Source organism: Rhizobium sp. 18055, assembly GCF_902706285.1.
Taxonomy (GTDB): Bacteria; Pseudomonadota; Alphaproteobacteria; order Rhizobiales; family Rhizobiaceae; genus Rhizobium.
Map to the genome: position 1 here is coordinate 1 of NZ_CACSKD010000001.1, position 56,319 is coordinate 56,319.

General features: G+C 61.1%; 55 protein-coding genes (1 of these 55 only partly in view). 37 read left to right on the forward strand and 18 right to left on the reverse strand.

All coding sequences use genetic code 11. The features are described 5' to 3' along the window. The first annotated feature begins 58 nt into the window (after positions 1–58). Genes GVL52_RS00005 through arsK form a run of 6 tightly spaced genes read left to right on the forward strand, consistent with a single transcriptional unit; the run spans position 59 to position 4,224 of the window. Complete coding sequence (locus GVL52_RS00005; protein WP_160003213.1) at positions 59–418, forward strand: helix-turn-helix transcriptional regulator; 360 nt, start codon at positions 59–61, stop codon at positions 416–418. Further along, positions 415–834, forward strand: a complete 420-nt coding sequence (gene arsN2, locus GVL52_RS00010) for an arsenic resistance N-acetyltransferase ArsN2 (RefSeq protein WP_160003214.1) — start codon at positions 415–417, stop codon at positions 832–834. Before GVL52_RS00005 ends, arsN2 begins: the two co-directional genes overlap by 4 nt. Positions 835–838: 4 nt before the next feature. Continuing rightward, complete coding sequence (gene arsB / locus GVL52_RS00015) at positions 839–1,882, forward strand: ACR3 family arsenite efflux transporter (RefSeq protein WP_160003215.1); 1,044 nt, start codon at positions 839–841, stop codon at positions 1,880–1,882. A gap of 2 nt (positions 1,883–1,884) precedes the next feature. Further along, complete coding sequence (arsC, locus tag GVL52_RS00020; RefSeq protein WP_160003949.1) at positions 1,885–2,307, forward strand: arsenate reductase (glutaredoxin); 423 nt, start codon at positions 1,885–1,887, stop codon at positions 2,305–2,307. After that, complete coding sequence (gene arsH / locus GVL52_RS00025; protein WP_160003216.1) at positions 2,300–3,007, forward strand: arsenical resistance protein ArsH; 708 nt, start codon at positions 2,300–2,302, stop codon at positions 3,005–3,007. The genes arsC and arsH overlap by 8 nt, the downstream gene beginning before the upstream one ends. Further along, a complete protein-coding gene (gene arsK / locus GVL52_RS00030; RefSeq protein ID WP_160003217.1) occupies positions 3,004–4,224 on the forward strand; it encodes an arsenite efflux MFS transporter ArsK in 1,221 nt (406 codons plus the stop codon). Before arsH ends, arsK begins: the two co-directional genes overlap by 4 nt. A gap of 142 nt (positions 4,225–4,366) precedes the next feature. On the opposite strand, the gene GVL52_RS00035 is transcribed toward arsK, so the two are convergent. Together GVL52_RS00035 and GVL52_RS00040 are read right to left on the reverse strand one after the other, a co-directional pair. Beyond that, on the reverse strand, positions 4,367–5,614 hold the full coding sequence (locus GVL52_RS00035; RefSeq protein WP_160003218.1) for an MgtC/SapB family protein: 1,248 nt from the start codon (positions 5,612–5,614) through the stop codon (positions 4,367–4,369). Positions 5,615–5,750: 136 nt separating this feature from the next. Further along, on the reverse strand, positions 5,751–6,584 hold the full coding sequence (locus tag GVL52_RS00040; protein ID WP_160003219.1) for a universal stress protein: 834 nt from the start codon (positions 6,582–6,584) through the stop codon (positions 5,751–5,753). Between GVL52_RS00040 and GVL52_RS00045 the strand changes: the two genes are divergently transcribed. From GVL52_RS00045 to GVL52_RS00055, 3 genes are read left to right on the forward strand one after another with little or no spacing between them, the layout of a single operon-like run. Beyond that, positions 6,583–6,822 carry a hypothetical protein gene (locus tag GVL52_RS00045; protein WP_160003220.1) on the forward strand — a complete coding sequence of 80 codons (240 nt, stop codon included), beginning with the start codon at positions 6,583–6,585 and terminating at the stop codon, positions 6,820–6,822. The two genes, GVL52_RS00040 and GVL52_RS00045, sit on opposite strands and share 2 nt — an antisense overlap. After that, positions 6,783–7,106 carry a TraR/DksA family transcriptional regulator gene (locus GVL52_RS00050; protein ID WP_160003221.1) on the forward strand — a complete coding sequence of 108 codons (324 nt, stop codon included), beginning with the start codon at positions 6,783–6,785 and terminating at the stop codon, positions 7,104–7,106. The genes GVL52_RS00045 and GVL52_RS00050 overlap by 40 nt, the downstream gene beginning before the upstream one ends. Before the next feature lie 30 nt (positions 7,107–7,136). Further along, a complete protein-coding gene (locus GVL52_RS00055; RefSeq protein WP_160003222.1) occupies positions 7,137–8,999 on the forward strand; it encodes a heavy metal translocating P-type ATPase in 1,863 nt (620 codons plus the stop codon). Here the strand turns inward: GVL52_RS00055 and GVL52_RS00060 are convergent. Beyond that, on the reverse strand, positions 8,996–9,817 hold the full coding sequence (locus GVL52_RS00060) for a universal stress protein (RefSeq protein ID WP_160003223.1): 822 nt from the start codon (positions 9,815–9,817) through the stop codon (positions 8,996–8,998). The genes GVL52_RS00055 and GVL52_RS00060 overlap by 4 nt on opposite strands. Positions 9,818–9,950: 133 nt before the next feature. On the opposite strand from GVL52_RS00060, the gene GVL52_RS00065 reads away from it, so the two are divergent. Then, a complete protein-coding gene (locus tag GVL52_RS00065) occupies positions 9,951–10,409 on the forward strand; it encodes a pyridoxamine 5'-phosphate oxidase family protein (RefSeq protein ID WP_160003224.1) in 459 nt (152 codons plus the stop codon). Positions 10,410–10,612: 203 nt separating this feature from the next. Here the strand turns inward: GVL52_RS00065 and GVL52_RS00070 are convergent, their stop codons facing one another. Both GVL52_RS00070 and GVL52_RS00075 read right to left on the reverse strand, forming a co-directional pair. Further along, on the reverse strand, positions 10,613–12,532 hold the full coding sequence (locus GVL52_RS00070) for a PAS domain-containing sensor histidine kinase (protein WP_160003225.1): 1,920 nt from the start codon (positions 12,530–12,532) through the stop codon (positions 10,613–10,615). Further along, positions 12,510–13,460, reverse strand: coding sequence for a helix-turn-helix domain-containing protein (locus GVL52_RS00075; protein ID WP_244619045.1), 951 nt, complete (start codon positions 13,458–13,460; stop codon positions 12,510–12,512). Before GVL52_RS00075 ends, GVL52_RS00070 begins: the two co-directional genes overlap by 23 nt. On the opposite strand from GVL52_RS00075, the gene GVL52_RS00080 reads away from it, so the two are divergent. Beyond that, entirely contained in the window at positions 13,368–14,111 is a 744-nt protein-coding gene (locus GVL52_RS00080) for a response regulator (RefSeq protein WP_160003226.1), read from the forward strand. The genes GVL52_RS00075 and GVL52_RS00080 overlap by 93 nt on opposite strands. On the opposite strand, the gene GVL52_RS00085 is transcribed toward GVL52_RS00080, so the two are convergent. Continuing rightward, entirely contained in the window at positions 14,074–14,517 is a 444-nt protein-coding gene (locus tag GVL52_RS00085) for a hypothetical protein (RefSeq protein ID WP_160003227.1), read from the reverse strand. The genes GVL52_RS00080 and GVL52_RS00085 overlap by 38 nt on opposite strands. Positions 14,518–15,022: 505 nt before the next feature. On the opposite strand from GVL52_RS00085, the gene GVL52_RS00090 reads away from it, so the two are divergent. From GVL52_RS00090 to GVL52_RS00140, 11 genes are all read left to right on the forward strand, one after another. Continuing rightward, positions 15,023–15,346: a hypothetical protein gene (locus GVL52_RS00090; protein ID WP_160003228.1), complete on the forward strand. Its 324-nt coding sequence runs from the start codon at positions 15,023–15,025 to the stop codon at positions 15,344–15,346. Next, a complete protein-coding gene (locus GVL52_RS00095; RefSeq protein WP_160003229.1) occupies positions 15,339–16,511 on the forward strand; it encodes an acetate/propionate family kinase in 1,173 nt (390 codons plus the stop codon). Before GVL52_RS00090 ends, GVL52_RS00095 begins: the two co-directional genes overlap by 8 nt. Before the next feature lie 9 nt (positions 16,512–16,520). Further along, entirely contained in the window at positions 16,521–18,905 is a 2,385-nt protein-coding gene (locus GVL52_RS00100) for a phosphoketolase (RefSeq protein ID WP_160003230.1), read from the forward strand. Positions 18,906–19,059: 154 nt separating this feature from the next. After that, a complete protein-coding gene (locus GVL52_RS00105) occupies positions 19,060–19,371 on the forward strand; it encodes a metalloregulator ArsR/SmtB family transcription factor (RefSeq protein ID WP_160003231.1) in 312 nt (103 codons plus the stop codon). A 370-nt stretch (positions 19,372–19,741) separates the two neighbouring features. Further along, on the forward strand, positions 19,742–20,443 hold the full coding sequence (locus GVL52_RS00110; protein WP_160003951.1) for an LssY C-terminal domain-containing protein: 702 nt from the start codon (positions 19,742–19,744) through the stop codon (positions 20,441–20,443). Positions 20,444–20,679: 236 nt separating this feature from the next. Further along, positions 20,680–21,402: a FadR/GntR family transcriptional regulator gene (locus GVL52_RS00115; protein ID WP_160003232.1), complete on the forward strand. Its 723-nt coding sequence runs from the start codon at positions 20,680–20,682 to the stop codon at positions 21,400–21,402. Then, a complete protein-coding gene (locus GVL52_RS00120) occupies positions 21,399–22,565 on the forward strand; it encodes a PLP-dependent transferase (protein ID WP_160003233.1) in 1,167 nt (388 codons plus the stop codon). The genes GVL52_RS00115 and GVL52_RS00120 overlap by 4 nt, the downstream gene beginning before the upstream one ends. A gap of 41 nt (positions 22,566–22,606) precedes the next feature. After that, positions 22,607–23,866 (forward strand): sugar ABC transporter substrate-binding protein, encoded by a 1,260-nt coding sequence (locus tag GVL52_RS00125; protein ID WP_160003234.1) that lies wholly within the window; start codon positions 22,607–22,609, stop codon positions 23,864–23,866. 90 nt (positions 23,867–23,956) lie between these two features. After that, positions 23,957–24,892 carry a carbohydrate ABC transporter permease gene (locus GVL52_RS00130; protein ID WP_160003235.1) on the forward strand — a complete coding sequence of 312 codons (936 nt, stop codon included), beginning with the start codon at positions 23,957–23,959 and terminating at the stop codon, positions 24,890–24,892. A gap of 4 nt (positions 24,893–24,896) precedes the next feature. Beyond that, the gene (locus GVL52_RS00135; protein ID WP_160003236.1) at positions 24,897–25,727 is read left to right on the forward strand and encodes a carbohydrate ABC transporter permease; all 831 of its coding nucleotides are present in this window, start codon (positions 24,897–24,899) and stop codon (positions 25,725–25,727) included. 4 nt (positions 25,728–25,731) lie between these two features. Then, the gene (locus GVL52_RS00140; protein ID WP_160003237.1) at positions 25,732–26,790 is read left to right on the forward strand and encodes an ABC transporter ATP-binding protein; all 1,059 of its coding nucleotides are present in this window, start codon (positions 25,732–25,734) and stop codon (positions 26,788–26,790) included. Positions 26,791–26,818: 28 nt separating this feature from the next. Here GVL52_RS00140 and GVL52_RS00145 read toward each other — a convergent pair whose 3' ends face one another. From GVL52_RS00145 to GVL52_RS00155, 3 genes are all read right to left on the reverse strand, one after another. Then, on the reverse strand, positions 26,819–27,577 hold the full coding sequence (locus GVL52_RS00145; RefSeq protein WP_160003238.1) for a DUF4239 domain-containing protein: 759 nt from the start codon (positions 27,575–27,577) through the stop codon (positions 26,819–26,821). A 39-nt stretch (positions 27,578–27,616) separates the two neighbouring features. Next, the gene (locus GVL52_RS00150; RefSeq protein ID WP_160003952.1) at positions 27,617–28,735 is read right to left on the reverse strand and encodes a calcium:proton antiporter; all 1,119 of its coding nucleotides are present in this window, start codon (positions 28,733–28,735) and stop codon (positions 27,617–27,619) included. A 214-nt stretch (positions 28,736–28,949) separates the two neighbouring features. After that, entirely contained in the window at positions 28,950–29,879 is a 930-nt protein-coding gene (locus GVL52_RS00155) for a LysR substrate-binding domain-containing protein (protein ID WP_160003239.1), read from the reverse strand. Positions 29,880–30,059: 180 nt separating this feature from the next. Here GVL52_RS00155 and GVL52_RS00160 point away from each other — a divergent pair, with 180 nt between their 5' ends. The 3 genes from GVL52_RS00160 to fhuB are packed head-to-tail and all read left to right on the forward strand — an operon-like array spanning position 30,060 to position 35,077. Continuing rightward, a complete protein-coding gene (locus GVL52_RS00160) occupies positions 30,060–32,189 on the forward strand; it encodes a TonB-dependent siderophore receptor (RefSeq protein ID WP_160003240.1) in 2,130 nt (709 codons plus the stop codon). A gap of 21 nt (positions 32,190–32,210) precedes the next feature. Beyond that, complete coding sequence (locus GVL52_RS00165; RefSeq protein WP_160003241.1) at positions 32,211–33,113, forward strand: iron-siderophore ABC transporter substrate-binding protein; 903 nt, start codon at positions 32,211–32,213, stop codon at positions 33,111–33,113. 2 nt (positions 33,114–33,115) lie between these two features. After that, entirely contained in the window at positions 33,116–35,077 is a 1,962-nt protein-coding gene (fhuB, locus tag GVL52_RS00170) for a Fe(3+)-hydroxamate ABC transporter permease FhuB (protein WP_160003953.1), read from the forward strand. 6 nt (positions 35,078–35,083) lie between these two features. Here the strand turns inward: fhuB and GVL52_RS00175 are convergent, their stop codons facing one another. From GVL52_RS00175 to GVL52_RS00200, 6 genes are all read right to left on the reverse strand, one after another. Continuing rightward, on the reverse strand, positions 35,084–35,380 hold the full coding sequence (locus GVL52_RS00175; RefSeq protein WP_244619046.1) for a hypothetical protein: 297 nt from the start codon (positions 35,378–35,380) through the stop codon (positions 35,084–35,086). A gap of 90 nt (positions 35,381–35,470) precedes the next feature. Next, positions 35,471–36,379: a hydroxyacid dehydrogenase gene (locus GVL52_RS00180; protein WP_160003242.1), complete on the reverse strand. Its 909-nt coding sequence runs from the start codon at positions 36,377–36,379 to the stop codon at positions 35,471–35,473. Positions 36,380–36,458: 79 nt separating this feature from the next. Next, the gene (pdxA, locus tag GVL52_RS00185) at positions 36,459–37,448 is read right to left on the reverse strand and encodes a 4-hydroxythreonine-4-phosphate dehydrogenase PdxA (RefSeq protein WP_160003243.1); all 990 of its coding nucleotides are present in this window, start codon (positions 37,446–37,448) and stop codon (positions 36,459–36,461) included. Positions 37,449–37,479: 31 nt separating this feature from the next. Next, positions 37,480–38,613, reverse strand: coding sequence for an iron-containing alcohol dehydrogenase (locus GVL52_RS00190; protein ID WP_160003244.1), 1,134 nt, complete (start codon positions 38,611–38,613; stop codon positions 37,480–37,482). 347 nt (positions 38,614–38,960) lie between these two features. Further along, positions 38,961–40,148, reverse strand: a complete 1,188-nt coding sequence (locus tag GVL52_RS00195; RefSeq protein ID WP_160003245.1) for an exo-alpha-sialidase — start codon at positions 40,146–40,148, stop codon at positions 38,961–38,963. An 11-nt stretch (positions 40,149–40,159) separates the two neighbouring features. Further along, a complete protein-coding gene (locus GVL52_RS00200; protein WP_160003246.1) occupies positions 40,160–41,065 on the reverse strand; it encodes a dihydrodipicolinate synthase family protein in 906 nt (301 codons plus the stop codon). A gap of 306 nt (positions 41,066–41,371) precedes the next feature. Between GVL52_RS00200 and GVL52_RS00205 the strand changes: the two genes are divergently transcribed. The 7 genes from GVL52_RS00205 to GVL52_RS00235 all read left to right on the forward strand — a co-directional run bounded on the left by GVL52_RS00205 (position 41,372) and on the right by GVL52_RS00235 (position 48,981). Continuing rightward, a complete protein-coding gene (locus GVL52_RS00205) occupies positions 41,372–43,021 on the forward strand; it encodes an ABC transporter substrate-binding protein (protein ID WP_160003247.1) in 1,650 nt (549 codons plus the stop codon). 149 nt (positions 43,022–43,170) lie between these two features. After that, positions 43,171–44,127: an ABC transporter permease gene (locus GVL52_RS00210; protein WP_160003954.1), complete on the forward strand. Its 957-nt coding sequence runs from the start codon at positions 43,171–43,173 to the stop codon at positions 44,125–44,127. A gap of 2 nt (positions 44,128–44,129) precedes the next feature. Then, positions 44,130–45,089, forward strand: a complete 960-nt coding sequence (locus GVL52_RS00215) for an ABC transporter permease (RefSeq protein ID WP_160003248.1) — start codon at positions 44,130–44,132, stop codon at positions 45,087–45,089. Continuing rightward, positions 45,089–46,096 carry an ABC transporter ATP-binding protein gene (locus tag GVL52_RS00220; RefSeq protein ID WP_160003249.1) on the forward strand — a complete coding sequence of 336 codons (1,008 nt, stop codon included), beginning with the start codon at positions 45,089–45,091 and terminating at the stop codon, positions 46,094–46,096. Before GVL52_RS00215 ends, GVL52_RS00220 begins: the two co-directional genes overlap by 1 nt. Next, positions 46,096–47,133, forward strand: coding sequence for an ABC transporter ATP-binding protein (locus GVL52_RS00225; protein WP_160003250.1), 1,038 nt, complete (start codon positions 46,096–46,098; stop codon positions 47,131–47,133). The genes GVL52_RS00220 and GVL52_RS00225 overlap by 1 nt, the downstream gene beginning before the upstream one ends. Next, positions 47,130–48,191 carry a four-carbon acid sugar kinase family protein gene (locus tag GVL52_RS00230; RefSeq protein ID WP_160003251.1) on the forward strand — a complete coding sequence of 354 codons (1,062 nt, stop codon included), beginning with the start codon at positions 47,130–47,132 and terminating at the stop codon, positions 48,189–48,191. The genes GVL52_RS00225 and GVL52_RS00230 overlap by 4 nt, the downstream gene beginning before the upstream one ends. A gap of 19 nt (positions 48,192–48,210) precedes the next feature. Further along, complete coding sequence (locus GVL52_RS00235; RefSeq protein ID WP_160003252.1) at positions 48,211–48,981, forward strand: FadR/GntR family transcriptional regulator; 771 nt, start codon at positions 48,211–48,213, stop codon at positions 48,979–48,981. A gap of 34 nt (positions 48,982–49,015) precedes the next feature. Here GVL52_RS00235 and uxuA read toward each other — a convergent pair whose 3' ends face one another. Together uxuA and GVL52_RS00245 are read right to left on the reverse strand one after the other, a co-directional pair. After that, positions 49,016–50,203, reverse strand: a complete 1,188-nt coding sequence (uxuA, locus tag GVL52_RS00240) for a mannonate dehydratase (protein WP_160003253.1) — start codon at positions 50,201–50,203, stop codon at positions 49,016–49,018. A 43-nt stretch (positions 50,204–50,246) separates the two neighbouring features. After that, positions 50,247–50,969: a GntR family transcriptional regulator gene (locus GVL52_RS00245; protein ID WP_160003254.1), complete on the reverse strand. Its 723-nt coding sequence runs from the start codon at positions 50,967–50,969 to the stop codon at positions 50,247–50,249. 218 nt (positions 50,970–51,187) lie between these two features. On the opposite strand from GVL52_RS00245, the gene GVL52_RS00250 reads away from it, so the two are divergent. The 5 genes from GVL52_RS00250 to recX all read left to right on the forward strand — a co-directional run bounded on the left by GVL52_RS00250 (position 51,188) and on the right by recX (position 56,020). Then, the gene (locus GVL52_RS00250; protein ID WP_160003255.1) at positions 51,188–52,363 is read left to right on the forward strand and encodes an extracellular solute-binding protein; all 1,176 of its coding nucleotides are present in this window, start codon (positions 51,188–51,190) and stop codon (positions 52,361–52,363) included. Between the two features lie 57 nt (positions 52,364–52,420). Continuing rightward, on the forward strand, positions 52,421–53,518 hold the full coding sequence (locus tag GVL52_RS00255) for an ABC transporter ATP-binding protein (protein WP_160003256.1): 1,098 nt from the start codon (positions 52,421–52,423) through the stop codon (positions 53,516–53,518). After that, positions 53,515–54,393 (forward strand): ABC transporter permease, encoded by an 879-nt coding sequence (locus GVL52_RS00260; RefSeq protein ID WP_160003257.1) that lies wholly within the window; start codon positions 53,515–53,517, stop codon positions 54,391–54,393. The genes GVL52_RS00255 and GVL52_RS00260 overlap by 4 nt, the downstream gene beginning before the upstream one ends. A 2-nt stretch (positions 54,394–54,395) precedes the next feature. Beyond that, entirely contained in the window at positions 54,396–55,238 is an 843-nt protein-coding gene (locus tag GVL52_RS00265) for an ABC transporter permease (RefSeq protein WP_160003258.1), read from the forward strand. 230 nt (positions 55,239–55,468) lie between these two features. Then, complete coding sequence (gene recX / locus GVL52_RS00270) at positions 55,469–56,020, forward strand: recombination regulator RecX (protein ID WP_160003259.1); 552 nt, start codon at positions 55,469–55,471, stop codon at positions 56,018–56,020. A 60-nt stretch (positions 56,021–56,080) separates the two neighbouring features. Here the strand turns inward: recX and lpdA are convergent, their stop codons facing one another. Next, on the reverse strand, positions 56,081–56,319 hold the end of the coding sequence (gene lpdA, locus GVL52_RS00275; RefSeq protein WP_160003260.1) for a dihydrolipoyl dehydrogenase. The gene runs 1,159 nt beyond the window's last position; only the last 239 of its 1,398 coding nucleotides appear in the window; its start codon lies off the right edge, out of view — the gene reads right to left on this strand; the stop codon is at positions 56,081–56,083.

Genomic DNA, 56,319 nt, shown 5'->3' on the forward strand with positions numbered 1-56,319 from the left:
TGCCGATCCTATCCATATCCGCTATCCATTATTTCAATAGTTAAAGGATTGTAGAAATATGAAAGAACGTCAAGCCCTCGCATCGTTTGCGGCACTCTCCCAGGAAACGAGACTTCAGATCGTTCGCATGCTGGTGGTTGCCGGGCCGGGCGGCATGGCGGCTGGCGCAGTGGCAGAGAAGGCAGGCGTTTCCGCGTCCAACGTGTCGTTTCATTTGAAGGAACTGGAGCGCGCTGGATTGATCAACCAGCAGCGGGAAGCGCGCTCGATGATTTATACGGCCAACTTCGAGGGGCTGGGTGCGCTTGTCAGGTTCCTGATGGAAGACTGCTGTGCGGGGCATCCGGAAATCTGCTTGTCGGCAGCAGCGGTTGCATCATGCTGTGTGCCGAGCGCATCGGGAGCCGAAGCCACATGAACGTCGATCATATAGGCGGGGACGACCCGGACCTCGCGCTTGCCCTGCTTCCGGCCGACGACCTGACAGAAGCAGACCGCGTGTTCTACCGGTTTTCCACGGATCAGGGGACGGTCGGTTATGGCGGTCTGGAGCGCTGTGGCAACGTGGCGCTTCTTCGACCCGTCGTCGTCCTTACGGAGTATCGAGGGATGCGTTTCGGCACGGACGTGGTCGAGTGGCTCCTCGGTGAAGCAGGTCGGCTCGGCATGCTGAGCGTCTACCTCCTTACCGAGCGCGCCGCGCCGTTTTTCGAACGACTTGGCTTCGTCGTGACGGATCGGGCAGACGCGCCGCCTGCGATCCTGCGAACCCGCCAGGCGACCGGCCTTTGTCCTGCATCTGCAACACTGCTTTCGCGCACAGTCCACGGGTAACAGCATGTCTTCATTTGAACGCTACCTGACCCTTTGGGTCTTTCTCTGCATCCTCGTCGGTATCGCGCTCGGCCACCTCATGCCAGGTGCGTTCCACGCCGTCGCGGCCGCTGAAGTTGCCAAGGTCAACCTGCCGGTTGCGGTGCTGATCTGGCTGATGATTATCCCGATGCTCCTGAAGATCGACTTCCTGGCGCTCGGAAAAATCGGCCGGCACTGGCGCGGGATCGGCGTCACGCTCTTCATCAACTGGGCCGTGAAGCCGTTCTCCATGGCGTTGCTCGGCTGGCTGTTCATAGGGCATCTGTTTCGCTCGTATCTCCCGCCGGAGCAGATCGACTCCTATATTGCCGGGCTGATCATTCTGGCCGCGGCTCCATGCACGGCAATGGTCTTCGTGTGGTCGAATCTCGTCAAGGGCGAGCCCCATTTCACGCTGAGCCAGGTCGCCGTGAACGACGCAATCATGGTCGTTGCGTTCGCGCCGATCGTCGGCCTGCTACTCGGGCTGTCAGCGATAACAGTCCCCTGGGATACGCTGATCCTGTCGGTCGTGCTCTACATCGTTCTTCCGGTTATCGTCGCCCAGGCGCTGCGCAGGACAGTCGATGTCGTGAGGCTCGGCGCTCGCCTGCAACCCGTTTCGCTCGTCGCTCTGCTGGCCACGCTGGTCCTGCTATTCGGCTTTCAGGGCGAGCAGATCATTGCACAACCGGCCGTCATCGCACTGCTTGCAATTCCGATCCTGATCCAGGTCTACTTCAACTCTGGTCTCGCCTATCTCCTCAACCGTCTATCGGGCGAAAAACACTGTGTGGCCGGGCCGTCAGCCCTCATCGGCGCGTCGAACTTCTTCGAACTCGCCGTCGCTGCCGCGATCAGCCTGTTCGGCTTCAATTCGGGCGCGGCGCTGGCGACCGTCGTCGGCGTGTTGATCGAGGTTCCCGTGATGCTGTCGGTCGTCTGGATCGTCAACCGGTCGAAGGGTTGGTACGAGCGCGGTGCCGCCGTGCGCGCGCCGTCCTCCTCCATCAAAGAAAGGGCATGAGCATGGATGTCACCATCTACCACAATCCCAAATGCGGGACCTCCCGCAACACGCTTGCCATGATCCGTAGTGCGGGAATTGAACCCGAAGTCATCGATTACCTGACGACGCCGCCGTCCCGTGACAAGCTCGTCGCGATGATATCCGCCGCCGGACTAACGGTCAGGCAGGCGATCCGTGAGAAGGGCACACCCTACGCAGAGCTCAATCTCGGCGATCCGGCCCTGACGGACGACGAGCTTCTCGATGCGATGCTGAAGGACCCGATCCTGATCAACCGGCCATTCGTCGTCACGCCACTCGGGGTCAGGCTCGCACGGCCGTCGGAAGTCGTTCTCGACATTCTGCCCGATAGTCACAAGGGCGCTTTCGCCAAGGAGGACGGCGAACTGGTTCTCGACGCGGAGGGAAAGCGTATTGTCTGATCTGCCTTCTGCTGCGGTCGAGCACCTCCAGATCCCGGACATCGATGCGCTCCGGCCGGCTCTCCTGACGCACAGGCCCCGGATCCTCGTTCTCTACGGCTCACTGCGAGAAGTCTCCTACAGCCGCTTGCTCGCCCATGAAGCGCGACGCCTGCTCGAGTATTTCGGCGCAGAGGTCCGCGTGTTCAACCCGGAAGGCCTGCCCCTTCCGGACGCCGCTCCTGCCGATCATCCCAAGGTGCAGGAACTGCGTAGCCTGTCCGAATGGTCGGAAGGCCAGGTGTGGGTTAGTCCCGAACGGCACGGCGCGATGACGGGTATCATGAAGGCACAGATCGACTGGATTCCGCTCTCCATCGGGTCCGTGCGCCCGACGCAAGGAAAGACGCTTGCCGTGATGGAGGTCTCCGGCGGCAGCCAGTCGTTCAACGCAGTCAACCAGATGCGGATTCTTGGCCGTTGGATGCGAATGATCACGATTCCGAACCAGTCCTCCGTCGCCAGAGCGTATCAGGAATTCGACGCTGAAGGACGGATGAAGCCGTCGGCCTATTACGATCGCGTCGTCGATGTCTGCGAAGAACTGATGAAGTTCACGCTCCTGACGCGCGATGCCTCCGCGTATTTGACCGACCGCTACAGCGAACGGAAGGAGGCCGCTGCCAAACTGGAAGAGCGCGTGTCCCTGCAATCCATATGAGAGGCAGCGGCATTCCCTGGAGCGCTGTGCTTCTGCTTGGTGTCACCCAGATCATCGGATACGGCACGCTCTACTACTCGTTCAGCATTCTTGCTCCAGCCATGGCGAGGGACTTCGGGCTTTCCTCGGAAGGCATCTTCGGAATCTTGTCGGTGGCCCTTCTCGTCGGAGGATTGACAGCACCCTCACTGGGGGTGTGGATCGACCGCATCGGGGCAGGGCGGGTGATGACGATCGGCTCCGGCGTCGCTGCTCTGGCGCTGATCGCTTGCGCATTGTCTGCGGGGAAAACGTTGTTTTCGTTGACGCTTGTCGTCGTCGAGGTCAGCGCGAACCTCGTCCAGTACGGAGCCGCCTTCGCGCTCATCGTCCAGATCAGACCGGACGTGGCGCAGCGGAGCATCACATATCTGACACTGATCGCCGGCTTCGCCTCGACGATTTTCTGGCCGGTGACAAGCGTGATGCATGCCCACCTGTCGTGGCAGCAGGTCTACCTTGTCTTTGCCGCCTTGAACTTGCTTGTTGCCATGCCGATCCACTACTGGCTGTCGATGGGCACCCGCCGCAATGGTCCGACCAAGCAAACGGTGTCCTTACGGGATGTCACTGTCGGAACCCTTTCCGGACAGAGCCGCCGGACAGGCTTTGTCCTGATGGTGGTCGGGTTCTCCATTCAGTCGCTGTTGAGCTCGGCCATACTGGTGCACATGGTTCCGATACTATCCGGACTTGGCCTCGGAACGTCTGCCGCAATTATCGGCAGCCTGTTCGGTCCGTCGCAGGTCGCAAGCCGCTTTACGAACATGCTGGTGGGCGGCAACCTGCCGCCTTTGAAGCTGGCGATGATCGCGTCCGTGCTCATGCCGAGTGCGATCGTCGTTCTCGCCCTGTCTTCGTCCTGGGCCGCCGGCGCAGTGGCTTTCGCCGTTGTCTTCGGCCTCGGCAATGGCATCTTCAGCATCGTAACGGGCACGCTCCCCCTGCAACTGTTCGGAAGCGAAGGCTACGGGCAAACTCAAGGGCGGGTGATGGCGGCCCGTTTGATACTCTCCGCGACGGCGCCGTTCGCGCTTGCCTACGTCATGGGGTATGCCGGCGTCCAGCTATCGCTGGCCGTTACCGCCGCCGTCGGCTTCGTCGCGGTGGCTGCGTTCGGGGCGATTGGCCTGCTGTCTGCACGATCCGAGGCGTATCCGCAAGCCAGCGCCGACTGAAAGAACGCGTTCATTTGCCTCGCGCTCCTCGCCGCGGACGCGTGCTTCAAACGCTTCGAAGCTCCCCTCGACATGGCATTGAGTTTCTCCCGTCCATGCGTCTCCGCATTTGTCTGCATCCGTCCGCTGGGCGCTGGCTCTGTCACGTCAACAACAGGCCCGCGACGCCGGCAACCATCGCAGCCACGGAGGCGACTGCCAGTCGGCCTGCGAAGGCGGCGTTCCCGGCGCTTGCCGCCAACGCGACTTTCGCGAGCAGATTTGCGAAGGCGGCGGCGGCTATGGCCTGGGCGGCGGCATCTGTGGAGACATGGAGAGATGAAAGCCTTGCCACGGAGAGAGTGATGGCATCGAGATCTCCCAGGCCGGTAACGAGCGCCACCGCAAACAGCGACTGTGTTCCAAACAGCGTCAGTGCCCCCCGCGTCACGATGGTCACAACGCCAAGAAGGAGCGCAAAGCGGAGAACCACCGCCACCTCCAGCGGATTTTTGGGCGAGAACTCTGTGGCTTCGGCAGAGGGGCGATACCAACCGAAAACGGCCCCTCCTACCGCAAACGTTGCCGCAGCCGGACCAAGCGATGCTGCAAGCTCCTTTCCGACCAACGGCGCAATGAAGCTGCAGATCAGAAGCGCTCGGGTCAACGATACCGCTCCCGCCAGCATTGCTCCCGCCGACAGTATTGGCGACAGGGCGGGCGTCGTCATCGACTGGCGGGCAAAGGAAAGCGTCAACGCGGTCGAGGAGACGATGCCGCCGCTTGCGCCCGTCAATAGTATCCCCGCGCGTGCACCGCTGGCCTTGATCAGAACATAACCTCCAAAAGAAACAGTGCCCACAAGGATGGTCATCATCCAAAGCTCGAACGGGTTGATCACCTGCCAGGGGTCGATCGGGACGTCTGGAAGAATTGGAAGAATGACAACGGTCATCGTCAGCAGGATCAGCGCGGCCCGCAATTCGAGCCACGTCAATTTTCGCAGAAATCCGTGCAAGGGTTCGCGCGCGGCAAGTAGCGCCGTGACCGCAACAGCGCTCGCCGCCGTCGCCGTCATATCTGCGACCACCGCGCCGAAGCCGAGCGCGAATACCGTTATCGCCGCAATCGCGCCGGTTGCGCTGTAATCCCGCTCGCTCATCGATTGCATGCGGCTGAAGCCAAGAATTGTGATGCAGAAGAATGCGAAAATGGCTGTCGGAAGGACCACTCCGGTAACGGGCTGCAAGAACCCACAGAAACCACCGAGGAAACTCGAGAGGCCATAGGTGCGGATACCCGCCACCCTTTTGCCCGGCTCAGCGTCACGCTCGCGCCAGCCGCGCTCGATCCCGACCAGTATTCCTATGGCGAGTGCGAGGCCAAGGCGTTGAAGGGCGTCGGTCGTCATCGGTCAATCTATCATTTGGAGGCCGAAATACTGGAAGTAACGAAGGTATTCGCGGCGCATGCCAAGCTGCTGCCGGAAACTGCCATGGAACGCGCGGCGGTGATGCGGGCCGCGCGCCGCCCGAATAGCGAGCCCGTCAATGCGACAGGAATATGGGCATTCGGCTGCTTTCGATCATGCTGCGCGTCACGCCTCCGAAGAGCGTCTGCAGCCAGCGCGGATGGTTGTATGCCCCCATGACGATCATGTCGGCGTTGACATCCACTGCGTGCTGTCTGAGGACTTCGTCCGCCTGGCTGCCGCCGCTGGCCAATCTGTCAACCTGAACCTTGACGCCGTGGCGGGCAAGATATGTTGCTATATCCGCGCCGGGCTCCTCTCCATTGACCCGCTCCCGGGAAAGCGGATCGATCATCGTCACGTAGACGCAGTCCGCCGCCTTCATCAGGTCGATAGCCTGGCGCGCCGCGCGCGAGGCTTCGTCGCTGGAATCCCATGCGAGAAGGATTGATTTGGCGATCGATCGCATCGGTCGTGGCCCACGGTTCATGATGACCGGTGTCGGTGTCCGGAACAGGGCGCCGTCGATGATGCGTTTCTGAAGCTCTTCGTCCTTGGCCGCCTGTCGGCCGACGAGCACGACGTCCGCATAGAGCGCTCTTTCCGCCACGTCTTCCTGAGCCCAGGCGAATTCGGTGTAGATGTCCTGGACATCGTATGACAGGTCCGTTCCGGACAGATAGGTCTTGATCCCTTCGCTCTTCTTGCCGAGTTCCTCGATTTCGCGCTGGCGTTCGTCCAGCCAGACCGTGGAGATGGCGTTGTATTCCCCGATCATCGGTGCCGTGCTCATGCAGATCACGATCGCGCTGAGATGCGCGTCGGACGCCTGGCAGAATTCGACGGCGGCCTTCAGGTCTTCATCGAAATTCTGGGAATTAAGGATGCTCAGTACCGTTCGAATGGCCATGTCGATCACCTCTCTGGTTGAATGGGGAGATGATATCTGCCGTCACGGCGATGTCTTTGATCTTCGTCAACGCCAGGTCTCCCACATTCGCAAACAAGGGCGGATCGCAGGGGAATTGACCAAGATCAAGGAACGGTTGGCCGAACGTGGGAAAGTAAGCGCCAGGCGCGCCACAGGTCCACAGGTGAAGGAAACACAATGGATAAGCTATCAGTTCGAGACGATCTGCACCGCATGAGGGAAGAACTTCGACGCCGTCTCGGTGCGATTGATGCTGACCTTGGCGTTGCGCTCGAAAAGGACAGCGAGGAGCGCGCCATCCAGGTTGAGAACGACGAGGTTCTTCGTGAAATGCAGACCGAAGGGATCAATCAGATCGCTGCGATCGACGCGGCACTGGAACGGCTTGAGCGCGGCACCTATGGCCAATGCGTGAAGTGCAAGGCTGCCATCGGCAGGCATCGTCTAGCGGCAGTTCCCTATACGCCGTTCTGCATCGAGTGTGCCAAGTCCCTGGATTAGCCAGAGGGTGATTTCATCGGAGCGTGAGAGATGACCATAGCTGTGCCTTTGCAGACGAGCGGCCGTGCGGGCGGTCAAGGTCGCCTGTCACGCCTGTCGGGCTATGGACCCCGCGCGGCGGTACTCGCCGTCGTGTCCATTGTCGCGATCACGAGTGCGTTTGGTTTCTACGCGGCAGGATATAGCTTCGGATACAGGATTGTTCTCGTCAGTTGCACCAGCTTGGTCTTGCTGTCGCTGTTCGCAGAGATCGCCGGCAAGCTGCAGCAAAGGGAGTTCGGCCTGGACTTGATTGCCGCACTCGCAATGGCTGCCTCGCTGTGGTTCGGCGAATACCTGGCCGGAGCGATCGTCGGTCTGATGTACTCTGGTGGCCAGTTCTTGGAAGCCTACGCCCATCGCCGTGCCGACGAGGGAATGTCGGCGCTGCTGGCACAAGTTCCACGCACGGCGCTCCGACTGGCTGAAGGCGGCGTTGAGGAGATCCCGATCGAGACCATCGCGATCGGGGAGACGCTGCTGATACGAAAGGGAGACGTCGTTCCCGCCGATGGACTGTTGCTCGGGGAGGTCGCGTCGATCGACCAGGCGGTCTTGACCGGAGAGCCGTTCCCGGTCTCCATCGCCAAGGGCGGCCGCATATCGAGTGGCGCGACGAATGCTGGAGACGTGATCGAGATCCGCGTCCTAAGCCGGGCGGAGGATAGCGCCTACGCCGGCATAGTCAGGTTGGTCGAAGCGTCGAAGCGCTCCAAGGCAAAGCTGATGCGGCTGGCCGACCGGTTTGCGCTCTGGTTCCTCATTGTCACGATCGGTGTTGCTGGCATTTCGGCGATGCTTTCCGGGGATATGGCGCGGATCGTGGCCGTCCTTGTCGTCGCGACGCCTTGTCCGTTGATATTGGCGGTTCCTGTTGCTCTTGCCGCAGGAACGTCGAAAGCCGCCAAGGAGGGTGTTCTGGTCAAGGGGGCAGGGCCTCTTGAAGCGCTTGCTCAGGCATCAGTGGCGGTTTTTGACAAGACTGGAACACTGACCGCAGGCCAGCCTGAGGTCAGTTCGATAGAAGGTGCAGATCCTGAAAGGATCCTGCGGCTGGCCGCCTCGCTTGACCAGGCATCGGGCCATGTGGTGGGGCGCGCGCTTGTGCAAGAGGCACATCGACGTGGCTTGACGTTGAGCCGGCCGTCGGCGGTGACCGAGACGGCGGGCTCTGGTATCTCCGGGATCGTGGACGGTGTTCGCGTCAGCGTTGGCGGCGACACCTATTTCGAGGCGTCGGCAAAGTCTGTGTCGGATCGCTCGAGCAGCGCGATGCGTGTCAAAGTTCTCTTCGATGGCGAAACAGCCGGCACGATCACACTCGCAGACCGGCTCCGCGATGACGCCGTTCAACTTGTCGAACAACTCCGCGCAGCGGGTGTTTCGCGGCTTGTTCTCGCCTCCGGGGACGATCTGCCGATCGCGACCGCCATAGCTCAAGCGCTTGGGCTTGATGACGTCAAGGCGAGGCTGGCCCCGGCCGACAAGGTTGCCGTCATCGAAAAGGAGCGGTGCAATGGCCGGGTATTGATGGTCGGAGACGGCGTGAACGATGCGCCGGCACTGGCAGCTGCCGATGTCGGCATCGCTGTCGGCGTCACCAACCTTGCGGCGGCAGCGGAGGCGGCGGACATCGTCCTCATCCGCGACGATCTCACCAGGATCGTGACGGCGATCGGCATAGCGCGCCGGTCGCGCAAAATAGCGCTCCAGAGCGTCTATGCCGGCATCGGCCTCTCGGTCATCGCCATGGGTTTCGCGGGGGCGGGCTTCCTGCCGCCTGTGGGCGGCGCGCTGCTTCAGGAGGCGATCGACGTGGCCGTCATCCTGAATGCCCTGCGAGCCCTGTCCTAATGTGCGAGAAGCACAGGGAGTTCGCACTTGGCCACCAGTTCCCGGGTGACGCCCCCGAGGATCAATTCGCGGAGCCGCGAGTGCCCAAATCCCCCTGCGACCAGCATATCTGCCTTCCGCTCCAGCGCTGCGGATTGAATTGCCGAGGCAACACTTTCTCCGGCCGCTTGAATTGGCACATCCTCGACCTCGAATCCCGCATATCTCAAAGAGGCAATCAAAAGAGCGCGGTTCGGCTCGTCGATCTGCTTGTCGTCGGTAATCGAGATCACCTGCAGCTTGGCTGCGCGCGCAATGAAGAGAGTTGCACAGGAGATGGCGCGTGCTGCGGTCGCGCTGCCGTCCCAGGCAATGGCAACGGTATCGACACGACCGCAGACGCTCAACGTTGGAAAGAGCACGAGCGGGCGCCCGCTTCCGAAGAGAAGTGTCTCGGAGAGCTGCCGTGTAACCTCGCAAGCCTCGACGATCGACAAGTCGTGAACCCTGGATATCCCGGCAAAGGAATCATACACATATGGCTCCTTTGTCTCGAAGCTGTGTACTCTCATCTTGACCTCGGTCTTGGAGGAAGCATCGGCTATGTAGCTTTGCAGCGACGAGCCACTGTTGCGGCTGTAGGCCTCGGCTTCTGCCCTCCAGCTATCGACGTCGATCAAGGTGGGGAAGGGCTGATGGATGGGGGGCACCCGCACCTGCGGGATACTGGCGACAATATCGGCGCCGTGCTGCCGGGCGAGATCGATCGCGTTGTCGATGATGGTGAACGAGCTGGCGTCGGGATAAGTCGATAGCGGAAGATGGAACTGCGGCTTCATGCTTGCCTCCTGTGGCTGGAACTCTCCTTCATCATGCGTATCAAGCGAAACTCCGCATTGCGCTTGATCAAGGCGGCTTCGCACGGAGCGCCTATCATCATTCATGCCTTCATTAGAAACGGGGAGTATGGCCATGACGATGACGCTGAGGGAGATCAATCCCGCCGAATGCTACGGCATCCTTGAAAAAGCACGTTTCGGCCATCTCGCGTGCTGCAAGGACGGACAGCCCTATATCGCGGCGATCTACTTCGCCTTTTCCGGCGGCACCGCCTACAGCTTCACGATGCCGGGCAAGAAGCTGGACTGGATGCGGGCAAATGACAAAGTCTGCCTTCATGTCGATCAGCGCCTGGTGGGCGGGGGGTGGACGAGCGTCGTTGTCGAAGGCCGCTTCGAAGAGTTCCCGGACAGCGAAACCTGGCGGAACGAACGGTTGCACGCATGGTCGCTCTTGCAGGCGCACACGGACTGGTGGGAAATCGGCTCGATGAAACCGCACGAGCTGCCGATGCTCACAGAGTCGCCCCATGTCTTCTACGGGATCGCCGTCACCAGCGTATCCGGACGAGGTGCCGCCAAGATGGACTGATTGTTTCGGGCGGCCTCGTCAGTCTGCAGGGACGCCGGCTGATGCATCAGAGGTGTCCGCGAAACGTGGATTGATGTCGTTGGGGGCTCAGTTTGATGGTGAGGGTACCGCGTGGTCGGCTCCTGGGAATCGACGGGCTCGACGAGCCCTGACGGTCGGGCGCTCCCGTGTGCAATATTGTTTTTCTCTAAGATGCGGTCCAATCACGGGTGTTGCTCGACGTTGTTCGGACCGAGCAGCAACCTCAGGCGGATCGACATCTCCGATGCCGTGTATGGTTTCTTCAGCCAGCCGGCGCCTGCCTCGATCTCCTTTTCAGCGGCATGCGGTTCGGAGAAGCCGGAGGTCAGCAGAATCTTCACCTGCGGCCAGCGCCCGCGGACCTTACGCGCCAGTTCGTCGCCGTTCATGCCCGGCATCGCAACGTCCGTGAACAGGAGGGCGACCGCGTTGTCGGCCTCCAGTTCCTTCAGGGCGTCGAACCCGTTCGAAGCTTCGATCACGGAATATCCGAGTGTCAGGAGCCGGCTTACGGTTACCTGCCTAACTCTTGCGTCGTCCTCGACAACCAGGATGGTCTCGACGCCAGGAGCGAGCACGTTGTTGGAGACCGGCTCTCGCCCTTTGGCGCTGTCGGCATTGTCGATACGCGGCAGGAAGAGGCGCACGGTCGTCCCCTGGCTGGGTTCACTGTATAGCTGCAGGTGACCGGACGACTGTTTGGCAAAGCCGTAGACCATGCTGAGGCCGAGGCCCGTTCCCGAACCTGTCGGCTTTGTCGTGAAGAACGGTTCGAAAGCGCGCTCGAGCACGTCTGATGTCATCCCGGTGCCTGTGTCCGCAACCGAGATCAGCACATACCGGCCGGGCCGGATGGCCGGATACATGCCGGCATAGTCGGTGTCGATCTCGACGCCGGATATCTCGATCGTCAGACGGCCGCCGCCCGGCATCGCGTCCCTAGCATTGATCGAAAGGTTGAGAAGCGCGCTCTGCAACTGCGCCTTGTCCACCATGGCGCTCAACCGTCTTCCGGGGATGATCGTCCGAAGCTCGACGGATTCTCCAAGCGATCGCTGGACCAGGTCGGAAAACTCGCCAAGAAGCGCGCCGACGTCGATCACGGTCGGCGCGAGCGCCTGTCGGCGACCGAAAGCGAGCAGTTGCGATGTGAGCCGCGCGCCGTCGTCGGCCGCCGATTGCGCTTCGCGCAAAAGAGACAGCTGCCCGGGTTCGTCAAGGCGGGTTTCCAGCATCTCGAGATTTCCGCTGATGACTGCAAGGAGATTGTTGAAGTCGTGGGCGAGGCCTCCGGTCAACTGTCCGACTGCTTCCATCTTTTGTGCCTGCCGCAGTTCGCCCTCGATACGATGGCGGCTGGTCAGATCCCGGATGAAGCCCGTGAAGATGCGCTTGTCGCCTGCGATGGCCTCGCCGACCGACAGCTCCATCGGGAAGGTCGCACCACTCTTCTTCAGGCCGACGACGACGCGTCCGTAACCGATGATCCGGCGTCGTCCCGTCTGCAGGTAGGAGCCGAGATAGCCGTCATGCGCTTCCCTGTCCGGTGAGGGCATCAGCATGGAGACGTTCTGTCCGATCACCTCACTTGCCACGTATCCGAACAATTTCTCCGCTGCCGTGCTGAAGGACGCGATCAGACCCTTGTCGTCGATGACGATCATGGCATCGGGTACCGTGGCAAGAATGGACTGAAGATGCGCCTGCCGCTCTCGCAGTTCGTCTTGAATCTCCTGCATGACGGTTACGTCGCTGTTCGACTGGACGATAAGCGTATCCGGATCTGCGAGGTCGAGAACAGTCCACCGTGTCATGATTGCCAGCCGGACCCCATCCTTGCGACGGTGCGACACCTGTCCGGTCCAGCAACCCTTTTCTCTGACAACGCTTCGAAGTTTGTCGATGCTCACCGGAAAGCGCGTTTCAAGCAGGTCATGCACCACTTTCCCAACAGCCTCGGCAACGGTCCACCCGTACAGCCGCTCGCAGCCCGAGGTCCAGCGCTGGATGACGCCGTCGAAGCCGTGGAAAATCAGGTTGGCCCCATCGAACATGCGGACGATCCGGTCCACGTCGGTCTCACTGGTAGCGTCTTCCAGCATGGCGGTCTCCTGCGCCTCCACCTTCGACGGCGTCTTCGGCGTACTCGTCGGCGCTGCGGGCCAATTCCGACCGGCTTATAACCTTGAACTGATGCTTTTCCGCTGGCAAGAGAACACCCTTCGCAACCAGTTTGGTGAGCGTTCTGGAAACGGTTTCGATCGTCATGCCGAGATGGTCTGCTATGTCGGCACGGACCATCGGAAGGTGAATTGTCCGGCCATCCGGGCTCTGCGTCTTTTCAAGCCGCTGCAGCAAGAAGCTGCAGACCCGTTGCTGCGCGTTCTTGTGGGAGAGCAGCAGCATATGGTCTTGTCCTGCGGAGATTTCGTCGCGAAGATGCGACAGAAGTTGAGGTCTGAATTCCGGGACAAGCTGCAGTTCCGCCTCCAGCATACGCTTGCCCATCCTGCTAAAAACGACCTCGTCGATGGCCTCGGCGCTGAACATGTAGCGGTTGCGGAAGGATAGTCCGACAAGGTCCCCCGTCCCGAGAAACCCGATGATCAGGCGGCGGCCGTCTGGAAGAAATCGACATATGCGTACATTGCCGCTTACGATGGAAAACACGTGCCGGGCGGCATCGCCATCGAAGAAGATCGTGCTTCCTGCCGTTGCCGTCTCGGTGGCCTGACGCAGGAACAACGGCGCGAAGTCGATTGATTGATGCACCAGTGGCTGTGCGATTTCGTGGATGTTTGATACCGCCAACATGCCCTCACTCCCGTGGATTTTCCCATGGGCGGCAGTTGACTGAATGTTGATGACACAGGAACGCGAGGGGCGTAATAGTTGGTGCGATTTTGTAACAATTCGCAACAACCAAAGAACGCGTCGATGACACTCGGCACCGTCAGGCGAACTCGCATACTTGTCGTGGACGATGATGTCCGGATTCAGCGAATGCTCGTGCAGTATCTCGGCGACCAAGGTTTCGACGTCGATGCTGTTTCCAGCAGTTCGCAGATGCGTGCGAAGATGGCGGGCGCGCGCTTTGACGTGATCCTGCTCGACCTCGTCCTGCCGGGCGACAGTGATGGACTGCAACTCGCCAGGGAGATACGGGCCTGCGCGGACGTTCCCATCATCATGCTTTCGGGCCACGACGACGTCATGGACCGGGTTGTCGGGCTCGAGATGGGCGCCGACGACTATATCGGCAAGCCCTTCCATTTGCGGGAGGTGCTTGCTCGGGTGAGGACCGTCCTGAGGCGCAGGAGCCATTCGGGAGAGGTGGCAAGGACCGAAGGCTCCGTTCTCCGCTTTGACGGCTGGCAAGTTGACGTCGAACGCAGGGCCGTAACAAACCCGAAAGGTGGCGAGGTGGCTTTGTCGACGGGGGAATTCGACATGCTGCACGTGTTCGTGACCCATGCGGGGCGGGTCCTTACTCGGGATATGCTGATGGATCTGACACACAAACGCACCCGTGACGGCTTCGACCGAACCATTGACGCGCTGATCGTCAGGCTCCGGCGCAAGATCGAATTGGACCCGGCCAATCCGAACCTGATCAAGTCGGTGCGCGGCGTCGGATACCTGTTCACAGCAAGGCCGGAGACGGCTTCCGGTCAATCTTGACCATGAGACCGTGGTCCCAGCGGAGAAATTTGTCCTCGTTCTCCATCTCTGCGAAATTCCTGGGAAGGTTTGTCCATACGCGCATATATCGGCACTCCGCCGACTTCTTCCGGAGTGCCGCGAACATCTTCTCCGCAATGGCAACGTCGTCGATGACGCTTGCGGCCAGGAAAATCGGCACATCCATCAGTTCTCCTGCAACCGGATGTTTTTCGATCCGGTATGCCGCCAAGCCACGAACGTAGCCCGTCGCGTCCTCCAGCGAGATTATCAGCCATCGATGTGCGCTCGCTACCAGCTCGGCCCACTCGTCCGCGCGGAAATGGGGCTCTGCCAGGTGTATCAGGCTGTAGGCTTGAAGCGCTTTGTCGAGCCGCAGTGGATGCACGCGATATCCTCGATCCATCGGAGATCCTCCCGTTTGGACCGTCACGATGTGGGATTCCCCGAATTGGGTCATTGTCCTAGGTCAAGATCCGGAATCTTTGCTGAAGCCGGCAGGTGGCCCGCTCTCCTGTCGTGGGCGCGGATCGCGGCGACGCCCACGTCGACACGCGACATTCGACCCATGCCCAGAAGCGCACTTCCAGAACGGCATCGTTGTGCTTTCCTCTGAGAAGGCGCTCGACGATTTCCTTTGCGGGCGCAGCAGCGTACGCTGGGAGAGCTGTCGAGCGTCAGATGCGCGGCAGCCCGGTCCCGGCATTGTTCTGAAGCTTGCCCCCTCTGAACACGCCCTTGACCTGTGTCAAGGCAGGGTCGCTCGCGGTGGGATAGATTGCCTGGAAACCGATAGGAGGACCGTCTGAAGTCCACAGCGGAGGAGAACGGCCGCGCAGTCGTGCCGCGTGGGCTGCAACGGACGCTAGACCCGGATGCCAGTTTTCATCCCGACATAAGGAAAGACAACGATGCTGTTCATGGATCGTGACTTCAAGCGGGGCGGCGAACGCTTCGCGATCCCGACGCAGGGCGAAGTGGAAGGCAAGTTGGTCGTCCTGGAAGTCGTCGCGGTCACCTGTCTTCGGGGCGCTGTGGCTTCGAACGACGAATTCGAGACTGCAAGGTTGAAAAAGGAAGTGTTCCGTGTGCTGAGAGAGCGATGCGCGGTCTTCCACCTCTCGCCGGAAGACGAGGCGGCAGCCATGGACTATGCCGACGAGTTCTTCGAGGCAGCGAAGACCGAGGCGCAGAAGTCTGGCACGGCACCCTCTGGGACCTCGGGCAATGGATAGGATCGCCGTTACGTTCAACGCCGGATCGTCCAGCCTCAAGATCGGCATCTTCAGGCTGGAGGAGGGGCGGGCTCTCCGGCTCGGCGGCGGGACCGCGACGCTCGGCGACGAGCCGCAGTTCGCCTACCGGATTGCTGCCAAGGACGCGGTGGTCGATCTGACATCCGGCGCCGGGATCGATGGCCGGCTTGTGTCGCAAGCCTTGGGGTGCCTTGTTCCAAAGGGGTGCGACCCTGTCGTTGCCGGTCACCGCATCGTGCATGGCGGCCAGGTCTTCAATGGCCCGATCCTTTTGGATGCGGATGCGGTCGGAAGGATTGCACATCTGAGGCATTTGGCGCCGATCCATCTTCCGCCGGCACTCGAGATCATCCGTGCGGTGCGGGAGGCGTATCCGGACATGCCGCAGACGGCATCGTTCGACACGGCGTTTCATTCGTCGCAGAGCAGCCTTGCCACGCGGCTCGCGATTCCAGCAGACCTGCACGACGCCGGCATCCGCCGATACGGCTTCCATGGCCTTTCCTACAAGTACGTCTCCGACGAGATCAGGAAGCACGACCCCGACCTGGCCGGTGGGCGCGTCATCTGCGCACATCTTGGCAGCGGCGCGAGCCTATGCGGCATGGTTGATGGTGTAAGTATCGATACCAGCATGGGCTTTTCCGCTCTCGATGGAATCCCGATGGCAACGCGGCCGGGCGCGCTCGATCCCGGCGTCGTCATCCACCTGCTTCGCAATGATTACCGCGATGCTGATGGGCTTGAGAACTTTCTCTACCACCAGTGCGGGCTGCTCGGCGTTTCTGGGATCAGCGGAGACGTGCGCACCCTGATCGATGATTTCCACCCTGCGGCGAAGGAGGCTATCGACCTCTTCTGTTTCAGGATCGCCGGCGAGACGGGCAGGCTTGCGGTCTCTCTCGGCGGCGTGGACGCCATTGTCTTTACCGCTGGTATCGGCGAGCATCAGCCGGAGATCCGCAAGGGCGTGGCGCGCCATCTGGCATGGATGGGCCTTTCATTGAGCGAGGCTGCGAACAAAGCCAATGCAACCGTGATCAGCACAAGAGACAGCAAAATAGCAGCCCTCGTTATCCCCACGGACGAGGAGCAGGTCATCGCCGACGAGGCGGTCAGCATCGTCAGCCGGCACAAGCTTTGAGGATGGAACATGCAAGAACACGCCCGCACCCAACTGAGCGCCGCTGAGGTCGATCTTATCGACCGCTACTGGCGCGCCGCCAACTACCTGTCCGTCGGCCAGATCTATTTGATGGACAATCCGCTGTTGCGCGAGAAGTTGCTGCCCGAGCACATAAAACCGCGACTTCTTGGTCATTGGGGGACGACGCCGGGACTCAACTTTATCTATGCGCATCTCAATCGCATCATCAAGGCCAGGGACCGGGACATACTTTACGTCTGCGGTCCGGGCCATGGCGGGCCTGGAATGGTCGCCAACACGTATCTGGAGGGAACCTATAGCGAAATCTACCCGGAGATAACGGAGAACGCCGACGGGATGCGGAAGCTGTTCAGGCAGTTTTCCTTCCCGGGAGGTATCCCGAGCCACGTCGCGCCGGAGACGCCCGGTTCCATCCACGAGGGCGGGGAATTGGGCTATGCGCTGGTTCACGCGTTCGGGGCCGCCTTCGACAACCCCGGCCTCGTGGTCGCCTGCGTTGTCGGCGACGGCGAGGCGGAGACCGGCCCGATCGCGGCGGCATGGCATTCGACCAAGTTTCTCAACCCTTTACGCGACGGCGCCGTGCTGCCGATCCTGCATCTCAACGGCTACAAGATCGCCAACCCGACCATCCTCTCCCGAACCAGTGACGAGGACCTGGAACGCCTCTTCGATGGGCTGGGATATGAGGTACTGTTCGTCGAAGGCCGTGAGCCTGATGACATGCACAGACAGATGGCAGATGCTTTCGATCGGGCTTTCGATCTCATCGAATGCTTGCAGCGCCACGCGAGAGAAGGGGTAGAGACAGCCGGTGTCCCGCGGTGGCCGATGATCGTGCTGCGCAGTCCGAAGGGGTGGACTGGACCGAAGGAAGTGGACGGCAAAAAGGTTGAGGGCTTCTGGCGCGCTCATCAGGTACCCGTCACGAACTGCAGAGGCGACGAAGGCCATCGGAAGATCCTGGAAGACTGGATGCGAGGCTACCGTCCCGAAGACCTTTTCGATGCCGACGGTCGCCTCAAGCCGGAATTGAAGACGCTTTCCCCGGTGGGCGAGAAACGCATGGGCGCTACGCCCTACGCGAACGGCGGACGGATGCGCAAGGAATTGATCGTGCCGGACATTCGAGACCTCGCCGTCAAGATCGACGCCCGTGGTTCTCCCCAGGTTCAATCCACCGAAATCCTCGGGCGGTATCTGCGAGATGTCATGAGGCTCAACTCCGAAGCCCGCAACTTCAGGATATTCGGCCCGGATGAAACCGACTCCAACCGCCTGGGCGCGGTGTTCGAGCAGACTGACCGGATATGGATGCAGGCGATCGAGGGCTACGATGTTCATCTTGCCAGGGATGGTCGGGTCATGGAAGTCCTGAGCGAGCACATGTGCCAGGGCTGGCTGGAAGGATACCTTCTGACCGGTCGGCATGGGCTGTTCTCTTGCTACGAAGCGTTCATCCACATCGTCGATTCGATGTTCAACCAGCACGCCAAGTGGCTGAAGGTCTCAAGAGGACTGGAGTGGCGCGAGCCGGTCTCTTCCCTCAACTACCTGTTGACGTCGCACGTCTGGCGCCAGGACCATAACGGCTTCTCGCATCAGGACCCCGGCTTCATCGACCTGGTTGCGAATAAAACCGCCGATATCGTCCGCATCTACCTGCCGCCGGATGCAAACACGCTACTATGGGTGGGCGACCATTGCCTCAAGACGTTTGACCGCATCAACGTCATCGTCGCAGGAAAGCAGCCAGAGCCGCAATATCTGACCATGGACGAGGCGATCGCCCATTGCGAGGCGGGTGTCGGGATTTGGGATTGGGCAAGCTACGAGCCCGATACAGGCACTCCGGACGTGGTGATGGCCTGCGCGGGAGACGTTCCGACCATGGAAACGCTCGCGGCCGTCATGCTGCTTCACGAGGCAATTCCCGATCTCAAGATCAGGACTGTCAATGTTGTCGATCTGCTCGCACTCCAGGATCCCGAACAGCACCCGCACGGACTTGCCGACGCGCGGTTCGATGCGATCTTCACGACAGACAAGCCAGTGATTTTTGCCCATCACGGATATCCCTACCTGATCCATCGCCTGACGTATCGGCGCGCCAATCACCGCAACTTTCACGTACGCGGGTTTGTCGAAGAGGGAACCACGACCACGCCGTTCGACATGGCGGTGTTGAACGGACTCGACCGCTTTCATCTCGCGCTCCAGGCAATCGCGCGCGTTCCGGATCTTGCGAACAAGGTTCCCCACGTCGTCGCGGACTTCCAGGCCAGGCTCGACCGCCATCGTTCTTTCGTAAGAGAGCATGGTGAAGACATGCCGGAGATACAGGATTGGCGCTGGAGCCGGTCGCTCTAGTGCGGACGCGAAGCGGGTCGTTCCGCCAAGCCATTGCTATCGAAGACAAAGCGTACCTGGCAGAGGCGTATGCGCTCACGAGGACTTGATGATTTAGCGTATGGTTTATTAGGTATTGTCTAGTAAAAGCACTGAAGAGCTTATGAGGCAATACATGACCGACGACACATTTGAACTGAAAGCACAACTGCTGAGCGTTATGGCCAACGCGCAAAGATTGAGAATGCTCGCTGCGCTATCGCGCGACGAAATCCCCGTCGGACGTCTTGCTGAAATGCTCGACCTCAGCCAGTCGGCACTGTCACAGCATCTGGCCAAGCTTCGCAGCATGGGACTGGTCAACACCCGTCGGGACGCGCAATCAGTCTATTACTCCGTTAGCTCAACGAAAGTGCAGGCCGTACTCGATTTGTTGCGCGGGCTGTTTGATGAACAGGCGATGCCGCAGGCGCGACTGGTAGGGTAGTCGCGTTTGGCTCGGGCTGCGCATTGCGCCTGATCGATAAGGTCCTTGGGCCAGATTGGCGTCGGTCCCGAGGCGCAATCCATGCCCACCATTGTTTGAAGCAGTTATCCACACCACCACCGATACATGATTTGCAAAATCGTGCTCGCCAGCCCGCGCATGGCTGATCGACGTCCTTGCCGCAGGGAAAACTTTCGAGAGTTGGGTGACGACGTCGTGTCGAGCGGACGCATTGTGACAGGGCTGGGAAAGTTCGGCAGTCCGAATGGGAACCAGCGGCAAAGCCACTGCAGGAACATCTGGCGTTCCACAAACCAACTGCCCTATCATGGTAAGGCGTCGAACCTGTCATCAGGATAAAGGCAACCCCATGCGACATCGGACAAGAGCCAGTATCGCGGCATTGCTTGCCGTTCTCGGCATATACCTTCTGCTCGCCTATCTGGTTGTCCCTGCATGGTGGGACTTCCATGACGCCGGTCGGGTCGCCACCTCCGATGCAATGTTCACAACCACCGGGCAGGGCATCCCAGGCGACGCTATCAATGTCGGTTTGGTCGGTTCGAAAGAGGCGATCGTCCGTGCTTTCGCAGCGGCCGGATGGGATCCCGCCGACAAAGTCACGCTGCGGACATCAATCGACATCGGCTTGAGCGTGGTACTTGATCGGCCGGACCTCGACGCGCCCGTCAGTCCGCTGTTCTTCGAAGGCCGAAAGCAGGACCTCGCATTCGAGAAACCTGTCGGCAAGAGCGCGGACGAACGCAACCACGTCCGTTTCTGGCTGACCGGACAGACCGGTTCTGATGGCCGGCCGTTGTGGCTGGGGTCGGCAAGCTTCGACCGGGGCGTTGGCTTCAGCCATGACACCGGGCAAGTGACCCATCATATCGGCCCGGATATCGATGCCGAACGCGACCTCCTGATGGGCGACCTTATCAGCAGCGACCAACTCTCATCGAGCTACCAGATCGATGGCGTCGGCCCGACCAAGGCGGGGCGCAATGGAGGAGGCGATCCCTATTTCACCGACGGCAAAGCGACGATAGGCGTGCTTCGAACTCCGCTTTAGACAGTCGTCCGCGAGCCGAATCACGGTGTTGTCGATGCTCGGTCCCGACTGATCCGCTGCATCGGGTCAGCTGCATCTCTGGACGATGCGAAGAACAGCTCAGGGCCGGTCAAAGGCATTTTCGGGCGAGATCATGCTTCTCCTAACATAGCCCTTGACGTCTTCACGCATCTGAGAAATGCTAAGATGTCAGACCAATTTAAATGGTCGGCTGCCTATAAGAATATTGGGGAACCATGAAGGCACCACATCACGATAGGCCGGTTATCCGGCCGCTTCCGGCGATGGATCGCGCCCGTCAGGTAACCGACGCTCTGGCGGATTATGTCGAGGATGCGCGGCTGCAAGCGGGCGATCGGCTGCCGGCGGAGCGCGAGTTGATGGCCAATCTGCGGGTTGGGCGATCGACCATCCGCGAGGCGATCCGGCATTTTCAGGCGCTGGGCGTGATCGAGACGCGCAAGGGTAGCGGAACCTACCTGCTGAAGCCGGTTTCCAAGGCGACGATCCACATGCCGTTGTCGCTGAACGCCACGGATCTGCGCAATGCCTTGCTGCAGACGCTGGAAGTTCGCCGCGGCATCGAGTGCGAAGCGGGCATGGTGGCAGCGCGAAAGCGCACGGCCAGGGATCTGGTGCTGATCGAGGAGAAGCTGAACGAGATGGAACGGGTCCATCTCGAGAAGGGGACCTCGGGGCCGGAAGATCTGGCATTCCATCTTGCCATCTATGATGCCAGCCACAATCCGCTGTTCCGCCAGCTTCTTGAACAGATGCGCGAAACCTTCTGGCAGTTCTGGCAGCACCCGTTCGAACGGCAGGATTTTGCCCGCCGCTCCTTTCCCTTTCACCGCACTCTCTTCAACGCGATCGTTGCCCAGGACCCCGAGGCCGCGCGCGAAGAGACACTGAAAATCCTCGCAGTCGTCGAGGAAGACATCAAGGACATGTCCCAATGAGCAACGGTATCGACCCGTTCGAACGCGCTTCGCTGATCACCACGCACGATGAAGGCAACTACGCCGAAGCCGTGGTACCGCCGATTTTCCAGACGTCGCTGTTCACCTTCTCCGATTACGACGACATGATCGCTTCCTACCGCGGTGAAAAGGTCCGCCCGATCTACACGCGCGGCCTCAATCCGACGGTGCGGATGTTCGAGGAGATGCTTGCCAAGCTCGAGGGTGCTGAAGATGCGCTCGGCTTTGCCAGCGGCATGGCGGCGATTTCGTCCTCCGTCCTCTCATTTGTCGAGCCCGGCGATCGGATCGTTGCCGTCAACCACGTCTACCCCGACGCGTTCCGCCTGTTCGGCACCACGCTGAAGCGGATGAAGGTCGAGGTCACCTATGTCGATGGCCGCGACGAGGAGGCTGTCGCCAGGGGGCTGCCCGGCGCCAAGTTGTTCTACATGGAAAGCCCGACCAGTTGGGTGATGGAGGCGCATGACGTCGGTGCGCTCGCAAAGCTCGCCAGGCAGCACGGTGTTGTCTCGATGATCGACAACAGTTGGGCGAGCCCGGTGTTCCAGCAGCCGATCAGCCTCGGCGTCGATCTGGTCATCCATTCGGCCTCCAAATATCTCGGTGGCCACAGCGATGTTGTCGCAGGCGTCGTTGCCGGCTCGAAGGAAATGATCGCGCGGCTGAAGGCCGAGGCCTATCCCTATCTCGGCGGCAAGCTTTCACCGTTCGATGCCTGGTTGTTGATCCGGGGCATGCGCACACTGCCGATCCGCATGAAGGCGCATCAGGAGGCGGCGATGACCATCGCCAGGCGCCTGCAGGAGCTGGAGGTGGTCGAGACCGTCTGCCATCCGGGCCTCGCCAACCGGTTGCCTGCCGGTCTCAACGGCACATCCGGCCTGTTCTCATTCATATTCCGCGAGGGCGTCGATATCCGCGCCTTCGCCGATCATCTCAAGCTCTTCAAACTGGGAGTGAGCTGGGGTGGACACGAAAGCCTGATCGTACCAGGCGAGGTCGTGCTTCAGCAAAAGGCACAGCCCAATTCCGCGCATACCTTCGGGATCCATGCGCGGTCCGTACGCCTTCACGTTGGCCTCGAAGGAACCGAGGCGCTGTGGGGGGATATCGAGGAGGCGCTTGCCGTCGCTTCGTAAGGCCCAGAAATCGAGGAAAAACCTGGAAGGGGGAACTGAGCATGAAAAGACTGATAACCGCAACGCTACTCGCCACGATGATGGCCGGTACCGCCATGGCCGACACGACACTGAAGCTGGTCGAAGTCATCACCAGCCCTGAACGTACCGAGACGCTGAAGGCGATCGTCGGCAGGTTCGAGGCGGCCAATCCCGGTACCAAGGTCGACATCATCTCGCTGCCCTGGAACGAAGCGTTCCAGAAGTTCGCGACCATGGTCTCGGCCGGCGATACGCCTGACGTCATGGAAATGCCAGACACCTGGCTCTCGCTCTATGCCAATAACGGCATGCTGGAGAGCCTGGAGCCCTATCTTGCGAAGTGGGAATACACCAAGGGCCTGACGCCGCGGGCGCTGGAACTTGGCCGCGACATCAAGAACACCGCCTACATGCTGCCCTATGGCTTCTACCTGCGCGCGCTGTTCTACAACAAGAACCTCTTCAAGGAAGCCGGCGTTGCCGCGCCGCCGAAGACGATGGACGAGTTTGTCGCAGCCTCCGAAAAAGTCTCCAAGCTTCCCGGCAAGTCCGGCTATTGCCTGCGCGGCGGTCCCGGTGGCCTGAACGGCTGGGTGATGTTCGGCGCAACGATGGCCGGCTCCAACAAGTTCTTCAACGAGGACGGCACATCGACCATGAACAGCGAAGGCTGGGCAAAGGGTCTCGAATGGGTCGTCGATCTCTACAAGAAGGGCCTGGCACCGAAGGACAGCGTCAACTGGGGTTTCAACGAGACCGTTGCCGGCTTCTACTCTGGCACCTGCGCCATGCTGGATCAGGACCCGGACGCACTGATCGCGGTTGCCCAGCGTATGAAGCCCGAGGATTTCGGAGTCACCAAGATGCCGGTTGGTCCGAGCGGCAAGGGTTTCACGACCATCGGTTTCGCCGGCTGGTCGATGTTCACCACCAGCCAGAACAAGGACTTGTCCTGGAAGCTTATCGAAACGCTTGAATCGCCTGAGGGCAATATCGAGTGGAACAAGCGCACCGGTGCGCTGCCGGTGCACACGGCTGCCGAGAAAGATCCGTTCTACGCCAGCGAACAGTTCAAGGGCTGGTTCGACGAACTGGCGGACCCGAACATCGTTCCGACGGTGATGCCGACCTACCTTGAGGAATTTGCCTTCTTCAAGGATTCGCTCGCCATCAAGACGACGCAGCAGGCGCTTCTCGGCGATATCACGCCGAAGGAACTGGCTGACCAGTGGGCGGACTACCTGACCAAGGCGCAGCAGAAGTACCTCGCCAAGAAGTAACATCGATCACGCGGCGGCGGAGCGATCCGCCGCCTCTTGTCCCCAATGACGACAGCGCGCCCTCGCGCTGCGAGCGTGGAATTTTGACTGATGACCATGACCGCCGATACGCTCCACCGCCGCCGCGACCGAAGGTCGTGGTTGAAGCGCGTCGCCGATGCGTCCGAACCCTATCTCTATAGCGCACCATCGCTGATCCTGATCATTGCCGTGATGCTGGTGCCGCTGGCGATCGGCGTTTCCTATGCGTTCCGTGATATCCAGCTGCTCAATCCGTTTTCCGGCGGCTTCGTCGGTCTCGATCATTTCCGCGAACTCTCGCAGGATGCGGCCTTTTATGGCGCTCTGAAAAATACGCTTTGGTGGACCGGCGCATCTGTCGTGCTGCAGTTCATTTTCGGCCTGATCCTGGCACTACTGCTCGACAAGCCATTCTGGGGCAGGGGCATTGTTCAGGCGCTTGTCTTCCTGCCATGGGCAGTGCCGTCGTTTCTGGCTGGTCTCAACTGGGCCTGGCTGTTCAACCCGGTCATCGGCCCCATCCCGCACTGGCTCTACGCGCTCGGGCTGATGAACGAACCCTCCAACATTCTCTCTGACCCGCACTATGCCATGTGGGGACCGATCATCGCCAATGTCTGGTGGGGCATTCCGTTCTTCGCCATCACGCTTTTGGCAGCACTACAGGCGATCCCGCGCGATCTCTACGAGGCGGCCTCTATCGACGGCGCCACCTGGTTCCAGCGGTTCCGGTCGATCACGCTGCCCTTCCTGGCGCCGACGATCGCCATTACCGTTCTGCTACGGACCGTCTGGGTCTCGAATTTCGCCGACCTCATCGTCGTCATGACCGGTGGCGGACCGGCCGATCGCACCCAGATCGTCGCCAGCTATATCTTCACCCAGGCCTTCAAGCGTCTCGACTTCGGCTATGCCTCGGCGATCGCGCTGGTGCTGCTGGCGCTGCTGCTGGCCTATTCCATGCTGATCATCCTGCTGCGGCAGACCCTGCTGAACAAGGATTGAGGCCATGAGACGATCCATCCTGCCCACCATCGCGCATCGGCTGGCGATCCTCTGTTACATCGTCTTTGCGCTGTTTCCGTTGTTCTGGCTGCTCAAGGTGTCGGTGACGCCGAACGACCTGCTTTATTCCGAGGGCGTCAGGATGTGGCCATCGCGCACGACCTGGGAGCACTACACCTTCGTCATCCAGCACAGCGCATTTCCGACCTTCTTCAAGAACAGCCTGATCGTCGCCGGTTCGACGGCGTTCATCGTCACCATCTGCGCATCGCTGTCGGGCTACGCACTGTCGCGCTTCAACTTCCGCGCAAAATACTGGATCGTGGCGCTGATGCTGCTGACGCAGATGTTCCCGCTGGTCATGCTGGTGGCGCCGATCTTCAAGATCCTGACACCGCTGCATCTGACCAACAGCCTGACGGGCCTTGTCGTCGTCTACACCGCCTTCAACGTGCCGTTCGCGACCTTCCTGATGCAATCCTTCTTCGACGGTATTCCGAAGGATCTGGAAGAGGCGGCGATGATCGATGGCGCCACGCAGTTCACCGCCTTCCGGCAGATCATCCTGCCACTGACGCTGCCTGGCATTGCCGCAACGCTCGGCTTCGTCTTCACCGCCGCGTGGAGCGAGTTGCTGTTCGCGCTGATGCTGATCAACGGCAATGACGCAGCGACCTTCCCGGTCGGGTTGCTCACCTTCGTCGGCAAGTTCTCGGTCGATTTCGGTCAGATGATGGCTGCGGGCGTGCTTGCGCTCATCCCGGCCGGTCTCTTCTTCCTTCTCATCCAGCGCTATCTCGTCCAGGGCCTGACGGCCGGCGCGGTCAAGGGTTAATCACATGGCATCGATCGATATCCAGAACGTCAAGAAATCCTATGGCCACGTGCAGGTCCTGCAGAATGTCGAGCTGAAGATCGAAGACGGCGAATTCGTCGTGCTCGTCGGCCCGTCGGGCTGCGGCAAGTCGACACTGCTGAGGATGATTGCCGGCCTCGAGGAGGTCACCTCGGGCGAGATCCGTATCGCGGGAAACCGCGTCAACGAGTTGCATCCGAAGGACCGCGACATCGCCATGGTGTTCCAGTCCTACGCGCTCTATCCGCATATGAACGTCGCCGGCAACATGAGCTACAGCCTGAAGCTCCGGAAGACGGCCAAGGAGAAGATCGCCAGCGTCGTCGGCGCCGCAGCCTCCAAGCTCGGTCTCGATCCGCTGATGGAACGCCGCCCGAAGGCGTTGTCCGGTGGTCAGCGCCAGCGTGTCGCGATGGGCCGCGCCATCGTGCGCCAACCGAAGGCGTTCCTGTTCGACGAGCCGCTGTCGAACCTCGATGCCCGCCTGCGCGAACAGATGCGGGCCGAGATCAAGAAACTGCATGGCGACCTGAAGGCGACTTCGATCTACGTGACGCACGACCAGATCGAGGCAATGACGCTGGCGGACCGGATCGTTGCCATGCATGGCGGGGTTGTCCAGCAGGTGGGCAGCCCACTCGAGCTCTACGACCGCCCCGCCAACCTCTTCGTCGCCGGCTTCATCGGCTCGCCGGGCATGAATTTCCTTGAGGCGGTCTATGAAAACGGCACGGCAAAGCTGAAGGACGGCACTGTCGTCACGCTCTCCAAGTCGCTGGCATTGGCCGATGGCGACAAGATCACGCTCGGCATCCGGCCCGAGCACGTGGTCATGACCTCCGACGAGACCGGCATAAAGGCCACTGTCGAACTGATAGAGCCGACCGGCTTCGGCATCATCCTGCATCTTTCGCTGCATGGCCTGCCATTCAAGATATTCACGCTGGACCGTGAGGCACTGACCGCCGGACCCGAGGTGGGCGTCAGCTTCCCGGCGCAACATCTGCATATGTTCAACGCAGGGGGAGACCGGGCAGCCTGATCGACTCAATGGCGGGCGGTAGCCCGGCTCAGCGCCCCATCTTCGACAATGCCACACGCAAGGGCTCGTCGGACACGGAGATCAGCCCGCTATAGGGATGCGCCATGTCGTTGACGATGAAGACCGCGCCGCCGACCGACACGGCGCAGACGATGATGATTGACATCACCGTTGCATTCTGCGGCGACAAAAGGCCGAAGGTCAGGAAGATCAGCGTCAGCCAGAAAGCCAGGACGACCAGAAAGGCCGTCGGCAGACCTTCGTTGCTGCTCTCGAACACCAGCCAGTGCGCTTCGGCGATCGCACCGCTGATATCGAGTGCCCGTGCCTTCAGCAGCCTTTGCACATCGTCCTGCGTCACGAGCGCTCTAACCAGCCGCTGAACGGGCTCAACACCGATGTCGTCTCGTAAACTCTGCTGCGCGCTCGCGCCGTTGGCAATGGTCCAGCTATCCTCGATGCGGGCCTCGACGAGGCTGGTTAGCCTGGTGCGGGCCGTTGCCGTCTCGGGGCCATATTGTGCGAGGACGCGATCGAGCAGGACGAGGCGGGCGGCGGATGTCTTCAGTTCGGTCTCAGCATCGTCAAACGTCGTCTTCGCCGACGCCACCAGAAAGCCAAGGGCAAGCGCCGATAGCGTGCCGACGACCGCTGTCGCGAGCCGTATCGCTTCCTTCGATTCCGTCGAGAGATGATGTTGGGGCAGCAGCCTGCTGATCCATGCGCCGGCCAGTGCGGCGCCGGCCAGGAGCAATGCGATAATAGCGCCGGTCTGCAATGCCATCATTTTGAACCCTCGGCTGTCGTTGCTGTGATCGGCCCGATCTCAGGTCTCGAAGATAAGCAGAAAATAGGCGACGAACAGAACGAGATGCACGGCGCCCTGCATCAGATGCGTTCGGCCGCTCGAAAAGGTGATCATACTCAGCGCGAGCGTCAGCACCAGCATCACCGGATTGCTGTTCTCAAGGCCGAGAATGACCGGATTGCCAGTGACATGGCTGATGACAAGCATGGCGGGCACGGTCAGGCCGATCGTCGAGAGGACCGAACCGAGAAAGATGTTGACCGACCGTTGCAGATGGTTCGCGACCGAGGCCCGCACGGCGCTGATGGCCTCGGGCGTTGCCACAAGGATCGCCATCACCACGCCGCCAAGCGCTGCCGGTGCGCGCAGCGTCTCGATGAAATAGTCGATAGGCGGCGCCAGTTGTTCGACCAGAAAGACCACCAGTCCCATATAGACGCCGAGCAGAACGATCGGCACCCAAAGCGGGCCCTGATGCTCGGCTTTATGGACCGACGACCCCATCTCTTCCGTTTCGTCGATGAAAAACCCTTTGTGACGCCCCGTCTGCAGCAACAGAAAGACGCTGTAGAGCCCAACCGAGATGAACGCCAGAACCGTCTGCTGGACCGTGGAGTAGGCTGGTCCGTGGGCGCCGTGGGTGAAATTCGGCATGATCATGCTCAGCGTCGCCAACGGCACGATCACCCCGAGATAGGCGTTGGCGCCCTGCAGATTGTGCTTCTGCTCATGCCGCCGCCAGGCGCCGACGAGCAGTGACAGACCGACCATCCCATTCAGAATGATCATCACCACCGCAAACAGAGTATCGCGCACCAGCGTCGGATTGTTCTCACCGTGCTGCATCACGGCCGTGATCGCCACGACCTCGATCGAGGTGATCGCGAGTGTCAGGATGAGTGTTCCGTAGGGCTCTCCCAGCCGCTCGGCCAGATGATCGGCATGGCGGACAACCGACAATGCCGAGCCGAGAACCGCCAGAAACAGCCACAGGAAGATCACGGTCAGCCAGAAGGGATTGGCGAGCAGCCCGAACAGGGCTTGACCATAGCTGAGGAACGCCAGGCTTGTCAGCGCGCTGATCCCAATGAACCACTCCCGGCGCGCCAAACGCCAGAGGTTCGGGCGGTGCAGCATTCCCGCATCTGCTGTCACGTTGCAACTCCCCCGCAGTCACCGGAGGCAACGCTATCGAAAAAGCGGCCCGCGATCCAATGCCCGGCTTGTCCAGCCGTTTCGTGCCCGATGAAAGCACGGCCTTCAGCCGGTCTCAAGGCCAAATCATCAGGCAGTCCAGTTGTGCAATTGCAACGACTTATGCAGATGTGCGAACCGGGCGATGGAGATCCGGCTAAACGCTTCGTTTATTGTGTGCGATGAACGCCCGAACTGCGGGAGACGCTTCCGTCTTGCGATAGGCGACCACGAGGTCGGACGTCACCTGAGAATGGGGCAGCGGAACAAACCGGATGCCTGGCAGCTGGACGCACTCCAGCGATTTCGGCACAATCGCGACGCCGGCCCCGATCGCCACCATGCTGGCGATACCCGTGACATCGAAGGAGGCAGAGTTGATCGTCGGCTCGAAGCCCGCTTCCTTGCAGGCTGCGTGGGTTGTGCCGTGAAAGCCGACATCCCTTGGCTGCTGGGGCGTGAGAAAGGTCTCTTGGGATAGCGTAGCCAGATCGGCGGCTCCCCGCTCCAGGGTCAGTGCATGGCCGTCAGGAACCATCGCAACGATTGGTTCCCGCTGGATGACATGCGTAGCGAGGCCATCGGGGATGGGTGCCGGACCACGGATGAAGGCGAAGTCGAGCAGGCCCTCGATGATGCGTGCTAGCTGCTTGCGAAGTTCCATCTCGATCAGCTGGATTTCGACACCCGGATGCTCGCGTTTGTAGGTCTTGACTGATTGGACCACCGCGCCGGAATAGGCCGCCGACGCGACGTAGCCGATCGATACATGGCCGGTTTCACCACGGCTGACCCGGTTGACGGCCACGATCGCGCTTGCAGCCTGCGCCAGTATCTTGGTTGCCTCGTCATAGAGGACCTGACCTGACTGCGTGAGTTTCACCGATCGGCGCGTTCGGTCCAGAAGCGTGGTACCGATGATGTCCTCAAGGCTCATAATTTGCTGGCTGAGCCCGGGTTGGGCAATACCGAGCCGCAAGGCAGCACGTTCGAAGTTTCGCTCTTCGACCAGGGCCACGAAATATCTCAGATGCCGCAGTTCGAATGAGGGCGCGCGCGCCGGTTTGCGGGTGTCAGGGTCGATCATCTCATCCCGGAGTTTGGATTAGAATAATTATAGACTATCATTTCTCGATTTTATCATAATCACAACCTATGAAAATATCCTCTGTCATTTATTGGATGAAGTGAGATAAGATGAATAAAACAGTCCAGTTTTCGGATGGCAACTGGATTGGGCGGCAGAGTGACAAGACACTTCGAATTTATGAAAGCGTTGGCAGCAACGGCGATGGTTGGCGTAACAATCTCTGCTCCAGGCAATGCATCTGCGCAGGACGCCGATAGCGCGACGGCGCTGGCGCCGATCACCGTTCAGGCCAAGCAAAGCGAAGACCCAAAGGCGCCTGTCAAAGGCTTCGTCGCCAAGACCAGCTCGACCGCGACCAAGACCGGTACGCCGCTTCTCGAAACGCAGCAATCGATCTCCGTCATCACCAACGATCAGATGCGCGCGCAGGACGCCGAAACCGTCGGCCAGGCTGTCGAATATACGGCCGGCGTTTCGGGTACGCCTTATGGCTCGGACCCCCGCTTCGATTCGCCAAGAATTCGCGGTTTCGATGGTCGTCAGGCGCAGTTTCTCAACGGTCTGCGGATGATGCGCACGGCAGGCGCGCCGCCGGTCGATCCCTATCAGCTTGAGCGCATCGAAGTCCTGCGCGGACCGGCATCGGTCATGTACGGCCAGGGAAATCCCGGCGGGTTGATCAATCTGGTCAGCAAGCGTCCGGTGTTCGAGCGCTTCGGCGAAGTCGGCTTACAGATTGGCAGCTATGATACCTACGGCTCGTTCTTCGACGTTGGCGGCCCGGTGACCGATGGGTCCGATTTCGCCTATCGCGTGACAGGTCTTGTGCGCGCCGCCGGTGCACAGACAGACAACATCGACAATGACCGATATTTCATCGCACCTGCTCTGACGTGGCAGCCTGACGAAGATACCAGGCTGACGATCCTGACAAGCGTTCAACACGACAATCCAAGCACACCCTCGAGCTTGCCGGCACAGCTGACGCTGAATGCGAAGGGCAACCGTCTGTCGCGGGATTTCTTCGTTGGCGACAAGAGCTTCGACGATTCCGACCGCACCTTGACGAACATCGGCTACGAGTTCGAGCATCGCTTGAACGACGTCTGGACCTTCCGCCAGAATGTTCGCTACACCAATCTCGACTGGAATTATCAGGCGCTCGGCATGTCCACCGCCGGCCTGGCGGCCGACGGACGGACGATCAACCGCAATGCGACGTTCCAGGACGAACAGCTGAACAGCGTCAACATCGACAACAATCTCCTCGCCGAATTCGACACGGGTGACGTCGAGCACAAGCTGTTGCTGGGCCTGGATTACCGCTACTTCGCCAATGATGTCAGCACGCAGTTCTGGCGTGCAACACCGCTCGATGCCTTCAATCCGGTTTATGGCGGCCCCATCACGCTATTGGCGAAGACGACGGACAGCCATGTCGATTCCGATCTGCAGCAGCTCGGGATTTATATCCAGGACGAGATGGCCTACAACAACTGGCGCGCCACATTCGGCCTGCGGCAGGATTGGGCCAGCACCAGCGGCACCTCCCTCAACGGATTGACCAACGTCACGAGGCCACTGAGCAAGGACGATCAGAAGCTCACCGGCCGTGCTGGACTGGGCTACGTCTTCGACAACGGCGTTGCGCCTTATATCAGCTATGCCACCTCCTTCGAGCCCGTTCCTGTACCGACAAGCGGCCAGCTGCTGGACCCCACCACCGGAAAACAGGTGGAAGTAGGCATCAAGTATCAGCCGGAAGGCTGGAACGGCTTCTTCTCGGCTGCGGTGTTCGACCTTCGCCAGAACAATGTATCGAACACCGTGGCGCTGCCGGGTGGCGGAACCACGATTGCGCAGATCGGTGAGGTCCACGTCAAAGGCATCGAGCTGGAAGGTGTGACCAGCCTGGCGGATGGGCTGGACCTGCACGCGGCCTACACGTACATGGATACGGAAATTCTGGGGCGAACGGACAACGGAAAACGTCTGGACAATGTCCCGGCGAATGCGGCAAGCCTCTGGTTGGATTATACTTTCCAGGAGGGGACTGCACTCGATGGGTTTGGTATTGGCGGTGGCGTCAGGTATGTGGGACAGCGTTATGGCGATACTGCCAACACATTCGATCTTGCCGGCGTCGCTCTTCTCGACGCGGCCATCCGCTACAAGAAAGACGGCGTCACGGCGTCCCTCAATCTCAAGAATATCGCGGACAAGAACTATGTCTCAAGCTGCTCTTCGTTCGGCTGCACATATGGCGACGGTCGCACATTGATGGCCAGATTGAGTTTCGCCTGGTAGGCGGCAGATTAAAGTGGGCGAATGATCGTAGAGAAATCCAAAACATCACCTTTGATCGGGCGGCGGCAGGCTCTTGGCCTGCTTGCTGCCTTTGCCGTTGCATGGGATGTGAAGGCTGCCGAACCGCGTCGGATTGCGGCCATCGACTGGGCGATGCTCGAGACCTTGATGGCGCTCGGCGTCACACCGATCGCGGCCACCGAGCTCATCCAGTTTCGGAGCGGTGCCGTCGAACCCGAAATTCCGCAATCCGTTGTCGATCTCGGCTTGCGCGGTTCGCCGAATTTCGAGTTGCTGCATCTCCTGAGGCCGGAGCTGATCCTGATTTCGCCATTCTACGTCAGGCATCGGCCAGCGCTGGAGGCGATCGCCCCAGTGTTCTCATTGCCCTTCTACATCCAGGGTGAGCCGCCTTACGCCAAGGCGCTTGCTGCGGTATCCGACTTGGGAACGCTGCTCGGCCGTGCCGATGAAGCAACCAAGGTGCTGGCTGAACAAGCGGCAATGCTGGAGCGGTTTCGCCAGCAAGTCAGCCCGTTCTCGGCGCGGCCGACCTACATCATCAACGTCGGCGACAGCCGGCACTTCCGCGCCTTCGGCGCTGACAGCATGTTCGGTGACATCATGCAGCGGCTGGGCTTGCCGAACGCCTGGACAGATCGATCACGCTTCACCTTTGCAGCACCGGTCCCCATGGAAAATCTCGCTGCCAATCCTGACGCGCGCATCGTCATCGTCTCCGATATTCCGGTGGAGGCGCGCAGCAGCCTGCGGGACAGCATGATCTGGAAATCGCTGAAGCCGGTGCAGCAGGGCCGGGTCGTCAACATCGGTAACGTCAACCCTTATGGCGGCATCACCGCCGGCCTTCGCTTTGCCCGGCTTTTGAGCGAAGCGCTGACCAAGGGTGGAGAAACGCTTTGACGATGCGCACAGCCTGGATCTCCTTCTTCGCCGTCACCGTGCTTGCGATATTGCTTTTCCTGCAGCAGGCAATCTCATTCCTGCCCTTGAACGCCTGGCCATCGCTGCCGCTGGCGCCTGAAAACATGAGCACCGCGCAGATCATCCTCGCCTATGGTGCATTTCCAAGGGCTGCCGTGGCGATCCTTGCCGGCGCCGCTCTGGGGCTGGCGGGAGCCCTGCTGCAGCGACTGCTGAGAAACCCGATCGCCGATCCTTCGACGCTCGGTGTCTCGGCCGGCGCGCAGCTCGCTATCGTCGCGGCAACGCTGTTCTACCCGGCGATCCTCGACGGTTACCGCGCGCTTGTGGCACTCGCGGGCGCTGCGGGGGCAACGGCTCTGGTGTTCCTGCTTGGTTGGCGACGCAGTTTCGATCCGGTGACGATGGTGGTCTCTGGCCTTCTGGTCGGCATCACCTGCGGAGCCTTGTCGGCAGCGATGACGCTTTCACAAGGCGAGTATCTGATGTCGCTGGTGACCTGGAACGGTGGCTCGCTCAGCCAGCAGGACTGGTCGATCGCAAAGATGCTCGCGCTGGAACTGATCGCCGGCATGATCGCCGCCATCTTGCTGATGCGTCCGCTGGCCTTGTTCGGGCTCGGAGACAGCGGCGCGAGATCGCTCGGTGTCGGCCTTGTCGGCGTCCGCATCGCAGTCGCCGTCATCGCTGTCGGCCTTGCGGCCGGTGTGGCGGCAAGCGTCGGGCTCGTCAGCTTTGTCGGCCTCGCAGGGCCAGCGCTGGTGCGCGGCCTCGGTGTTCGCAAACCGCACGCCATGCTGCTCGCGTCTCCGGTGGCCGGTGGATTGCTGCTCTGGCTCTGCGACGGGCTGGTGCAGTTCCTGGGTTCGACGACGAGCGAGACATTTCCGACAGGGGCGATGACCGCCCTGATCGGCGGCCCGTTGCTGCTCTGGCTGCTGCCGAAGGTCAAGCCGGTGGAACTGCGCGCGCAACGCACCCATGCAGCCGAGGCGAGGGCGCCGGGAGCAAGGCTCGTTCTGCTTTTCGCGCTCCTGCCGGTCGTTGCCCTGGCGGTTCTCTTCCTGGCGCGAACGCCTGCCGGATTTACCCTCCTTTCGATGCAGGACTTCTCTGATCTGCTGCCGATGCGCTGGCCACGATTGCTGGCGTCCGCGGCGGCGGGCAGCCTGCTCGCCATATCCGGAACGATCCTTCAGCGCCTGACCGGAAATCCGCTGGCGAGCCCGGAGGTTCTCGGCGTCAGCGGCGGTGCCGGTGTTGGCTTTGCTGCGGCGATCACCATCTTCCCGGCGGCCGGCGTTGCCGAACTGTTTGCCGGTGCCGGGATCGGCTCCATGGTGGTGATGATCATCGTCGTCGCTTTCGCCAGCCAGCGACACCTGTCACCGGAACGGCTATTGCTGGCCGGGATAGCCGTCAGCTCGCTGACCTCGGCGATCCTGTCGGCGCTGCTGGCAATTGGCGATCAGCGCTCGTGGCAGATCCTGTCGTGGCTCGGCGGCTCGTCACACACCGCGACGCCGGCGTCATCGGTCGTGCTTGCCGTCTTGGCTGTGATGGGCACGGGCGTGGTGCTTTTGTTCACGCGCTGGCTCACTGTCTTGCCATTGGGCCAGGCGGTGCCCGTTGCGCTCGGCGTGCCGGTACGCACGGCGCGCATCTCCATGATCCTCGTGGCCGGTTTGGCCACCGGTGCGGCGTCGCTGCTGGTTGGGCCCTTGAGTTTCGTCGGGCTGATGGGGCCGCATATTGCACACCGGGCAGGCTTTGTCCGGCCGGCCCACCAACTGTTGGCATCAGCGGCTTTGGGCGCGCTGCTGATGGTTATCGCCGATTTTGGCGCACGCACCGCAACCTTTCCCTATGAGCTTCCGCTCGGCCTGTTTGCCGCCCTGGCGGGCGCGCCCTATCTGGTCTGGCTGATCGCGCGCCGGCGCTGAGCATCTTTACAGCGCGCTCGGTATGGGAACGCCGAGGCGTTCGGCATGGTCGCGCAGCGGTTCGATGATGCCGGGAAAGAGGCGGAGGCCATCGGCAAGTGCCGCACGCTTGTGTGCCAATCCGCTTTCGCCCGGCAGGCGAACGCGCTCGACGCCGGGGCGCGGCGGATTGTCGTGGCAGGTGTCGGCGAGCCACCCCGTCTGGCGTAGGAAATCATCGCGCCCGCCGGCGGCGGCAAACAGGTTTTTGGCAAAGCGGCGCAGCGTATCGGGCGCGTAGCGGATGTCGGCGGTTTCGCTCATCAGTTTCTCCGTGAGTTTAGGACCGGGAAGTGCTCACCGCGCCAAAAGGCGCGGCTCGAGCGTCTTTCCATCAAGGACATCAAGGACGTTCTATGCCGCCATCACCGACATCGCCCGCTTGGCATCGAGTGTGACGCCGGCGACGTGGGGTGTGACCAGTGTATTGGGGAGCTGGAACAGCGGGTTGTCGATGCCAGGCGGTTCGCACGCGAAACTGTCGAGCCCGGCGCCGCCCAGGCGACCTTCCTCCAGCGCCTGAGCGAGCGCCACCTCATCCACCACTTCGCCACGCGCCGTGTTGATCAGAAATGCGCCGGGCTTCATCAGCCGGATTCGACGCGCATCAATCAGCTTGGTGGTATCAGGTGTCAGCGGACCGTGGAGGCTGACAATATCGGAGCCTGCAAGAAGCGCGTCCAGATCGGTTTCGCGTCGCACCGCTGATGTGAATGCGCCGTCTGCGGCATGCGGATCAAACGCTGTGACCACCAAGCCGATCGCATCGGCCATCTTCGCCAGCGCCTGGCCGACAAAGCCGAAACCGACGATACCGAGGCGTTGGCCGCGCAGTTCACGTCCCTGATACTGGCTCTTGTCCCATATGCCGTCCCGGATCAGGGCATCCTGTCGCGGCAGATCCTTGGCCAGTGCCATGATCATGGCCAGCGCATGTTCGGCAACCGAATGCCCATTGCTGCCCGTGGTCATCGATACGGATATGTCGAGCTCGGTTGCTGCCTTGACGTCGATGTCATTGGTGCAGACGCCGTGCTTGGCGATATGCCGGAGTTTACCGCCAGCCTTCATCTCCTCGGAGCCCAGCGTCTCAGTCACAAGCCGCAGGATCACGGCGTCCGGCTTGTGGGCTTTCATGATGTCGATGATGGCTTGCCGGTCGAGATAAGGCGCTGTGGTCATAACCGTAACGCCGGCCGCGACCAGAAGAGACAGCCCTTCGGGCGCCAGTTCTCCTCCGAGAACGATAACAGTCTTGTCCATTGCTCGTCTCCTCCCGAGAGAATGGAAAGCCAGCGGCGCGAAGGCGCGCCGTTGGCCATTCAGATCGTTTTCGAACTACTCAGGCCACCTGACGGCGGGGCGAGCGTGCCATCAATCTGGCATAGGCAATCGCCGAGAGCATGTTGACGTGGTTGGCCTTGCCGGTCCCGGCGATGTCGAAGGCTGTGCCGTGGTCGACCGAGACGCGATCGATCGGCAGGCCGAGCGAGACGTTGACGGCTGTCTCGAAGGCCACGAGCTTGATCGGGATGTGACCCTGATCGTGATACTGCGCGATGATCAGGTCGAACGCGCCGTTATAGGCGCGGGCAAATACCGTATCCGCCGAAATAGGACCGACGACGTCGATGCCCTTGGCCTGCGCCAGTTCGACGGCGGGTGCCAGGAATTCCATGTCTTCGGTTCCGAACAGGCCATTTTCGCCGCAATGCGGGTTGAGACCTGCAACGGCGATACGCGCCTTCTTGCCGAGCCGCATGAAATGATTGTGACCGGCCTCGATGGTCGCCAGCACGCGCTCGGTCCTGGCGCGCTCGATAGCGCCCTTCAGCGAGATATGGGTGGAGACGTGAATGGTGTTCAGCCGTTCCGAGGCGAGGAGCATGAACGAGCTTTTCGAGCCCGTCAGATGCGCCAGGAGCCCGGTGTGACCATCGAAATGGTGGCCGGCAAGGTTCATCGCTTCCTTGTTGATCGGCGCGGTGACGATGACGTCGGCTTCACCGGACATGGCGAGATCGACGGCGCGGGTGATGTAGCGCACTGACGCATCGCCGGCGACCGGGCTCACCTTGCCGATCTCGGGCAAGGGTGCCCCGAGATCCACTTCATCGACGGCGATCGTGTCGGCACCGGACGATCCTGCAAGCGCAAATTTCAGGCCGGTCTCGGCAGAGCGATTGGCGCGTTCAAGTGCTTCGGTATTGCCGACGATCACGAAATCGCGGCGCTCCACTTCCGGCATAGCAGCCAGCGCCTTGACGATCACTTCAGAGCCGACGCCCGCCGGATCACCAAGCGTCACCGCGACTTTCGCATTCCTGTCCATCAGTCAGATTCCCTTTTTGGATCGCACGCGCCTAGAAGGCGGCCTGGTATATCGAGCGTATATCGGCGCGCGACAGATCGCGCGGATTGTTGTCGAGCAGGCGACGGATGGCAAAGGCATCGTCGGCCATCGCATCCAGATCGCTATCCGGCACGCCGAGCGCTGACAGCTTCATCTCGATGCCGAGATCGGCACAGAAGGAATAGGCCGCCTCGAATACCGATTTGACATCTTCCGATGCCTTGCGATCGAGCGCATCCATCACCGCGCGGGTCTTTTCCGGAACCGATGGCGTGTTGAAAGCCAGAACATGCGGGAAGATCAGCGCGTTGGCCGCGCCATGGGCGACATGCCAGCGGGTACCAAGGGGATAGGCGAGCGCGTGTCCGCCTGCGGTGTTGACCGGGCCGAGACAAAAGCCGCCGTAAAGCGAGGCCAGAGAAAGGCCTGCGCGCGCCTCGGCATCCGCGCCATCCTTGACCGCACGGGCCAGATACTTGCCGACAAGACGCGTTCCCTCGATCGCGTAGAGGTCGACCATCGGATGCGCCTTGCGATTGGTGAAAGCCTCGACGCAATGCGCCATGGCATCGACGCCGGTGGCGGCTGTGGTGCGCGCAGGCACGGTGAATGTCAGCGCCGGGTCGATGACGGCAATGTCGGCCAGCATGTGAATGCTCTCGACGGCAAGCTTTGCCATCGTCTTCGGATCGGTCACCAGGGCGCGAATGCCGGCTTCACTGCCTGTTCCGGCCGTCGTCGGCACCTGTGCCAGTGCCACGCGGCGCGGGCCATGAACCTTGTTCGGACCGACGACCTCGTGCAACGTCTGCTGCGAGCCGGCCAGCACCGCGGCAAGCTTGGCAAGATCCATGGCGCTGCCTCCGCCGAAGCCCACCACCAGTTGGGCGTCCGCGGCATTGGCGGCGGCAAGAACCTTGTCGAGGTTGGCGGTGTCGGGCTCGGGTGTCACGTCCGCAAAGACGGTGACATCGCCCTTGAGCGCTAGCGAATCGACCCGCGTTGCATTGAAGGCATCGGAAATCACCAGAATTCTGGCGTAACCTTTGTCGTCCGCCCACTTGCCGAGACGCTCCGCCGTACCGACGCCGAATTCGATCACGGACGGCCGGATCATTGTGATAGGCGAATCCAAGCTGACCACTGGACCACTCCTCCCTGCGGTGTTGCGGCGCTTAGAAGCGTCGCCAAGATGTAAATTTGTTATATCAGCTTACTCCGTTTGGCAAGCCTTGCCGGCGGATTTGACATGAAAATCGACGAAAACGTCAGATGTCACTTGGAATACGCTTCCGATCAATGCGTAATAGCGCATTGATAATACGATGTTTTACCCGACGAAGACACGCAAGATCGAGCAGCATGGCCGTATCCGCAGTGAACACGCGAGCTTGTCAATTCTCTGGCTAAGAATTGTAAATCTGACGCGAAATGCTCAGTGGCTCGACGCGTCAGATGGATTGAAATTCACAACCGATAGCCCGTCGCGCGTCAAGCAATCGCCTGCGGTGACAGCCGTACGTATTTGATCGCCCGGCGATAATAGGTGTAGGCGACATGCACCACGCCGTCCGGTCCCTGCGTGATGGAGGGGTAGGAAAACTCGCGGTTGACCGCGTCTTTCGAGTTGTTGCTCAGGCAGTATCCGTCGCCCGTGTCGAGGTCGATGTGGCGCGGAAAGCTTGCGCCGTTATCTGTCGAGAAGGCGATGCTGAGCGGCGCGCGCGGCACGCCCCAGATGGCTTTGCGCCGATCGCTTGGCTGCGCAGGCGCGGCCGGCGTCTGTCCGTCCCCCTCGATCTCGTCATAGAGCGAAAGCCGTCTCGCATCCGACATCGATGCGTTTGAATGATTGTAAACCACTGCAATCACGCCATCTTTCAACCTAACGGCCTGTATCGACGAGTTGTTGTTTGGAAGATCGATCGGCTGCGGCGCACTCCATTGCTTGCCACCATCTCGGGATCGGCTGGACAATATGGATTCGGCAAAACGATTGCGGTAGAAGGCGACAAGGTCGTTGCCATCCAGCTGCACGATGTTCATGTGGACAGCGCCAAGGCTGTCCGGAACCTCGGTCATGGTCCAGTTCTTGCCCTCGTCGGGCGATACGAGCACCGCTGCCGTATCCGCGTCGCCCGTCCAGCGCTCACCGGGCAATCCAACGCAGCGAAACGCCGGCAATAGCCATGTGCCGCTGCTGTTGACGATGATAGGCTGGCGGACAAATGTGCCGGGTATGTCGCAGAGCAGGCGCGCATCGCCGAATGACTTGCCGCCATCCGCCGAGATCCGACATTTAACAACCGCACCATCCTGATTGCCTGATGTCTGTGACGTATAGAGCAGCCAGACATTCCCATCCGGGGCATTGAATATTAACGGGTTTTGCTCGGATTTCGCCGGATCGTCAGTCATTCTCTCCGGCTGAGACCATCGCGCCGCGCCAGGTGCCAGCCGCGACATGTAAATCGATATGTCGCCCATGCCTTCCATCGTGCCGCCGAACCAGACGCAGGTCAGCGTCCCATCGGGCAGAAAGGCGAGATTGGCGGCGTGGTTCTGGATGCAGGGCGAGGGGAGATAGGCATCGCTACGACCGGTTACGGTGGGGTTGGCGATCACGTCGCCGGTCATCAGTGCTGGAACAGCCTCCGGCTGCAAGCCTGTAAAGGTCATGATCGCACTCCTTACGGTAGCTTGGCGTAGGCTTCGGAGAGGCCCGCATAATCGGCATCGCTGATCGGCATCAATGGTGCGCGGGTGCGCGTCCAGGCGGCGTTGCCGGTCTTCAGCCCGACCATGGCCTTGATCGTCGGGATCTGAACGTAAGAGTTGGAAAGCGTGCGATAGGCGTTGATACGTGCCTGGGCTTGATCAACGGCGGCGGTCTGTTCGGCGTTGTGGACCTTGTCGTACACCGTGCGCAGCGAACCCGCCACGAGATTGGACGTCGCGGTGATGCAACCGGCGCCACCGGCCTTCAGCAGCGGCAGCAGCAGCGGATCGGCGCCAGCCAGAACCGAGAAACCAGGATAGGCAGCGATAATCGCCTGCATGTTGTTGAAATCGCCTGCAGATTCCTTGATGCCGACCACGGTGTCGGGGAAGGCTTCGATCAGTCGGCCGATCAATGGCACGGATAGCGGAATGCCGGAGACCTGCGGGATATGGTAGAGAATGACCTGAAGCCTGTTGTCGCCGACGCCTTCCAGAATTTGCGAATAGGCGGCAAGCAGCCCGTCGTCGGAGACGCCCTTGTAATAGAATGGCGGAAGCATGACGACCTTGGTCACGCCGAGCGAAATCGCGTGCCTGGTCAGTTCCACGGTCTCGGCAATGGCCACGACGCCGGTGCCCGGGAGCAGCTTGTCAGCCGGGACGCCTGCCTTCAATGCGGCTTCGAGAATTGTCCGTCGCTCGCTCGATGAGAAGGAGTTTGCCTCACCCGTTGTGCCAAGCAGGGCAACGCCATGACAGCCTTCCGCCAGCAGCCGTTGGCAATGCTCGGTGAAAAGTCCGATATCCGGACTTCCGTCGGCATTGAGCGGGGTGGCGGCGGCGCTGAATACGCCAGTGATCTTGTGGTTGTTCATGTCGTCCTCCTCGGATGAACGCCGCAGATATGGCGGCAGAGACCGAAAAATCGGCCTTCAAGATGGGTTTTTCTTCATCCTCTGATGTCATGTTGTCAATATAAAAATATAGAGTTGCTCTGAGCGAAATTTTCAAGTCATTGAAATTAATCGGTAAATTATTTTGTCGTTCGCTTGTCGGCGACTGCACATTAATTTCTATTGACATATTTACATGAACGAGCGAGTGTTTCCGCCATGTCATGACGCACTTTCGGGAAAGAGTGGAAAGTGGAGACGTCATTGATTTTGCCATGGGAGGGCAACATGACTGATCGGAATGAAGGGAAGACTGCGTCGAGTGCGCAGATGTCGCGCCGCGACGCGCTGAAGCTTGGCCTTGCGGCCGGCGTTGGCCTGACCGTGTTCGGGCTGAATGCCAAGATCGTCATGGCTGATGACGGCCAGGTGCTGAAGGTTGCCAATCCGGCCTTCAACCAGGATTGGTCGCCGCTGCGCGGTGGCGGCGTTCCCTTCCGCTGGAATTCCATCTGGTGGGCTTCGCCGATGTACTTCGACAGCGAAGGCAAGATCCAGCCTTATGTCTTCACGAGCTGGGAATCGCCGGACAACAAGGTCTGGACCTTCAAGATCGACCCCAAGGCCGTGTTTTCCGATGGCAGCAAGATCACCGCAGCCGACGTCAAGGGATCCTGGGAAGTCGCTTCCATGCCCAACACCAAGAGCCAGCGTGCCGACCAGGTGCTGAGCAAGGTGCAGGGCTACAAGGAAATCGGCGCCGGCTCCGGCAATGAGCTGACAGGTGTCGCCACGCCTGACGAGGGCACCGTGGTGGTGACGCTGACCGAAGCCGATCCGATCTTCTTCATGCGTCTTGCCAACCATATCGCCCCCATCACCAAGGCGTCGCAGTCTCGCGGCAGCGATGGCGAGGAAGTGGCAGACTGGTACAAGCCTGACAGCAGCGCTGCCTATTCCGGCCCGTTCAAGCTTACCAGCCTCGATATCGATGCCGGCAAGCTGGTATTCGAGCCGAACGAGAATTTCTTTGGTCCAAAGCCGAAGCTGGCACGCATCGAAATCACCTCGATCGAAGACAACGTCACCGCGACGTCGCTGATCAAATCGGGTGAATTCAACGCCCATACCGAGCTGGTGACATCGACCATCATCCAGGATCTCGGCCCGGAATTTTCCGCCGGTCCGCTGATCCCGACCAGCCAGCACTTCTGGCTCAACATCAAGCGTGCGCCGATGGACGATCCGAAGGTGCGTCAGGCCCTGATCATGGCGATCGATCGCGATGGATTGTTCAAGGCATCCTACCCTGATGGTCCGCACAAGAAGGCCGACCAGATTCTGAACTCGGTACCGGGCGCCGACGATTCCGGCTTCGAGCCCTATCCGTTCGATCCGGCCGCTGCCAAGAAGCTGCTTGCCGAATCGAGCTATGGTGGGCCTGAGCGCCTGCCGAAGATCCTCTTCGTCGGCATCTCCGGCCCGGCCATTCAGGCGGCTGCTCAGTTCATCGCCGAGCAGTGGCGCCAGAACCTTGGCATCACCGCAGTCGATATGAAGCCGCAGCAGGACGCCTACGCAGGTCCGGACCAGAATGCGGTGCAGATCTTCCGCGACGACGTGGGTACCCGCGTTCCCGATGCCGTCTCCTACCTGGCAGGCTCTATCGCCTCCACCTCGTCGAACGCGCAGAACAAGCTCGGCGGATACAAGAACGACAAGGTCGATGCGGCATTAGCCGAAGCCGCCACCAAGGCCGCTGACGATCCTGCCCGCATCAAGCTTGCACAGGATGCACAGAAGGCATTCCGTGACGATTGGGCCTTCATTCCATGGTATTCTCAGGCGATGTCGCGCTGGGCCACCAAGGAGGTCAAGGGCATGGAGAAGAACCTCGACTGGCAGGTCGTGGCACCTTGGGACATCTCGATCGGCTGAGCCGGCGACGTTCTGACAAGATAGCCCTCGGGCATCCGGCAACCGCGCGAAGACCGCAAGGCCTTCGCGCAAGTTTCAAGAAGAGAAGGCATGCTCCGTGGGTCCAGCCCGCATGAGGAACCGTGCCGACCAACAGGTGGGAGGTGACCTTGTTACGCTACGTGCTGACCCGGTTTGCCATCTGGATTCCGTCCGTTCTGATCGTGATGCTGGCCGTTTATGCGCTGGCCTTCTACGGCGCCGGCGATCCGATCAAGCTTATCTTTCTGCGTGCGCCGGGCGATGTCGCCTATAATCCGGAACGCATCGAAGCCATTCGCGAAAGTGCCGGCCTCAACAAGCCGTTCATCGAGCAGTTCGGTCTTTACATCTGGAACCTGCTGCACGGCCAGTTCGGCAATTCGCTGACGTCGGGCCGTTCGGTCTGGGCGATGGTGTCTGCTGCTGCCCCCGTTTCGTTCAAGCTGGCGCTCTGTTCCATCATACTGACGACGGTCGTTGCCATTCCGCTGGGCATGATCGCCGCGATGAACCAGAACAGCCGCATCGACTATGCCATTCTCGGCTCGGCTCTGTTCCTTTGGGCGATCCCGGCCTATGTCGCGGGGCCGTTGCTGATGGTCGGCCTCATCGTCCTGCTGCCAAGCGCCAATGTGCCCTATGGCTGGGGTGGCGTGTTCGACGTGCGCATTCTGCTGCCGCTGATCGTGCTCTCCTTCCAGCCGATCGCGCTGATCATCCGCCAGACGCGCGCCGCCGTCATCGAGGTGCTGTCGGAGGATTTCGTCCGCACCGCGCGTGCCAAGGGCGTCCCTGAGATCATCGTCGCGCTGCGCCATATTCTTCGCCCGGTGCTGACGCCTGTCGTCACCCAGCTCGGCCTGATCATGATCACCATCGTCAACGGCGCTATCTTCGTTGAACTCGTCTTCGGTCTGCCCGGCCTCGGTCGCCTGACCGTTCAGGCACTGACCAATTCCGACTACCCCGTCATTCTGGCCATCACGCTGATCGGATCGTTCCTGGTAATGATGTCGAACCTTCTGGTCGATGTGCTTTACCCGCTGCTTGATCCGCGTGCCAACGATTCAAGAAGGAGCCGCTGACCATGTCCGCCGTCCCTCTCTCCCCTGTTGCCATCCAGGACGAAGCCCCCGTCAGCCTGTGGCGTGATGCCTGGCATCGCCTTATACGCAACAAGCTTGCCGTTTTCGGCCTGATCGTCGTGCTGATCCTCGGCTTTGCCGCCATCTTCGGGCCGTACCTGACGCCGTTCGATTACCTCAGCCAGGACCTGCAGGCCCGTAACGCTGCGCCCTCGCTGCAGCATCTGTTCGGAACCGATGATCTCGGCCGCGATGTCTTCAGCCGGGTCGTCTTCGGCACCCGCACCGCCTTCCTTGTCGCCATCATCGTCACCGTCATTGCCGTCTTCATCGGCACGGTGCTCGGCGCCATTGCAGGCTTCTTCGGCAATCCGTTCGACCGTGTCATCATGTGGCTGACCGACATGACCATGTCTGTCCCGAACCTCTTGCTCGTCGTCGTCATCAATGCCTCGCTGAAGTCGCCGATCACCAAGTGGATGGAGGCGCAGTACATGGCGACGCTCAATCCCTTCTATCGCCAGACCATCTGGGTCGACTTCATGCTGGTGTTCGGCTCGATGGCGCTGATCTCCTGGCCGCCTTATGCGCGCCTGGTCCGCGCCCAGGTTCTGTCGATCCGCAGCCGGCCCTACATCACCGCCGCGCAGGCGCTGGGACTGTCGAACTGGATCATCATGAAGCGCTACGTCATTCCGAATGCCCTCGGTCCGCTGATCGTCTCGGTCAGTGCCGGTCTCGGCACGGCGATGGTGCTCGAAAGCGCCTTCAGCTTCCTCGGCGTCGGCGTCAATCCGCCAACCCCCAGCTGGGGCAACATGATCTCCGACGGCCTGCGCGTCTGGCAGCACTATCCGCATCTGCTGGCAGCGCCGGCGGCCGTGCTCGGCCTTGCCTCGGTTGCCTTCAGCTTCCTCGGCGATGGCCTCAACGACGCCCTCAATCCGCGGGGAGCCAAGTGATGAGCAAGACAGGATCAAAAGAAAAGCTGCTCGATGTCCGCGGCCTGACGGTCGAGATCGATGGCCGAAACGGCCCGGCGGTGGTGGTCGATGGCATCGACCTTTATGTCAACAAGGGCGAGACGCTTGGCGTCGTCGGCGAATCCGGCTGCGGCAAGAGCCTGACGATGTTGAGCCTGATGCGGTTGCTGCCGAACAAGATAAAGGTCACCAAGGGCTCGGCGACGTTCGATGGCAAGGACCTGCAGAAGATGTCGAACCGCGAACTGCGCAAGGTGCGCGGCGGCGATATCGGCTTCGTCTTCCAAGACCCGATGACCTCGCTCAACCCTGTGATGCGCATCGGTGAGCAGATCTGCGAACCGCTGATCTATCACCGCGGCATGAAGAAGTCGGAGGCCCGCGTTCGCGCCGTCGAACTGCTGCGCCTCGTCGGCATTCCGGGCCCCGAAGAGCGGCTGCAGGCCTATCCCCACGAGCTGTCCGGCGGCATGCGCCAGCGCGTGATGATCGCCATCGGCCTGGCCTGCAATCCCAAGCTCCTGATCGCCGACGAGCCGACGACGGCTCTCGACGTTACCATCCAGGCGCAGATCGTCGATCTGGTGAAGGACCTGCGTGCCAAGCTCGGCATGTCGGTTGTCTGGATCACCCATGATCTGGCGCTGATTGCCGGCTTGGTGGATCGCGTTGCCGTGCTTTACGCCGGGACCGTAGTCGAGGATGCGCCTGTCGATGATCTCTACGCCCGCCCGAGCCATCCCTACACGCGCGGCCTGCTCGCTTCGATCCCGAAGCTGTCGGATGCGCCGGCAAGCCGCCTGAGCTCGATCGGTGGCACCCCGCCGGAGCCCGGCCGCCGCCCGAAGGGCTGCCCGTTCGCGCCGCGTTGTCCGTTGGCGCAGGCGATCTGTCATGAGAGCGTGCCGAAGCTCGAGCCAATACCCGGCGCCGGAAACCACCGGACCGCCTGTTTCGTCGTCCAGAAAATGCAGGAGGCTGCGTGATGGGTGCCCAACCGCTGCTGAAGATCGAAAACCTCGTCAAGCATTTCCACGTCAGGCTCGGTGCCTTCGGCGAACGTTCGGCCACCGTCTATGCGCTGGACAATATCAACCTCGACATCATGGAAGGCGAGACGTTGAGCCTCGTCGGCGAATCCGGTTGCGGCAAGTCAACGACCGGTTTCACCATCCTCAATCTCTACAAGGCGACCTCGGGCAAGGTGGTCTACAAGGGCCAGGATCTGGCGACGCTCGATGAAAAGCAGATGCGGCCGTTCCGTCGCGATCTGCAGATCGTCTTCCAGGACCCCTATTCGACGCTCAATCCGCGCATGACGGTCGGCGAGGCGGTTGGTGAGCCGATCCTGTTCCACAAGCTCTGCACCAAGGCCGAGCTGAAGGACAAGGTCGCGGCGTTGCTGACCGACGTCGGCCTTCCCACACGCTTTGCGCAACGCTACCCGCACGAACTCTCCGGCGGCCAGCGCCAGCGCGTCGTCATTGCCCGGGCGCTTGCCTGCCAGCCGAAATTCATCGTCTGCGACGAGGCAATCTCGGCACTCGACGTGTCGATCCAGGCGCAGATCATCAACCTGCTGCTCGACCTGCAGGAAAAATACGGCCTGACCTACCTGTTCATCGCCCACGATCTGGCCGTGGTTCGCCATATCAGCACCCGCGTCGGTGTCATGTATCTCGGCCGGCTGGCAGAGCTTGCGACGCGTGAGGAGCTGTTCGACAATCCGTTGCACCCCTATACCAAGGCATTGCTGTCGGCCGTGCCGGAAACAGACCCGGAGCTGGAGCGCACCCGGAACCGGCAGATCCTGCAGGGCGATGTTCCGAGCCCGCTCAGCCCGCCGAGCGGCTGTCGGTTCCATACGCGCTGCCCTGTTGCCATGGATGTCTGCAGCAAGGTTGTGCCGGAGTGGAAGAAAGCCAGACCCGGCCATCTGGTCGCCTGTCACGCGGTCAACACCGGCCAAACGGATAAGGGCCAGATGAACACAGGCCAGACCAATACAGGAATGAGTGGATGATGGTGAAGGTCGCGATCATTGCTGACGATCTGACCGGCGCACTCGACACGGGCACGCCCTTCGTCGAGGCCGGTCTCTCCGTCGCAGTGGCGATCGAGATCGAAGGGATCGCTGAAGCCATCGCTACCGGTTGCGAGGTCGTCGTGGTCAACACGGCGTCCCGAGCCCTCCAGGAGGAGGAAGCGGCAAGAAGGGTCGGCCTTGCGGCCAGCGCCTTTCTTGCCGTCTTGCCTGATATTGTTCTGAAAAAGATCGACTCCCGTCTCAAAGGCAATGTGGCAGCCGAGAGTGCGGCCATTGCTGCGATCTTCGGCCATCAGAAAATCGTCGTCGCGCCGGCTATTCCCGATCAGGAACGCTTTACCCGAAATGGCCATGTCATCGGTCGCGGCGTCGATCATCCATTGCCTGTCGCGGGCCTGTTCGCGGGCCGAACCGACACGGTGCTCGTTGTCGATGCAGAGAGCGATGGCGATCTGGACCGGTTGGTCACCGAGCACGACTGGAAGACGACGCTTGCCGTCGGTGCGCGCGGGATCGGCATTGCACTGGCCCGCAGCCGTGGACGGGCAGGCAACGGCGGCGCGCATTTCGAGGCAGCCGTCAATACGCTCTTTGCCTTTGGCTCTCGTGATCCGATCACGACAGCGCAGATGGCACGGCTTGAGGCATCGGGTGTTCTCCGCACGGCGATCGAGGCGCCAATGGGATGGGTCGAGAGAGCGGACCGGCTGGCCTTGCCGGCTCTGCTGCGCTGCGCCGGCGAGATCACTGATGACGCGGTGGCTGTTGCCGATCGCTTCGCTGAGGGCGTCAAGGCGGCAATCGACGAGACGCATCCCGACATGCTGATGGTCGGTGGCGGCGATACGGCGCTTGCGGTCTTCCGGGCGCTTGGCGTCAGCGTGTTGTTGCCGAAGGGCGAGATCGAGGCGGGCATTCCGTGGTTCGATGTGACGACTGCCAACGGCAGTCATTTCCGTTGTGCGGTGAAGTCCGGGGGCTTCGGGAATTCCGATAGTTTGCTAAGACTGGTTCCGCAGAATCAGGCGGCATGAAACAATGCCGGCGGGGAGAATGAACGTGGAAGAAGCAAACGGTGCACCTGCCAGTGCACAAGCCACCCCGGCAGTAAAGCCGGAGCGCGGCAAGCCTGCCAAACTGGTCGATCGCGTGTTCGATCAATTGCAGGAGCGAATCCGGGCCGGAAACTATCCGCCGGATTCCCGTCTGCCGGGCGAGCACGAGCTGGCCTCGATGCTCGGCGTATCCCGCCCGATCATTCGCGATGCACTGGCCAAGCTGCGCGATCAGGGCATGGTCTATGCGCGCCAGGGCGCGGGCACCTTCGTGAGTGCCAACAGTTCGCCGACGACGCATCTCTCCTATTCGCCGGTCAAGACCATTGCCGATATCCAGCGCTGCTATGAATTCCGCCTGACGATCGAGCCGGCTGCTGCCTACTTCGCCGCCAAGCGCCGCGACGAGGCTGCCATCCAGAAGATTGCCACAGCGCTTGCCGATCTCCGTGAAGCAACGAGCCACCAGTTGCACCGCACCGATGCGGATTTCAATTTTCACCGTGCCGTCACCGAAGCTGCCAACAATCACTACTACACGGCATCGATCGATGCGCTGAAGGCGCATATCGCGGTCGGCATGCATCTGCACGGCCTGTCGCTGCTCGGTCCACGGCCGGGCCTCGAGCAAGTATTTCAGGAGCACAACACCATCTACAAGGCGATTGCCGAGGGCAGGGCGGATGATGCGCGCAATCTGATGCAGTCGCATCTCGAGGGATCGAGAGACCGGCTATTTGAAGGCCGGGCGCTCGATCTGTCGTTCTGATCCGCCGACGTCTGCGGCTTATGCAGGTCACCCCTCAGTTCGGCGGCGCGCCAAGGGCGTGTAGGATGCCGCGAAGCTCGGCCAGGCCCCTGAGCCGTCCGATCGCCGGATATCCGGGCGTGGTATTCTTCGTCAGGTCGTCGAGCATCCGGTGGCCGTGATCTGACCGGAAAACGATCGTCTCGTTCGCCTTGCGATTGCGATCTTCGGCTACCAGTTCTTTCAACACCGCGACCATATCGACATCGCCCTCCAGATGCGCGCTCTCATGGAAGCTGCGACCATCACCCTCGCGCTTGGTGGCACGCAGATGCGCGAAATGGATGCGCGAGGCAAAGCGCCGGGCGATGGCAGGCAGGTCGTTTTCAGCGCGAACGCCAAGACTGCCGGTGCAGTAGCACATGCCATTTGCTTCCGACGGCACCGCGTCGAACAGTGCGGCGTAATCCTCCGCCGTCGAAGCAATGCGCGGCAGGCCGAACAGCGAGCGGGGTGGATCGTCGGGATGCAATGTCAGCTTGACGCCGCGCGCTTCCGCCACCGGTGTCACCGCTTGCAGGAACTCGATCAGATGCCGGCGCAGCCTCGCTGCGTCGACACCGGCATAGGCCGCGAGCCTCTCGCGAAACTCGGGGATGGTCAGGGGCTCGGTCGTCGAGCCCGGCAATGCAGAGGTGATGTTGCGGGTGATGTCCGCAATGTCGCCCTCAGACATTGCCTCGAAGACGGCTCGGGCCCGCGCCTTGTCCTCGGCCGAATAGGCTTTGTCGGCACCTTGTCGTTCGAGGATGAAGAGATCGAAGGCGGCGAATTTCTCTTGATCGAAGCGCATCGCGGTCGCGCCGGTGTCTATCTCGTGGTCGAGATCGGTACGGGTCCAGTCGACGACGGGCATGAAGTTATAGCAGACGACAGGAATGTCGCAGGCGGCGACCGCCTCCAGGCTGGCGATCCACGCTTCGATTTCAGCCTTTGCCTGTCCACCCTTGCGCTTGACGGCATCGGGTATCGGAATGCTCTCGACCACGGACCAGGTGAGCGCCGAACGGCCCGCAGGCGTCGTCTCGATCATCGCCTGGCGCTCGCGCACCTCGGCCTCGGTCCATGCGCGCCCGATCGGCACCTGATGCAGCGATGATACGATGTTGGTGGCACCGGTCTGCCTGACCTCGTCGAGTGCGACCTGCGCATCCGGCCCGAACCATCTCCAACCCTGGCGCATCTGTTTCCTCCTTCTGATTTTTGTTCTGATTGTGCTGATCGGCTCAGCAGAAGTAATCGGGATATCGCGTGCGAAGTTCGGCGACATCTGGGATGACCGCGCCCAGATGATGGGTCATCGCCGTACGGGCAGCCGCAACGTCGTGAGCCGCGATGGCATCGCGAATGATGGCATGCTCACGCACGACATTTTCCATGCGCCCGAGAACAGGAAGCGTCAGTCGCCGTGCGCGGTCGATCTGTACCTTCACGGATTTGAGGATTGCCCAGATGCCGGGATAGCCGGCGATCTGCGCGATGGCCTCATGGAAAGCCTCGTCCTCTTCATGGAAGCCTGAGGTGTCTCCAAGAAGGGCGAGCGCTCTTTGTCGCGTGATGATCGCATCAAGACGGGCAATATCTGAAGCGGAAGCGATCTCGGTTGCCCGCTCGACCGTGGTGCCCTCAAGCGCCTTGCGCACGACGACCGCTTCGGGAATCGCCGATACCGGCACGCGCGAAACGACTGTGCCCGACTGCGGATAAATATCGACCAGACCACCCTCCGAAAGCCTGAGCAGGGCTTCGCGAACGGGGGTGCGGCTGACGGCGAAATCCTCGGCGATGCGCTTTTCCTGCAGCGGCATGCCGGGCGGCATTCTGAGCGACAGGATGTCCTGATAGAGCCTGTCGAAAATGGCATCGGCCGTCGTCACGCGCCGAAGCTTGGCCGGCCTCTCGGCATAAGCCGGAAACTCGGTGACGGCGGGATCGGCGGCTGGATGCATGATCGGCCCTGAAGATTGACTTGAACGCGAATACTAGTATATCAATTCATCCTCACTGCCAAGATGCACCGTAGAGGAACGGTGTTTCTGGCAGATAATTCAGGAGGTTCAATACAGTCAGGCAGGCAGCAGTCCGATCGCAGAGGCAGATCAGGAAGCGCACACGCACAGGCGAGCTCCGGCCGCCCGGTGCAGTCATAAGAGGAGGAGAGAACAGCATGAAGATCACCCGCAGAACATTCGTCGGGACGGCCGCCAGCGCGGCAGTCGCCGCCATGCTTCCGGTCAAGGTGTGGGCGCAGGCAAAGAAGCCGGCAAGCCCCGTGACCATCACCATCGCAGACGTTGCCGGCAACCTGGCGCTGACACAGGGCATGTTCGAAGCCTATGCGGCTGAGAAAGCCGACTGGGTTTCTAATTTTGCCTTCACCAAGGCGCCGGCGCCGGAACTTCCCGGCAAGATCAAGGCGCAGCAGGCGGCCGGCAAGGTCGATATCGATCTGGTGCTGACAGGCACCGATGCGCTGTCCGCCGGTCTCGACCAGGGCCTCTGGCTCGACCTCTCCGCTCACAAGGCGGAACTGCCCAATCTGGAGAGCATCCTGCAGCCGCAGGCCTTCAAGATGCAGGCGCTTGCCAAGGATCAGGGCGTCGTCATCACCTATTACCCCTCCGGCCCGCTGATAGAATACATGCCCGACAAGGTGCCGACGCCGCCGAAATCGGCAGCCGAGCTGCTCGAATGGGCCAAAGCCAACAAGAACAAGTTCATCTATGCCCGCCCTGCCAACTCCGGCCCCGGCCGCACCTTCCTGATGGGCCTGCCCTATCTGCTCGGCGACAGCGATCCGCGCGATCCGGTCAACGGCTGGGCGAAGATCTGGGAGTATCTGGCAGCCCTTGGCGAGCACATCGAATACTACCCGACCGGCACCGGCCAGGTGATGAAGGAACTCGGCGAGGGCACGCGCGATATCACCGTCTCGACGACCGGCTGGGATATCAACCCGCGCGCACTCGGCATCGTCCCGGCGGAAGCCAAGGTGCAGAAGCTCGATGGTTTCCACTGGGTCACCGATGCCCACTATGCAGTGATCCCGAAGGGCGTCTCCGACGAGAAGATCGCCGTTCTGATGGATGTGCTGAACTACATCCTGCAGCCCAAGCAGCAGGCGATTGCCTATGACGCCGGCTATTTCTACCCGGGTCCGGCGGTCAAGGACGTGACGATCGAGATGGCGCCGCAGGAAAGCCAGGACACGATCAAGGAATTCGGCCGGCCTGAATATGCCGACTGGATCGCCAATAATCCGCTGGAAGTGCCGCTCGAACCCAAGCTGATGGTCCAGGCCTTCCGGATCTGGGACGAAAAGATCGGCGCCAAGAAGGGCTGATCGTGATCATCGCCGGCACCGGTCGTAGCGATCGGCGCCGGCCATTTCCCACATGACATGGAGAGTGGCTTGAATTCGGTTGCGAATGCAGTGGCCTCTTCGCGCAGCACTGCGCGTCTGGAACTCGATGGGCTCAGCCGTTCCTTCGGCGCCTATAATGCGCTTGATGGCATCGACCTGACGATCGAGCCCGGCGAATTCGTGGCGCTGCTTGGCCCGTCCGGCTGTGGCAAGTCCACGGCATTGAATTGTATTGCCGGCTTGCTGGCGCTTTCGGGTGGCGAAATCCGGCTCGGCGGCAACCGCATCGACCAGCTGGAGCCTGAAAAGCGCGGGTTCGGCATGGTGTTCCAGAGCTATGCGCTGTTTCCGCACATGAGCGTGCGCAAGAATGTCGGCTTCGGCCTGTCCATGCAGGGCATAAAGGGCGCGGAGGCCGACAAGCGCATCAATGATGCGCTCGCGTTGGTCCGCCTCGAAAGCCAGGCGGAAAAGCTGCCGGGCCAGCTCTCCGGTGGCCAGCAGCAGCGCGTGGCGATCGCGCGTGCCATTGTCATCCGCCCGCCCGTGGTGCTGATGGACGAGCCGCTGTCCAATCTCGATGCCAAGCTGCGTCTGGAAATGCGCGCCGAAATCCGCGGCATCCACGACCAGATCGGGTCCACCACCATCTATGTCACCCATGATCAGGACGAAGCGCTGTCGCTGGCTGACCGGATCGTCGTGATGAGCCAGGGCCATATCGAGCAGATCGGCTCGCCGGAGGATCTCTATCAGCGGCCAGTCAATGTCGATGTCGCCGATTTCATGGGGTTTCGCACCCGCGTTCCCGGTCGCGTGGTCGCGGTCTCGGGTGGCGAGGCGGAGATCGACGTTGCCGGCGCCCGTATTGCAGGCACGATGCGCATGCCGCTCAAGGTCGGCGATGCCGCTATCCTCTCCGTCCGTCCGGAAGATCTGGTCGCTTCGGACCAGGGTATTGCAGCGACGGTTTCCAGCATGGAATATCGCGGCCGGGCCTTCTTCGGCCTGGCGCGCGCCAATGACGGGTCCGACCTCTATTTCCGGGCAGACGAGGCGCTGCCCCGTGGTGCTGCCACGCGGCTCAGTCCCGTCGCCGGCAGGGCGCTGTTATTCCGGGACACGACACGATGAGCGGGCCATCGCTGCGAACCCGGCTGGCGGCGCGCGGTCTCGACGGAACCACCATGCTGATCCTGCCGGGTCTTGCTTTCATGATCGCGCTGTTCGTCTATCCGTTCCTTTACGGTGTGGTGGATTCTCTGACGCCGAAGGAAGGAGCATGGTACGCCAACTACGCCAAGTTCTTCAGCGATCCTTTCCAGTACAACACCATCGGCGCTACCCTCTGGTTAGCCCTGCCGGTGACGATCATCAACCTGGCATTCGCCGTGCCAGTCGCCTTCCGCGTCCGCCTGATGCATCGCCAACGCCTGTTGACCACCATTCTGGTGCTGCCGATCACGCTCGGCACGGTGTTCGTGGCCGATGGCCTGCTGACCTTCCTCGGGCCGCGCGGCTGGTTCAACCAGACGCTGCTGGCGCTCGGCATTCTCAGCGACCCGGTGAAGCTGACCAACAACTATTGGGGCGTCTTTGCATCGCTCCTGATCACCGGGTTCCCTTTCGCCTTCCTGTTGACGCTGTCCTACATCTCCGGCATCGACCCGGCGATCGAGCAGGCGGCAGCGACGCTTGGCGCCGGGCCGCGGCAGCGGTTCTTCCGCGTGTTCCTGCCGCTTCTGGTGCCGGGGCTTGCCGTCACCTTCTGTCTGGCATTCGTGCAGGCCTTCGCGGTGTTTCCCTCGGCCGTCCTGCTCGGCGCGCCGGCCGGCCCGACGCGGGTGATCTCGATCGCCGCCTATCAGGCTGCCTTCGAGCAATATGATCACTCGCTGGGCTCGGCGATCGCGCTGATCATGGGCGGTGTCGAGCTGGTCGTGGTGCTGGCGGTGCTCGGCGGTCGCTCCTTCTTCTATCGCGGCCCTGCCGGCGGCACGAAAGGCTGAACATGATCCGCGACAAAGGTCTCACCTCGAAAATCTGGCGCTTCGCCATATGGGCGCTGGCGACGCTGTTCGTGCTCAATCTGCTGGCCGTCATCGCCGCCGTCGTCGTCAACTCGTTCGCGACGCGCTGGCTCGGCACCTGGCTGCCGGTTGGCTGGACGACGAAATGGTATTTCAGTGCCTGGAAGGAGTTCCAGCTGTCCAGCGTGGTGCTGGTCACCTTCGAGATCGTTTTCACCGTTGTCATCATCTCAGGCATTCTCGGCGTCACGACCGCCTATGCGCTGGCGCGCCGTGAGTTTGCCGGCAAGCGGCTCGTCGTTCTGCTGTTCCTGCTGCCGCTGCTGATCCCGCCACTGACCTACGGCATTCCGCTTGCGACAGTGCTTTATCAACTCGGGTTGGGCGGAACGTTCTGGGGCGTGGTGCTGATCAACGTCGTGCCGTCTCTCCCTTTCGTCGTGCTGGTGATGATCCCGTTCATCGAGCAGATCGATCCCCGCATCGAAGCCGCCGCCCGCGTCTTCGGCGCCGGTACCACCAGCCTGTTCCTGCGCATCCTGCTGCCGCTGCTGTTGCCGGGGATGCTGGCAGCGCTCCTGCTGGTGCTGGTCCGCACGATCGCGATGTTCGAACTGACGTTCCTGATCGCCGGGCCGACGACGCAGACGCTGGTCGTCTCGCTCTATTATGCCGTGTTTGCCTCCGGGGTCCGTGCCGGACAGTCGATCGACGCGATGGCGGTCGTCTACATGGTGACGACGCTGTTCTGGCTGGTGATCGCTCTGCAGTTCGTCAATCCGACGCAGATCGTTGCGAGAGCGAAACAGCAGTCGGCGCACTGAGTGCTTGTGTAGGGTTTGTTCAGAGCTACAAGAATTGTCTCGCGGCTGTGACCACAGCCTTCGTGGATACATCCTACGTCACCGGAGCTTTTTGATTGTCTATTTTAGTATGAAAAGCATTCCGCGGGCAGTCCGTCCAAGAGCGAGCAGCAGTGGAAATTTCTACCAGATCGCATTCACAGCCAGCGTTAGGTATGATCCGGGCGATTCTGTACGCGATCCGGGACGCCATGGCCGACGAAGACGTTCAATCCGATACGCCGACGCCCCGAATGCAAAGCTGGGCGAGAAACTCGACGATCTATCGCCTCGGGCGGCAGATGCTGACCGAGAAGCAACTGTTCGACGCGATCTCCCGGAAAGCCAAACAGAAATTCGAGGGGATATCCCAAGCGCAGATCAGGGCTCTGGCCGATCTTGCGGTCAAATTCGGCTATGATCAGGGCGGATTGAACGATGTCGCCTATGCTGAGATCAGCGTTCGCTCCGGCGTGCGCAGTGGTCGATCGAAACGCATCATCGCCCAGAAGCTGTCCATCAAGGGTGTGGATCGCGAGACTGCCGTCACGGCGCTTGAGGAAAGCGATGATCTCGCGGCGGCAATCATTTTCGCCCGCAAGCGTGCCTTCGGCCCGTTTCGGCGCCTGGGGGCCGACGAGAAGCGCTATGCCAAGGAGATGTCCGCCTTCGCGAGAAACGGGTTTGGCTTCGAGATGGGCAGATCGGTTCTTGGCATGAGCCGCGACGAGGCGGAGACCCTGCTGGCGGAGCGGCAGTCTTAGCGTAGCGGCACTTCGTTCTGTCGGATGCACGGGATTGCGCTGAAATGGGCCGCCCGCGCATCACAGATGCAATGCCTGGCCGAGCGCTTTAAGGGCCGCTTCCTGAACTGCTTCGCTGCGTGTCGGATGTGCATGGATCGTGCCGGCGATATCCTCCAGTCGCGCGCACATTTCGATCGCCAGCGAAAAGGTTGCGGACAATTCGGACACACCGCGCCCGACGGCCTGCAGACCGAGAACGAGATTGGTATCGGCGCGGGCGACGACGCGCACGAAGCCGTCCTCGGATTGCATCGTCA

Excerpts from the sequence above, each read along its gene's own strand:
- GVL52_RS00005 (WP_160003213.1), top strand. The coding sequence starts at position 59 with ATGAAAGAACGTCAAGCCCTCGCATCGTTTGCGGCACTCTCCCAGGAA.
- arsN2 (WP_160003214.1), top strand. The coding sequence starts at position 415 with ATGAACGTCGATCATATAGGCGGGGACGACCCGGACCTCGCGCTTGCC.
- arsB (WP_160003215.1), top strand. The coding sequence starts at position 839 with ATGTCTTCATTTGAACGCTACCTGACCCTTTGGGTCTTTCTCTGCATC.
- arsC (WP_160003949.1), top strand. The coding sequence starts at position 1,885 with ATGGATGTCACCATCTACCACAATCCCAAATGCGGGACCTCCCGCAAC.
- arsK (WP_160003217.1), top strand. The coding sequence starts at position 3,004 with ATGAGAGGCAGCGGCATTCCCTGGAGCGCTGTGCTTCTGCTTGGTGTC.
- GVL52_RS00035 (WP_160003218.1), bottom strand. The coding sequence starts at position 5,614 with ATGACGACCGACGCCCTTCAACGCCTTGGCCTCGCACTCGCCATAGGA.
- GVL52_RS00045 (WP_160003220.1), top strand. The coding sequence starts at position 6,583 with ATGTCGATCACCTCTCTGGTTGAATGGGGAGATGATATCTGCCGTCAC.
- GVL52_RS00040 (WP_160003219.1), bottom strand. The coding sequence starts at position 6,584 with ATGGCCATTCGAACGGTACTGAGCATCCTTAATTCCCAGAATTTCGAT.
- GVL52_RS00050 (WP_160003221.1), top strand. The coding sequence starts at position 6,783 with ATGGATAAGCTATCAGTTCGAGACGATCTGCACCGCATGAGGGAAGAA.
- GVL52_RS00055 (WP_160003222.1), top strand. The coding sequence starts at position 7,137 with ATGACCATAGCTGTGCCTTTGCAGACGAGCGGCCGTGCGGGCGGTCAA.
- GVL52_RS00060 (WP_160003223.1), bottom strand. The coding sequence starts at position 9,817 with ATGAAGCCGCAGTTCCATCTTCCGCTATCGACTTATCCCGACGCCAGC.
- GVL52_RS00065 (WP_160003224.1), top strand. The coding sequence starts at position 9,951 with ATGACGATGACGCTGAGGGAGATCAATCCCGCCGAATGCTACGGCATC.
- GVL52_RS00070 (WP_160003225.1), bottom strand. The coding sequence starts at position 12,532 with ATGCTGGAAGACGCTACCAGTGAGACCGACGTGGACCGGATCGTCCGC.
- GVL52_RS00080 (WP_160003226.1), top strand. The coding sequence starts at position 13,368 with ATGACACTCGGCACCGTCAGGCGAACTCGCATACTTGTCGTGGACGAT.
- GVL52_RS00085 (WP_160003227.1), bottom strand. The coding sequence starts at position 14,517 with ATGGATCGAGGATATCGCGTGCATCCACTGCGGCTCGACAAAGCGCTT.
- GVL52_RS00090 (WP_160003228.1), top strand. The coding sequence starts at position 15,023 with ATGCTGTTCATGGATCGTGACTTCAAGCGGGGCGGCGAACGCTTCGCG.
- GVL52_RS00095 (WP_160003229.1), top strand. The coding sequence starts at position 15,339 with ATGGATAGGATCGCCGTTACGTTCAACGCCGGATCGTCCAGCCTCAAG.
- GVL52_RS00100 (WP_160003230.1), top strand. The coding sequence starts at position 16,521 with ATGCAAGAACACGCCCGCACCCAACTGAGCGCCGCTGAGGTCGATCTT.
- GVL52_RS00105 (WP_160003231.1), top strand. The coding sequence starts at position 19,060 with ATGACCGACGACACATTTGAACTGAAAGCACAACTGCTGAGCGTTATG.
- GVL52_RS00110 (WP_160003951.1), top strand. The coding sequence starts at position 19,742 with ATGCGACATCGGACAAGAGCCAGTATCGCGGCATTGCTTGCCGTTCTC.
- GVL52_RS00115 (WP_160003232.1), top strand. The coding sequence starts at position 20,680 with ATGAAGGCACCACATCACGATAGGCCGGTTATCCGGCCGCTTCCGGCG.
- GVL52_RS00120 (WP_160003233.1), top strand. The coding sequence starts at position 21,399 with ATGAGCAACGGTATCGACCCGTTCGAACGCGCTTCGCTGATCACCACG.
- GVL52_RS00125 (WP_160003234.1), top strand. The coding sequence starts at position 22,607 with ATGAAAAGACTGATAACCGCAACGCTACTCGCCACGATGATGGCCGGT.
- GVL52_RS00130 (WP_160003235.1), top strand. The coding sequence starts at position 23,957 with ATGACCATGACCGCCGATACGCTCCACCGCCGCCGCGACCGAAGGTCG.
- GVL52_RS00135 (WP_160003236.1), top strand. The coding sequence starts at position 24,897 with ATGAGACGATCCATCCTGCCCACCATCGCGCATCGGCTGGCGATCCTC.
- GVL52_RS00140 (WP_160003237.1), top strand. The coding sequence starts at position 25,732 with ATGGCATCGATCGATATCCAGAACGTCAAGAAATCCTATGGCCACGTG.
- GVL52_RS00145 (WP_160003238.1), bottom strand. The coding sequence starts at position 27,577 with ATGATGGCATTGCAGACCGGCGCTATTATCGCATTGCTCCTGGCCGGC.
- GVL52_RS00150 (WP_160003952.1), bottom strand. The coding sequence starts at position 28,735 with ATGCTGCACCGCCCGAACCTCTGGCGTTTGGCGCGCCGGGAGTGGTTC.
- GVL52_RS00155 (WP_160003239.1), bottom strand. The coding sequence starts at position 29,879 with ATGATCGACCCTGACACCCGCAAACCGGCGCGCGCGCCCTCATTCGAA.
- GVL52_RS00160 (WP_160003240.1), top strand. The coding sequence starts at position 30,060 with ATGAAAGCGTTGGCAGCAACGGCGATGGTTGGCGTAACAATCTCTGCT.
- GVL52_RS00165 (WP_160003241.1), top strand. The coding sequence starts at position 32,211 with ATGATCGTAGAGAAATCCAAAACATCACCTTTGATCGGGCGGCGGCAG.
- fhuB (WP_160003953.1), top strand. The coding sequence starts at position 33,116 with ATGCGCACAGCCTGGATCTCCTTCTTCGCCGTCACCGTGCTTGCGATA.
- GVL52_RS00175 (WP_244619046.1), bottom strand. The coding sequence starts at position 35,380 with ATGAGCGAAACCGCCGACATCCGCTACGCGCCCGATACGCTGCGCCGC.
- GVL52_RS00180 (WP_160003242.1), bottom strand. The coding sequence starts at position 36,379 with ATGGACAAGACTGTTATCGTTCTCGGAGGAGAACTGGCGCCCGAAGGG.
- pdxA (WP_160003243.1), bottom strand. The coding sequence starts at position 37,448 with ATGGACAGGAATGCGAAAGTCGCGGTGACGCTTGGTGATCCGGCGGGC.
- GVL52_RS00195 (WP_160003245.1), bottom strand. The coding sequence starts at position 40,148 with ATGACCTTTACAGGCTTGCAGCCGGAGGCTGTTCCAGCACTGATGACC.
- GVL52_RS00200 (WP_160003246.1), bottom strand. The coding sequence starts at position 41,065 with ATGAACAACCACAAGATCACTGGCGTATTCAGCGCCGCCGCCACCCCG.
- GVL52_RS00205 (WP_160003247.1), top strand. The coding sequence starts at position 41,372 with ATGACTGATCGGAATGAAGGGAAGACTGCGTCGAGTGCGCAGATGTCG.
- GVL52_RS00215 (WP_160003248.1), top strand. The coding sequence starts at position 44,130 with ATGTCCGCCGTCCCTCTCTCCCCTGTTGCCATCCAGGACGAAGCCCCC.
- GVL52_RS00220 (WP_160003249.1), top strand. The coding sequence starts at position 45,089 with ATGAGCAAGACAGGATCAAAAGAAAAGCTGCTCGATGTCCGCGGCCTG.
- GVL52_RS00225 (WP_160003250.1), top strand. The coding sequence starts at position 46,096 with ATGGGTGCCCAACCGCTGCTGAAGATCGAAAACCTCGTCAAGCATTTC.
- GVL52_RS00230 (WP_160003251.1), top strand. The coding sequence starts at position 47,130 with ATGATGGTGAAGGTCGCGATCATTGCTGACGATCTGACCGGCGCACTC.
- GVL52_RS00235 (WP_160003252.1), top strand. The coding sequence starts at position 48,211 with ATGAACGTGGAAGAAGCAAACGGTGCACCTGCCAGTGCACAAGCCACC.
- uxuA (WP_160003253.1), bottom strand. The coding sequence starts at position 50,203 with ATGCGCCAGGGTTGGAGATGGTTCGGGCCGGATGCGCAGGTCGCACTC.
- GVL52_RS00245 (WP_160003254.1), bottom strand. The coding sequence starts at position 50,969 with ATGCATCCAGCCGCCGATCCCGCCGTCACCGAGTTTCCGGCTTATGCC.
- GVL52_RS00250 (WP_160003255.1), top strand. The coding sequence starts at position 51,188 with ATGAAGATCACCCGCAGAACATTCGTCGGGACGGCCGCCAGCGCGGCA.
- GVL52_RS00255 (WP_160003256.1), top strand. The coding sequence starts at position 52,421 with ATGGAGAGTGGCTTGAATTCGGTTGCGAATGCAGTGGCCTCTTCGCGC.
- GVL52_RS00260 (WP_160003257.1), top strand. The coding sequence starts at position 53,515 with ATGAGCGGGCCATCGCTGCGAACCCGGCTGGCGGCGCGCGGTCTCGAC.
- GVL52_RS00265 (WP_160003258.1), top strand. The coding sequence starts at position 54,396 with ATGATCCGCGACAAAGGTCTCACCTCGAAAATCTGGCGCTTCGCCATA.
- recX (WP_160003259.1), top strand. The coding sequence starts at position 55,469 with ATGGCCGACGAAGACGTTCAATCCGATACGCCGACGCCCCGAATGCAA.